This is a genomic window from Nocardioides sp. Bht2 (assembly GCF_047308515.1).
Classification (GTDB): Bacteria; Actinomycetota; Actinomycetes; order Propionibacteriales; family Nocardioidaceae; genus Nocardioides.
In genome coordinates this window covers 1-56,996 of the sequence record NZ_JBLBWI010000020.1, presented here as the reverse complement: position 1 = coordinate 56,996, position 56,996 = coordinate 1, and the positions used below count along the sequence as shown (strand labels likewise).

51 protein-coding genes (1 of these 51 running past the window's edge) are annotated in these 56,996 nt (G+C 67.0%); 11 read left to right on the top strand and 40 right to left on the bottom strand.

Features of this window, described 5'->3' with window-relative positions:
* Positions 1-1,097: the 3' portion of a cation:proton antiporter gene (locus tag ACLM5J_RS18785; RefSeq protein WP_413658173.1), read on the top strand. It extends 415 nt beyond the left edge of the window; only the last 1,097 of its 1,512 coding nucleotides appear in the window; its start codon lies beyond the left edge, outside the window; the stop codon is at positions 1,095-1,097.
* A 53-nt stretch (positions 1,098-1,150) separates the two neighbouring features.
* Positions 1,151-2,041 (top strand): alpha/beta fold hydrolase, encoded by an 891-nt coding sequence (locus ACLM5J_RS18780; RefSeq protein WP_413658171.1) that lies wholly within the window; start codon positions 1,151-1,153, stop codon positions 2,039-2,041.
* Here the strand turns inward: ACLM5J_RS18780 and ACLM5J_RS18775 are convergent.
* Complete coding sequence (locus tag ACLM5J_RS18775; RefSeq protein ID WP_413658169.1) at positions 2,031-3,425, bottom strand: WS/DGAT/MGAT family O-acyltransferase; 1,395 nt, start codon at positions 3,423-3,425, stop codon at positions 2,031-2,033. The genes ACLM5J_RS18780 and ACLM5J_RS18775 overlap by 11 nt on opposite strands.
* Before the next feature lie 73 nt (positions 3,426-3,498).
* Between ACLM5J_RS18775 and ACLM5J_RS18770 the strand changes: the two genes are divergently transcribed.
* Positions 3,499-4,722 carry an alpha/beta hydrolase fold domain-containing protein gene (locus ACLM5J_RS18770; RefSeq protein ID WP_413658167.1) on the top strand — a complete coding sequence of 408 codons (1,224 nt, stop codon included), beginning with the start codon at positions 3,499-3,501 and terminating at the stop codon, positions 4,720-4,722.
* Between the two features lie 6 nt (positions 4,723-4,728).
* Here the strand turns inward: ACLM5J_RS18770 and ACLM5J_RS18765 are convergent, their stop codons facing one another.
* Entirely contained in the window at positions 4,729-6,846 is a 2,118-nt protein-coding gene (locus tag ACLM5J_RS18765; protein ID WP_413658165.1) for an acyl-CoA dehydrogenase family protein, read from the bottom strand.
* 48 nt (positions 6,847-6,894) lie between these two features.
* Here ACLM5J_RS18765 and ACLM5J_RS18760 point away from each other — a divergent pair, with 48 nt between their 5' ends.
* Complete coding sequence (locus ACLM5J_RS18760) at positions 6,895-7,563, top strand: class I SAM-dependent methyltransferase (protein ID WP_413658162.1); 669 nt, start codon at positions 6,895-6,897, stop codon at positions 7,561-7,563.
* Here ACLM5J_RS18760 and ACLM5J_RS18755 read toward each other — a convergent pair.
* From ACLM5J_RS18755 to ACLM5J_RS18745, 3 genes are read right to left on the bottom strand one after another with little or no spacing between them, the layout of a single operon-like run.
* Positions 7,534-8,664, bottom strand: coding sequence for a prenyltransferase (locus ACLM5J_RS18755; protein WP_413658160.1), 1,131 nt, complete (start codon positions 8,662-8,664; stop codon positions 7,534-7,536). The two genes, ACLM5J_RS18760 and ACLM5J_RS18755, sit on opposite strands and share 30 nt — an antisense overlap.
* On the bottom strand, positions 8,654-9,403 hold the full coding sequence (locus ACLM5J_RS18750; protein WP_413658158.1) for a methyltransferase domain-containing protein: 750 nt from the start codon (positions 9,401-9,403) through the stop codon (positions 8,654-8,656). Before ACLM5J_RS18750 ends, ACLM5J_RS18755 begins: the two co-directional genes overlap by 11 nt.
* Complete coding sequence (locus ACLM5J_RS18745) at positions 9,403-10,653, bottom strand: glycosyltransferase family 4 protein (protein ID WP_413658156.1); 1,251 nt, start codon at positions 10,651-10,653, stop codon at positions 9,403-9,405. The genes ACLM5J_RS18750 and ACLM5J_RS18745 overlap by 1 nt, the downstream gene beginning before the upstream one ends.
* Before the next feature lie 214 nt (positions 10,654-10,867).
* Between ACLM5J_RS18745 and ACLM5J_RS18740 the strand changes: the two genes are divergently transcribed.
* On the top strand, positions 10,868-11,470 hold the full coding sequence (locus ACLM5J_RS18740) for a TetR family transcriptional regulator (RefSeq protein ID WP_413658154.1): 603 nt from the start codon (positions 10,868-10,870) through the stop codon (positions 11,468-11,470).
* A 250-nt stretch (positions 11,471-11,720) separates the two neighbouring features.
* Here the strand turns inward: ACLM5J_RS18740 and ACLM5J_RS18735 are convergent, their stop codons facing one another.
* The 15 genes from ACLM5J_RS18735 to uvrB form a co-directional block, all read right to left on the bottom strand.
* Positions 11,721-12,476, bottom strand: coding sequence for a glucose 1-dehydrogenase (locus ACLM5J_RS18735; RefSeq protein ID WP_413658152.1), 756 nt, complete (start codon positions 12,474-12,476; stop codon positions 11,721-11,723).
* Between the two features lie 18 nt (positions 12,477-12,494).
* Positions 12,495-13,409, bottom strand: coding sequence for a 3-oxoacyl-ACP reductase (locus ACLM5J_RS18730; protein WP_413658151.1), 915 nt, complete (start codon positions 13,407-13,409; stop codon positions 12,495-12,497).
* Positions 13,406-13,600 carry a ferredoxin gene (locus ACLM5J_RS18725; RefSeq protein ID WP_413658149.1) on the bottom strand — a complete coding sequence of 65 codons (195 nt, stop codon included), beginning with the start codon at positions 13,598-13,600 and terminating at the stop codon, positions 13,406-13,408. Before ACLM5J_RS18725 ends, ACLM5J_RS18730 begins: the two co-directional genes overlap by 4 nt.
* Before the next feature lie 40 nt (positions 13,601-13,640).
* Positions 13,641-14,609 carry an NAD(P)/FAD-dependent oxidoreductase gene (locus tag ACLM5J_RS18720; protein ID WP_413658147.1) on the bottom strand — a complete coding sequence of 323 codons (969 nt, stop codon included), beginning with the start codon at positions 14,607-14,609 and terminating at the stop codon, positions 13,641-13,643.
* A gap of 35 nt (positions 14,610-14,644) precedes the next feature.
* Positions 14,645-15,439: a hypothetical protein gene (locus tag ACLM5J_RS18715; protein ID WP_413658145.1), complete on the bottom strand. Its 795-nt coding sequence runs from the start codon at positions 15,437-15,439 to the stop codon at positions 14,645-14,647.
* Positions 15,439-16,011 carry a hypothetical protein gene (locus tag ACLM5J_RS18710; protein WP_413658143.1) on the bottom strand — a complete coding sequence of 191 codons (573 nt, stop codon included), beginning with the start codon at positions 16,009-16,011 and terminating at the stop codon, positions 15,439-15,441. Before ACLM5J_RS18710 ends, ACLM5J_RS18715 begins: the two co-directional genes overlap by 1 nt.
* Complete coding sequence (locus ACLM5J_RS18705; RefSeq protein WP_413658141.1) at positions 16,008-17,267, bottom strand: MlaD family protein; 1,260 nt, start codon at positions 17,265-17,267, stop codon at positions 16,008-16,010. Before ACLM5J_RS18705 ends, ACLM5J_RS18710 begins: the two co-directional genes overlap by 4 nt.
* Positions 17,264-18,616 carry an MCE family protein gene (locus tag ACLM5J_RS18700; RefSeq protein WP_413658139.1) on the bottom strand — a complete coding sequence of 451 codons (1,353 nt, stop codon included), beginning with the start codon at positions 18,614-18,616 and terminating at the stop codon, positions 17,264-17,266. Before ACLM5J_RS18700 ends, ACLM5J_RS18705 begins: the two co-directional genes overlap by 4 nt.
* A gap of 1 nt (position 18,617) precedes the next feature.
* Positions 18,618-19,826 carry an MCE family protein gene (locus ACLM5J_RS18695; RefSeq protein WP_413658137.1) on the bottom strand — a complete coding sequence of 403 codons (1,209 nt, stop codon included), beginning with the start codon at positions 19,824-19,826 and terminating at the stop codon, positions 18,618-18,620.
* Positions 19,827-19,828: 2 nt separating this feature from the next.
* Positions 19,829-20,812, bottom strand: coding sequence for an MCE family protein (locus ACLM5J_RS18690; protein WP_413658135.1), 984 nt, complete (start codon positions 20,810-20,812; stop codon positions 19,829-19,831).
* Positions 20,812-21,882: an MCE family protein gene (locus tag ACLM5J_RS18685; protein WP_413658134.1), complete on the bottom strand. Its 1,071-nt coding sequence runs from the start codon at positions 21,880-21,882 to the stop codon at positions 20,812-20,814. Before ACLM5J_RS18685 ends, ACLM5J_RS18690 begins: the two co-directional genes overlap by 1 nt.
* On the bottom strand, positions 21,879-23,186 hold the full coding sequence (locus ACLM5J_RS18680; protein ID WP_413658132.1) for an MCE family protein: 1,308 nt from the start codon (positions 23,184-23,186) through the stop codon (positions 21,879-21,881). The genes ACLM5J_RS18685 and ACLM5J_RS18680 overlap by 4 nt, the downstream gene beginning before the upstream one ends.
* 7 nt (positions 23,187-23,193) lie before the next feature.
* Positions 23,194-24,033 (bottom strand): MlaE family ABC transporter permease, encoded by an 840-nt coding sequence (locus ACLM5J_RS18675; RefSeq protein ID WP_413658131.1) that lies wholly within the window; start codon positions 24,031-24,033, stop codon positions 23,194-23,196.
* Positions 24,033-24,764 (bottom strand): MlaE family ABC transporter permease, encoded by a 732-nt coding sequence (locus ACLM5J_RS18670; protein ID WP_413658209.1) that lies wholly within the window; start codon positions 24,762-24,764, stop codon positions 24,033-24,035. Before ACLM5J_RS18670 ends, ACLM5J_RS18675 begins: the two co-directional genes overlap by 1 nt.
* 203 nt (positions 24,765-24,967) lie before the next feature.
* Positions 24,968-27,073, bottom strand: coding sequence for an excinuclease ABC subunit UvrB (uvrB, locus tag ACLM5J_RS18665; protein WP_413658130.1), 2,106 nt, complete (start codon positions 27,071-27,073; stop codon positions 24,968-24,970).
* Between the two features lie 50 nt (positions 27,074-27,123).
* Between uvrB and ACLM5J_RS18660 the strand changes: the two genes are divergently transcribed.
* The 3 genes from ACLM5J_RS18660 to ACLM5J_RS18650 are packed head-to-tail and all read left to right on the top strand — an operon-like array spanning position 27,124 to position 29,793.
* Positions 27,124-28,383, top strand: a complete 1,260-nt coding sequence (locus tag ACLM5J_RS18660) for a phospholipase D-like domain-containing protein (protein ID WP_413658129.1) — start codon at positions 27,124-27,126, stop codon at positions 28,381-28,383.
* 7 nt (positions 28,384-28,390) lie between these two features.
* The gene (locus ACLM5J_RS18655) at positions 28,391-29,257 is read left to right on the top strand and encodes an SDR family oxidoreductase (RefSeq protein WP_413658127.1); all 867 of its coding nucleotides are present in this window, start codon (positions 28,391-28,393) and stop codon (positions 29,255-29,257) included.
* Positions 29,254-29,793, top strand: coding sequence for a carboxymuconolactone decarboxylase family protein (locus ACLM5J_RS18650; protein WP_413658125.1), 540 nt, complete (start codon positions 29,254-29,256; stop codon positions 29,791-29,793). Before ACLM5J_RS18655 ends, ACLM5J_RS18650 begins: the two co-directional genes overlap by 4 nt.
* Before the next feature lie 49 nt (positions 29,794-29,842).
* On the opposite strand, the gene ACLM5J_RS18645 is transcribed toward ACLM5J_RS18650, so the two are convergent.
* The 10 genes from ACLM5J_RS18645 to ACLM5J_RS18600 all read right to left on the bottom strand — a co-directional run bounded on the left by ACLM5J_RS18645 (position 29,843) and on the right by ACLM5J_RS18600 (position 40,172).
* Positions 29,843-30,310 (bottom strand): DUF5956 family protein, encoded by a 468-nt coding sequence (locus ACLM5J_RS18645; RefSeq protein WP_413658123.1) that lies wholly within the window; start codon positions 30,308-30,310, stop codon positions 29,843-29,845.
* A gap of 951 nt (positions 30,311-31,261) precedes the next feature.
* On the bottom strand, positions 31,262-32,362 hold the full coding sequence (locus tag ACLM5J_RS18640; protein ID WP_413658122.1) for an MCE family protein: 1,101 nt from the start codon (positions 32,360-32,362) through the stop codon (positions 31,262-31,264).
* Positions 32,359-33,348: an MCE family protein gene (locus ACLM5J_RS18635; RefSeq protein ID WP_413658120.1), complete on the bottom strand. Its 990-nt coding sequence runs from the start codon at positions 33,346-33,348 to the stop codon at positions 32,359-32,361. Before ACLM5J_RS18635 ends, ACLM5J_RS18640 begins: the two co-directional genes overlap by 4 nt.
* Entirely contained in the window at positions 33,345-34,409 is a 1,065-nt protein-coding gene (locus ACLM5J_RS18630) for an MCE family protein (RefSeq protein ID WP_413658119.1), read from the bottom strand. Before ACLM5J_RS18630 ends, ACLM5J_RS18635 begins: the two co-directional genes overlap by 4 nt.
* On the bottom strand, positions 34,406-35,383 hold the full coding sequence (locus ACLM5J_RS18625) for an MCE family protein (RefSeq protein WP_413658118.1): 978 nt from the start codon (positions 35,381-35,383) through the stop codon (positions 34,406-34,408). Before ACLM5J_RS18625 ends, ACLM5J_RS18630 begins: the two co-directional genes overlap by 4 nt.
* Positions 35,380-36,399 carry an MlaD family protein gene (locus ACLM5J_RS18620; protein WP_413658117.1) on the bottom strand — a complete coding sequence of 340 codons (1,020 nt, stop codon included), beginning with the start codon at positions 36,397-36,399 and terminating at the stop codon, positions 35,380-35,382. The genes ACLM5J_RS18625 and ACLM5J_RS18620 overlap by 4 nt, the downstream gene beginning before the upstream one ends.
* Before the next feature lie 3 nt (positions 36,400-36,402).
* Positions 36,403-37,416: an MCE family protein gene (locus tag ACLM5J_RS18615; RefSeq protein ID WP_413658115.1), complete on the bottom strand. Its 1,014-nt coding sequence runs from the start codon at positions 37,414-37,416 to the stop codon at positions 36,403-36,405.
* Positions 37,417-37,427: 11 nt separating this feature from the next.
* Entirely contained in the window at positions 37,428-38,246 is an 819-nt protein-coding gene (locus tag ACLM5J_RS18610) for an MlaE family ABC transporter permease (protein ID WP_413658113.1), read from the bottom strand.
* A 5-nt stretch (positions 38,247-38,251) separates the two neighbouring features.
* Positions 38,252-39,094 (bottom strand): MlaE family ABC transporter permease, encoded by an 843-nt coding sequence (locus ACLM5J_RS18605; RefSeq protein ID WP_413658112.1) that lies wholly within the window; start codon positions 39,092-39,094, stop codon positions 38,252-38,254.
* 154 nt (positions 39,095-39,248) lie between these two features.
* Entirely contained in the window at positions 39,249-40,172 is a 924-nt protein-coding gene (locus tag ACLM5J_RS18600) for a DNA-3-methyladenine glycosylase family protein (RefSeq protein ID WP_413658110.1), read from the bottom strand.
* A 73-nt stretch (positions 40,173-40,245) separates the two neighbouring features.
* Here ACLM5J_RS18600 and ACLM5J_RS18595 point away from each other — a divergent pair, with 73 nt between their 5' ends.
* Entirely contained in the window at positions 40,246-40,926 is a 681-nt protein-coding gene (locus ACLM5J_RS18595; protein ID WP_413658109.1) for a TetR/AcrR family transcriptional regulator, read from the top strand.
* Between the two features lie 19 nt (positions 40,927-40,945).
* Here the strand turns inward: ACLM5J_RS18595 and ACLM5J_RS18590 are convergent, their stop codons facing one another.
* Positions 40,946-42,229 (bottom strand): acetyl-CoA C-acetyltransferase, encoded by a 1,284-nt coding sequence (locus ACLM5J_RS18590; protein WP_413658107.1) that lies wholly within the window; start codon positions 42,227-42,229, stop codon positions 40,946-40,948.
* A 207-nt stretch (positions 42,230-42,436) separates the two neighbouring features.
* On the opposite strand from ACLM5J_RS18590, the gene ACLM5J_RS18585 reads away from it, so the two are divergent.
* Complete coding sequence (locus ACLM5J_RS18585; RefSeq protein WP_413658106.1) at positions 42,437-43,768, top strand: 3-oxoacyl-ACP reductase; 1,332 nt, start codon at positions 42,437-42,439, stop codon at positions 43,766-43,768.
* A 1-nt stretch (position 43,769) separates the two neighbouring features.
* A complete protein-coding gene (locus ACLM5J_RS18580) occupies positions 43,770-44,648 on the top strand; it encodes a MaoC family dehydratase (protein ID WP_413658207.1) in 879 nt (292 codons plus the stop codon).
* Positions 44,649-44,692: 44 nt separating this feature from the next.
* Here the strand turns inward: ACLM5J_RS18580 and ACLM5J_RS18575 are convergent, their stop codons facing one another.
* From ACLM5J_RS18575 to ACLM5J_RS18535, 9 genes are all read right to left on the bottom strand, one after another.
* Positions 44,693-45,559, bottom strand: a complete 867-nt coding sequence (locus tag ACLM5J_RS18575; protein WP_413658104.1) for an acyl-CoA thioesterase — start codon at positions 45,557-45,559, stop codon at positions 44,693-44,695.
* A 12-nt stretch (positions 45,560-45,571) separates the two neighbouring features.
* A complete protein-coding gene (locus ACLM5J_RS18570; RefSeq protein WP_413658103.1) occupies positions 45,572-46,480 on the bottom strand; it encodes a proteasome assembly chaperone family protein in 909 nt (302 codons plus the stop codon).
* A 50-nt stretch (positions 46,481-46,530) separates the two neighbouring features.
* The gene (locus tag ACLM5J_RS18565) at positions 46,531-48,012 is read right to left on the bottom strand and encodes an amino acid permease (RefSeq protein ID WP_413658101.1); all 1,482 of its coding nucleotides are present in this window, start codon (positions 48,010-48,012) and stop codon (positions 46,531-46,533) included.
* A gap of 21 nt (positions 48,013-48,033) precedes the next feature.
* Positions 48,034-49,137 (bottom strand): hypothetical protein, encoded by a 1,104-nt coding sequence (locus ACLM5J_RS18560; RefSeq protein ID WP_413658100.1) that lies wholly within the window; start codon positions 49,135-49,137, stop codon positions 48,034-48,036.
* Between the two features lie 148 nt (positions 49,138-49,285).
* Entirely contained in the window at positions 49,286-51,190 is a 1,905-nt protein-coding gene (dxs, locus tag ACLM5J_RS18555) for a 1-deoxy-D-xylulose-5-phosphate synthase (RefSeq protein ID WP_413658099.1), read from the bottom strand.
* A gap of 98 nt (positions 51,191-51,288) precedes the next feature.
* Positions 51,289-52,212, bottom strand: a complete 924-nt coding sequence (locus ACLM5J_RS18550; RefSeq protein ID WP_413658098.1) for an SMP-30/gluconolactonase/LRE family protein — start codon at positions 52,210-52,212, stop codon at positions 51,289-51,291.
* The gene (locus ACLM5J_RS18545) at positions 52,209-52,634 is read right to left on the bottom strand and encodes an NUDIX domain-containing protein (protein ID WP_413658097.1); all 426 of its coding nucleotides are present in this window, start codon (positions 52,632-52,634) and stop codon (positions 52,209-52,211) included. Before ACLM5J_RS18545 ends, ACLM5J_RS18550 begins: the two co-directional genes overlap by 4 nt.
* Before the next feature lie 105 nt (positions 52,635-52,739).
* Positions 52,740-55,439: an aconitate hydratase AcnA gene (gene acnA / locus ACLM5J_RS18540; protein ID WP_413658096.1), complete on the bottom strand. Its 2,700-nt coding sequence runs from the start codon at positions 55,437-55,439 to the stop codon at positions 52,740-52,742.
* 250 nt (positions 55,440-55,689) lie between these two features.
* Positions 55,690-56,996 (bottom strand): fibronectin type III domain-containing protein (locus ACLM5J_RS18535; protein WP_413658095.1); only part of this gene is annotated, 1,307 nt, incomplete at its 5' end.

Below are 56,996 nucleotides of genomic sequence, written 5' to 3'. Positions count from 1 at the left end.
TGGAGAACCGTCGGCTCTCCAACCCGGAGACCAAGGTCATCTTGGGTATCGCTGTCCTCGAGGACATCTTCCTGGCCTTCTACCTGGCTCTGCTCCAGCCGGTCCTCGGCGGTGCCGGCAACGCCCAGGAGGCGCTGGTCGGGATCGCCGGGGCCTTCACCTTCCTGATCGCGCTCTTCGCCATCGCCCGCTACGGCACCCGGTTGGTCTCCCGACTGATCTCGGTGCCGGACGAGGAGATCGTGGTGGTGGTCTTCGTCGGGCTCGCCATCGCGATGGCCGGACTCGCGGAGCTGTTGGGCGTCTCCGATGCGATCGGCGCCTTCATGGTCGGTCTGATCCTCGGGGCTACGACGCGGGCCGGCCGGCTCCGGCAGTTGACCCATCCTCTGCGCGACGCCTTCGGCGCCGTCTTCTTCTTCCACTTCGGTCTGAGCATCCACCCCGACGACGTGGTCAGCGTCGCCCCGCAGGTGGCCAGCGCGGTGGTGATGACGGTGCTGCTGGCCACCATCGCCGGTGTGATCGCGGCACGGCTCCACGGTTTCGGTCGCGTCGAGGCGGCCGCGATCGGTTTCACCGTGCTGACCCGCGGCGAGTTCTCTCTGATCCTGGCGGCGTTGGCGACGGGCGCAGGGCTCGACCCTCGGATCGGTGCATTGGCCGCGGGCTACGTCCTGATCCTCGCGGTGATCGGGCCGCTGGCAGCCGGCCAGCTTCGCTTCAGCTCGCGCTTGATCCCGGCCCGTCTGGTCGGTCCCGCCGCGGAGCGTCCGCCGCCCCCATCGCTCGACCTCAAGGTCGGTACCTCGAGTCTCTACCAGCTGGGTGCGGAGCTGCTCCAGGTCCACGTCACCCCCGGTTCTCTCCTGCACGGGGTCCATATCGCCGAGCTGCGGCTCCCGCCCGGAACCACCCCAGCCCTCCTGGTTCGCGACGGTGAGACCAGCCCGCTCCAGGCGACCAGCCAGCTACGTACCGGTGACGTCTTCTTAATCTTCACCCGCCCGGAGCTCCAGGAGGAGGCGGAACGGCGACTCCGCGCCGTCCACCGGGCGGGCCGATTGGCTGCCTGGCAAGGCGAAACGGGCCGCTGACGCCAAGAAATCTGTAACCTGTTCTAGTAAGTTCAATAGCTGGAGGAGGACGCGTGGGAGCGCCGCTTGGATTCGCCCGTCGGTTGATGGAACTGCCGCCGGAACCGGTGCCGGACGGCACCATGCTGGAGCTCCCCGGCCGCGGCGGTGCCACCTTTGTCAGCGACAACCCGGGCCCCACCCCGGACGCGCCCGTCGTCGTCCTGCTGCACGCACTGGCCACCACCGGGCTGCTGACCTGGTACCCCACGATCAGCACCTTGACCAAGCGGTACCGGGTGATCACGCTCGACCAGCGATCGCACGGACGCGGCATCACCCAAGGCACCTTCAGCCTCTACGACTGTGCCGACGACGTCGCCGCACTTCTCGACGCCAAAGGCCTGGAGAAGGCCATCATCGGCGGCTACTCGATGGGCTCGATCGTCGCGCAGCGCGTCTGGCGCCAACACCGCGAGCGGGTCAGCGGCCTGGTCCTGGCGGCGAGCACGGACCGGTTCATGTCAACCACCACCGAGAAGCTCTTCCACCAGGCGACCGGTGCCGCGATGTTCGGCTTCCGCAAGCCGATCACGGCCCGGATCGCCGACTTCGGGGCCCGCCGAACCGCAGCCGGACTGGGCGGCGAGGCGGACCTCTACGAGTGGGCGCTCGAAGAGATGCGGCGCACCTCACCGCTTGCGGTGGGCCAGGCCGTGGCAGCCCTCGGTCGCCACCACTCCCGTCCGTGGGTGTCGCGGATCGACGTCCCGACCGCCGTCGTGGTGCCGACCAAGGATCGGGTGATCCCACCGGAGCGCCAGTTCGCACTCGCTGCCCGGATTCCTGGTGCCACCGTGCACGAGGTGCACGCCGGCCATGCTGCGGTCGTGCTCCAGGCCGAGGAGTTCGTCCCCGTCATGGCGCACGCCCTCAACACCGTGCAGGCGCGGATCAAGAGCTGAGCGCCAGCTCCTTCAGCTCGGCGAGTGCCGCGGGGAAGTGCTGGACGAACTCGTAGACGTCCGGCATCGACTCGCGGCACGCCATCACGCCGACGTTGATGTCACCGGCGTGCGACATCACGGTGACGTTGACGCCGGCGCCGTGGAAGACCGGGCCGAGCGGGTAGAGCGCGTCGATCCGGGCGCCGTTGAAGTAGAGCGGGACCGGCGGACCGGGCACGTTCGAGATCACCAGGTTGTGAACGACCGGGTGCCGCTCGGCCAGCCGCAGGCCGGCGTAGGCCCGGACCGCGAGCCCGAACGTCCGCGGTGCGGCGAACTCGGCCCAGTCCTGGAGCGCGTCCGCGCTGATCGCCTGGTGGTGCTCCTTGGCCTTCCGGTTGGCCTCCGACATCATCTGGAGCCGCTCGATCGGGTCCTCGATGTCGGTGCCCAGGCGGGCGAAGAGCGCGGAGACCTTGTTGGCGCCGCCGTCCCGGGCCGACTTCTCGCGCACGGAGACGGGAACGGTCGCCATCAGGCTGGTCTCGGGTAGTTCGCCACGCTCGGAGAGGTAGCGGCGCAGCGCTCCCCCGGCGACGGTCAGCACGACGTCGTTGACGGTGGTCCCGGTGGCGGTCTTGATCGCCTTGACGTCGATCAGCGACATGTCTGCGAAGGCGACGCTGCGGTGTCCGGTGATGGTGCCGTTGAACGAGGTCCGCGGAGCCGTGAACGGCGCGGCCATCGCTTCGCCACGCCGGGCCCGCTCCACCGTCCGGGTGACGAGCTGGCCGGTCGGGGCGAGCAGCTTGGCTGCCTGCCACGGCTTCGTCAGCGTGGAGACGACGGCGCGGCCGACCAGTTCGAGGTCGCGGGGGTGACGCGACGGCGTCCGCGGCTCGGCCACCACCAGCGGCGCGGCGTCCGCCTCGAGGCTGCACAGGTGCGAGATCAGGTTGGAGCCCGAGACGCCGTCGACGGTGGCGTGGTGCATCTTGGAGAAGACCACGATCTGGCCATCGAGGTAGCCCTCGATGACCACCATTTCCCACAGCGGACGGTTGCGGTCCATCGGAAGTCCGGCCAGGTGGCCGGCCAGTTCGACCAGCTCGTCGTAGCCACCCGGCGCCGGCAGTGCCATCCGGTGGACGTGACGGTCGATGTCGAAGTGGTCGTCGTCGACCCAGACCGGATGGTCGAGGCGGAGCGGCACCTTGCGCAGCTTCCGGGTGAAGTGGCCGACATTGCCGACCCGCTCATTGATCTGTGCCTTCATCGCCTCGAAGGAGTAGCCCCCGGGCATGGTCTCGGGATCGAGCACCAGAAGAGCGCAGACGTGCATCAACTGCTCGGGAGTCTCCAGGTAGAGGAAACTGGCGTCGAGACCACTTAGGCGTTCCATGGCCGGGAGCATAACGGACACCTAGAACATGTTCTACTTTTCTGGCTGAGGAAAAATGACTAGCATCCGACTCGTGGGTTACTTGCGACGTCAACTGATCACTGCCGCCCTGACCGCCAACGCTCTGCGACCGGCACGCGGCGTCCGATCCGGGATTCCCTCGTTCGCCGCGGGCTGGCTGACCACCGAGCTGGCTCCGCACCTGCTCAGCGTCACCGCAGCCGACACCGCGATCAACACGGCACGGGGGCGTGGCAGCCGCCTCGGCTACCTGCTCGCCGGCGCCAGCGCTCTCGGGCTCAGTGCACTGATCCGCGAGAGTGGCCGTTCCCGAGCCCTGGTCAGCTCGGCGCTGGACACGGATCTGGGCGCGGACTACGTGACCGCACTCGACGCTGCGCCCACCCCGGCGGAGCTGGCAACCCCGTGGCGGAGCCTGGTCAACCCCTTCCGGATGCGCCAGCCCGGCGTCCGGGTGATCCGCGGAATCAGTTACGGACCCGCGGGACGCCGCAACGAGCTCGACCTCTACCTACCGGCAGAGTCGAACCGCACCGACGCCCCGGTGCTGCTCCAGATCCACGGCGGCGCCTGGACGATCGGCAACAAGGAACAGCAGGGTGTCCCGCTGATGCAGCACCTGGCTGCCAAGGGTTGGGTCTGCGTCGCGATCAACTATCGATTGGCGCCACGCGATCGGTTCCCCGCCCAGATCATCGACGTCAAGCAGGCGATCGCCTGGATCCGGGAGAACATCAGTGAGTACGGCGGCGACCCGAACTACCTTGCGCTGACCGGCGGCTCGGCGGGTGGCCACCTGACCGCACTGGCCGCGCTGACGCCGAACGACCCCGCCTATCAACCCGGGTTCGAGGAGGCCGAGACCGGCGTCCAGGTCGCGGTCCCCCACTACGGCGTCTACGACATGGCCGGGGCCACGGGCCTGCGGTCGGCGATCGCGATGCGCGACGGCTTCCTCGGCAAGCGGGTCTTCGCCAAGAGCTGGGCGCAGGATCCGGAGGCGTACGAAGCCGCCTCCCCGATCCTGCGGATCACCCCGGACGCGCCGGACTTCTTCGTCATCCACGGGACCAACGACACGTTGGTCTCCGTCGAACAGGCCCGACTCTTCGTGGAACGGCTACGGGAGGTGTCGAAGCGCACGGTGGTCTTCGCCGAGCTCCCCGGCACCCAGCACGCCTTCGACATCTTCCCCTCGATCCGCAGCGCCCACGTGGTGCGCGCGATCGACCGCTACCTGCACTGGCACTGGAACACCTGGCGCAGGCAGCGGTAACCACCGCTAGCGGGGCAGACCGAGGATCCGTTCGCCCGCCACGTTGCGGAGCACCTGGGTGGTACCACCGGCGATCGAGAGGCACCGCGTCAGCAGCGCCTCGTGGAGTGCGGACTCCGTCTCCGGGCCGCCCACCAGGACCGAGCCACCGAGCAGCTGAACCACCAGGTCGGACGCCTCCTGCCGACTGCGCACACCGAGCAGCTTGGAGACGCTCGACTCCGACCCCGGGCCCTGACCTGCCAGCGAACGCAGCACGGTGCGGACGCCGAGCAGCGAGCAGACCGTGGCCAGCGCGACGGCGTGACCCACCTTGACCCGCTCGGTCAGCGACGCCGTGCTGAGCAGACCGACCGCCTGCTCGGTGCTGGCACCCAGACGGTGTCCGGCCATCGCCACCCGCTCGTTGGCCAACGTGGTGCGGGCCAGCTTCCAGCCGCCGTCGACCTCGCCGACGACCATCTCGTCCGGGACGAAGACCTTGTCCAGGAAGACCTCGTTGAAGAGCGCGTCGCCGGTCATCTCGCGGAGCGGCCGGATGTCGAGCCCGGCACTGGTCATGTCGACCAGGAAGTAGGTGATCCCCTTGTGCTGCGGGGCTTCCGGGTTGGTCCGGGCCAGGCAGATGCCCCAGTGGGCGTCCTGAGCCAGTGAGGTCCAGACCTTCTGGCCGGTCAGCTCCCAGCCGCCGTCGACATTCACCGCGCGGGTGCGCAGCGAGGCGAGGTCGGAGCCCGCCTCCGGCTCGGAGAAGAGCTGGCACCAGATCAGGTCGCCGAGCAGGCTCGGACGGACGAACTTCTCACGCTGCGCGTCGTTTCCGTGCGCGATGATGGTCGGCACCGCCCAACCCGCGATCTTCAGGTCGGGACGGGCAACACCGGCAGCCGAGAGCTCCTGGTCGATGACCAGCTGCTCGACCGCCGAGGCACCGCGACCCCAGGGCGCCGGCCAGTGCGGGGTGAGCAGACCGGAGCGGACCAACGCTTCACGCTGGGCAGCGCCATCGAGTGCGGCGACCTCGGCCACCTCGGCGGCGATGGCCGGGCGGACCGCGGTGTCGGCACCGTCGAAGTCGACGGCGACCTGGCGACGGACGCCGGCCTGGGCCTGTTCGGCAAGGGAGACGGCGGCAGCGTCGGCGTCACCGATCAGGGCGCGCAGCGCCATCGCCCGACGCAGCCGGAGGTGAGCCTCGTGCTCGAAGGTGAAGCCGATCCCGCCGAGGATCTGGATGCAGTCGTGGGCGACCGAGACGGCCGCGTCGAAGACGGTGGCCGCGACGGCGTCGGTGCTGAACGCCCACTGCTCCGCCTCTCCCCCTGCGACCGCGGCGGCGTCCCAGGCGAGTGCGGTGATCGTCTCGACCCGTTCCAGCATCTCGGCGCAGAGGTGCTTGATCGCCTGGAACGAGCCGATCTTGCGACCGAACTGCTCGCGGACGCCGGCGTAGTCGACCGCGGTCTCCAAGCACCAACGGGCGATCCCGCTGGCCTCAGCCGCGGCCATCGTGATCGTCATCCGGCGAACCGTGGCGCTCTCCAGGTCGGCGACCAACTCGACGTCACCCTCGGCGACGGCGTCGAGGCGTGCGGAGCCGAAGCGCCGGGTCAGATCCGGACCGGCGTGCGCCGTCGCCGCGACCTGGGCGGCGGGAACGAGGTACCACGCGTCGGCGGTGGTGCCGAGCAGGAAGTGGGTCGCGCCCGGCACGTCCGAGACCAGCGCGACGGCGCCGCTCAGCGTGCCAGCCGAGAGCTGCAGGGTGGGTTCGGCGCCGATCGCGACCCGGGCCTCGCCCTCGGCGAGCTGGTCCGCGATCGAGGTGGAGCCGAGCAGGTTCGCGGCCACCTGGGCACCCAGCAGACCGCCCGGGACCAGTGCGTGCGCAAGCGCCTCCAGGGCGACCGCACTGTCGAGCGCGGTGCCGTCGCCGCCACCGACCTTCTCCGGCAGCGCGATCCCGTGCAGGCCCATCTCGGCGGCGGCCGCGTAGGCCTCGTCGAATGCGGCATCCGCTGCACCCTCGACGCCACGGGCGTCCTCGGTGGGGTTCAGGCTGGCGCCCCATTTACGCAGGCTTGCAGCAAGTTCGACGTGCTCTTCAGAGATGCCGATCGACACCGTGGACTCCTCACCGGACAGGCAGATAGAACGTGTTCCAATAGTGTCATGAACGACGTCTCCGCGCAGATGCCCTCCGACCTACTGGAACACGCCTTGGCGGCCAAGGGGTTCATGCCCGCCGACGAGGGCGCGTTGCTGCACCGCTACGGCGTCGCGCAGCTCGGTCAGGGCCCGGCGCTTGAGGTCGGCACCTACTGCGGCAAGTCGGCAATCTACCTCGGTGCCGCCGCGCGCGAGGTCGGCGGCATGGTCTTCACCGTCGACCACCACCGCGGCTCGGAGGAGAACCAGGCCGGTTGGGAGCACCACGACACCACCCTGGTCGACCCCAACGACGGCCGGATGGACACCCTCGGCGTCTTCCGTCGCAACATCGCGGCCGCCGGACTCGAGGACCACGTGGTTGCCGTCGTCGGCAGCTCCCCCAGCGTCGGCGCGCACTGGCGGACGCCGCTGTCGTTGCTTTTCATCGACGGTGGCCACGGCGTCGAGCCCGCCCGAGCGGACTTCCAGACCTGGCCGCGTTGGGTCGCGTCGGGCGGCGTCCTGGTGATCCACGACGTCTTCCCCGACCCCGCCGACGGCGGCCGCCCGCCGTACGAGGAGATCTACCTTCCCGCGCTTGCCAGCGGTGCCTTCACCGAGATCGACGTCGTCGGCTCGATGCGGGTCCTGCGGCGCACCTCAGGAGAGGCTGGGGACCTCGTCGTCTGAACGGCAGTCGCAGCCGAGCCCGATCTCCGCGAACGGAGCGGGCAAGGTGGCGCCCTTCATGATGTCGCCGCCCGGAGTGAGCTCTGCCAGCTGGTCGTAGGCCAGGATCACCGCAGCCGCGGTGTAGCTGGAGTACTCCACCGGCCAGTTGACGTCGTCGGGCCAGACGTAGCCGGTCCAGTAGCTCCCCGCCTCGGCGCGCAGGTGCTGCATGTCGGCGAAGAGGGCGAGCGCCTTGTCGCGCTCCCCCGCCGCGTCGAGTGCCATCACCAATTCACACGTCTCCGCGCCGGTCACCCAGTCGTTCTTGCCGACGCAGCGGATGCCGAGGCCCTCGACAACGAACCGGTCCCACTCGGAGTTGCTGAGCAGTTCGCGGGCGGCGGCGTCCTGTACGGCTCCGCCGAGGACCGGGTAGTACCAGTCCATCGACCACTCGGACTTGTCGAGGAACTCCCCGGCATGTTCCCGGACGGCATGGCCCAGTCGGCCACCCGCGAGCTCCCACTCGGGCTGTGCGTCACCGATCAGCTCGGCGATCGCCACCCCTGCGCGCAGGCTCTGGTAGATGCTCGAGGAGCAGGCCAACAAGCCCTCCTCGTTGACCTTGCCGGGTCGGCCGTCGCGCCACTCCTGGGACCAGGCGATCGCACCCCAGTCCATCTGCAGCGAGACTACGAAGTCCAGACCGCGCCGGACCGTCGGCCAGAACCGACGGACGAAGTCGAGGTCGCGCCGGATCAACCAGTGGTGCCAGACACCGACCGCGATGTAGGCGGACATGTTCGTCTCGGCCGACTCGTCCTCGACCTTGCCGCCGACGATCTTCATCGGCCACGAACCGTCGGCCCGCTGGTTGGCGCGCACCCACTCGTAGGCGCGCTCCGCGGCGGCGACCTGGCCGCCGACCAGCATCGCCATCGCACCCTCGACGTGGTTCCACACGTCGGTGTGCTCGCCGGCGACCCAGGGAATGGCGCCGTCCGGCTCCTGCATCGCCGCGATCGCCGCGGCAGACGCCTCGATCTGCGCCGGCGTCAGGACATCCCGGACGTCGGCGACAGCGAGTTCGGGCCGTGAGCGCGGGGAGTCAGGCCGCATCAGGCTTGGTGAAGTACAGGACCATGCTCTTGCCGATCACCGGGTCGAGCACCTTGTCGGCCACTCGGAGCGAGAGCGGGTTCTTCATGATCTGCCACTCAAGCAGCTTCTGGTAGCCACGGGCCAACGGGTGCTCGTTGTTCTCCACGCCGACCGCGCACTTGATCCACCAGTACGGGGCGTGCAGACCGTGCGCGTAGGACTTGCCGGTGAAGATCATCGCGTCACCGTCGGTGCCGTCATTGGGGCGACCGGCCTTGGTGACCTTGTCGATCAGCTCATGGTCGGTGTAGATCCGGATGTGGCCGCCCGGCGCGTTGTGGTAGTCGGCCGAGAGCTTCCAGTTGATCACCTCGGGCAGCCAGCGCGGCACCGAGACGGCGAGCGTGCCGCCGGGACGCAGGACCCGGACCATCTCCTTGATCGCGTCGACGTCGGCCCAGATGTGCTCCAGGACCTCGGCGCAGACGATCCGGTCGAACTCGCCGTCAGCGAACGGCAGGGAGAGAGCGTCACCCTCCTTGACGTCGGCCTCGGCACCGACCGGGACCTCGCCGGCCTCCTTCATCGCCACGAAGAGGTCACGCACGCCGGAGAGTTCGTCGGCGTCCTGGTCGAAGGCGATGACGTCGGCGCCACGGCGGTACATCTCGAAGGCATGGCGCCCAGCGCCACAACCCATGTCGAGGACGCGCTCGCCCGGTCGCAGGCCCAAGCGGTCAAAATCGACGGTCAGCATCAACGCTCCTGGTTGGTGGTGGACGCCGCGGCGTCGATGGTCTCTTCGTAGGCCTGGGCGACAGCGATGGCGACGGCGCGCCAGCTGAACCGTTCCAGAACCCGTTCCCGGCCCGCCCGGCCCATCCGGGCCCGGCGCTCGGGGTCGTCGAGCAGGTCGGCGATGGCGGAGCGGAGCTCCTCCACGTTGCCGGGCTCGACCAGGTCGGCGCAGAGGCCGTCCGGGCCGACGACCTCGGGGATCGCTCCGGCACGGCTGACGACCAGCGGCGTCTCGCAGGCCATCAGCTCGGCGGTCGGCAGTGAGAAGCCCTCGTAGAGCGACGGCACGCAGGCCAGTTCGGCCGAGCCCATGATCTCGACCAGTTCGGCGTCGCTGATCCCGTGCACGAAGCGGACGGAGTCCTTGATCGCGAGCTTCTCGATCAGCTGCTCGGTCCGGCCGCCGGCCTGCGGCTTGCTGACCAGCACCAGCTCCAGGTCGCGCTCGGTGCGAAGCTTCGCGAACGCCTCCAGCAGGGTGTGCACGCCCTTGATCGCGGCGTCGGCGCTGGCCATCGCCACGATCCGGCCCGGGACGCGCGGCTTGGTCGGCGGCACGAACGCGTCGTCGGCACCGAGCGGGATCACCTGGATCACGCCGGGCGATACGTTGAAGTCCGCGACGATGTCGCGCGCCGAGGACTCCGACGGGGTCAGGATGCGGGTGGCGCGGCGGGCGACCTTGCCCTGCATCCGCAGGAAGCCGTACCAGCGACGCAGGGTGAGCCGCTTGCGCCAGTTGGGGGCGGCGGCGAGGTCGACGCGACGGTCGAAGGTGATCGGGTGGTGCAGGGTGGTGACGACCGGGAACCCGGCCTCCTGCAGGTCGACCAGGCCGTAGCCCAGGACCTGGTTGTCATGGATTACGTCGAAGTCGTCGCGGCGCTCCATCAGCAGCTTGGCGACGCGCTTGCTGAACGTCTTCGGCTCGGGGAAACCGGCCACGCACATGGTGGCGAACTCCTCGACGTCGATCAGATCGCGGAACTCACGCGGGTGCGGGACCCGGAACGGGTCGGGCTCGCGGTACAGGTCCAGGCTGGGCACCTTGGTCAGGCCCACGCCAGGGTCGAGCTCGGGGTACGGCTGGCCGGAGAAGACCTCGACCTCGTGGCCCAAGGCCACCAACTCACGACTGAGGTGCCGAATGTAGACACCCTGGCCACCACAGTGGGGCTTACTTCGATAGGACACCAGTGCAACCCGCATGTCTGCGACCTTTCCCTTCTTCTCTCGGATCGGTGACCCGAGACACTGACGCGTGACACGCCGACCGGCTACCCACCAAAATGGAACGTGTTCCTATTATGGACCATCAGCGGCTAGCCTAAGCAACAGCTGCAACGTGCGTCACCAGTTAACGATTGCACCAGCACATGTGACCTATGCCACGTGGCATGAACCAGAAGGGAGGAGACCGACGATGAACGCGATCAACTCCCTACCCGCCGCACAGGTCGGTTCCACTGCACAGCGCGAACGGCGTCGCCGGATCCTGGCCGCCACCATCGAGCTGGCCAGCCAGGGTGGCTTCGACGCCGTCCAGATGCGCGCCGTCTCCGAGCGCGCCGACGTCGCTTTGGGCACGCTCTACCGCTACTTCCCCTCCAAGATCCACCTGCTGGTCTCGGCGCTGGGTACGGAGTTCTCCAAGACGGCCTCCTCCCTCGAGGGCAAGACGATCACCGGGGACACCCCGGCCGACCGCGTCCTCTTCGTGCTGGGCCGCAACACCAAAGCGATGCAGCGCGACCCGCAGCTCACCGAGGCTCTCACCCGCGCGTTCATGTTCGCGGACGCCTCGGTTTCCAGCGAGATCCACAGCGTCGGCATGATGCTGACCGGCGTCCTGGTCCAGGCGATGAACGGCGACGACTCGGTCGAGCCCTCCGAGGAGCAGATCGCGATCGCCAAAGTGATCGGCGACGTCTGGCTGTCGGCCCTGGTCGGCTGGGTCACCGGCCGTCACTCGGCCGACGAGGTCAGCAGCTCGATGAGCGTCGCCATCCACCTCCTCCTCCGCTAACCCGAACCGTCAGGCACACGCGCCGAACCGTCAGGCACGGGCGCCGAACCGTCAGGCACACGGCCCGAACCGTCACGCTCGGGGCCCAGACGTCAGGATCTTGTGGCGAACTGTCTGGTCTTCGCCAAACACTTGAGCCCGTAGCCATTCTGGCTACGGGCTCAAGTTCGTACTACCGACGGTTCAGTTCGTACTACCGACGGTTCAGTTCGTACTACTGACGGTTCGGCGCGTGTGCCTGACGGTTCGGCTAGCCGCCGAAGGCGTGGGTGGCGGTGGCGCCGCCGTCGACGGCGATCTCCGCGCCCGTGACGAAGCTGGACTCGTCGCTGGCCAGGTAGACGTAGAGCGGGGCGATGTCGCCCGGGTTGCCCACGCGCTTGAGGGCCACCTTGCTGGCGCCGTACTCCATCGCTGCGTCGCCGCCGTGGATGCGGGTCATCCCGGTGTCGATCATGCCGGGGTGCACCGAGTTGACCCGAATGCCCTTGGGCCCGAGCTCGAGGGCCGCGGCCTTGGTCATACCGCGGATCGCGAACTTGGTCGCCGTGTAGCCGGCGCAGCTGGCCATACCGGCCAGGCCCTCGATGGACGAGGCGTTGATGATCGAACCACCACCGTTCTCGCGCATCACCTTGGCCACCGCCTTCATGCCCAGGAAGACACCCAACTGGTTGACCCGGAAGAGCAGTTCGTACTCCTCCACCGGCTGCGTCTCGATCTCGCCGAAGCGCAGGATGCCCGCGTTGTTGGCGAGCACGCTGACCGGACCGAAAGCCTCGACGGTGGTGGCGACGGTCGCCTCCCACGAAGCGAGGTCGCTGACGTCGTGGCGCACGAAGAGGGCGTTCTCGCCCAACTCGTCGGCGAGGGTCTTGCCCTCGGCCTCGGCGACGTCAGCGATGACGACCTTGGCGCCCTCGGTCACGAACGCACGGACGATCGCCGCGCCCTGTCCCTGCGCGCCACCGGTAACGATGGCGACCTTGCCGGCCAAACGGCCCATGAGTGAACTCCCTTTTCGTCAGATGGTGAGCTGCATGATCGAGTCAGCAGCGAAGCACTTGCTCGGGTCGCGGTCGGTGAAGTAGCCACCGAGCTGCTGGTCCAGGTCGCCCAACGACCAGGTGTCGGCGGTGGCGTCGAAACGCTGCTCGACGACCGGCGCCGCGATCAGCGAGACCATGCCGCCGTAGACGACGAAGAGTTGGCCGTTGATCCGCTCGGCAGCCGGCGACGCCAGGTAGGCGACCAGCGGTGCCACGTGGTCGGCGGAGAACGGGTCGACCGTCTTGCCCGACTCGTCGGGGGCGAAGACCTGCTCGGTCATCGCGGTCCGCGCCCGGGGGCAGATCGCGTTGGCGGTGACGCCGATCTTCGACAGGCCACGCGCAGCCGACAGGGTGAGGGCGGTGATGCCGGCCTTGGCCGCGGCGTAGTTGGCCTGGCCGGGGGAACCGGAGAGGAACGCCTCGGAGGAGGTGTTCACGATCCGGCCGTAGACCGGGGCACCCTCAGCCTTGGACTTCGAACGCCAGTAGGAGGCGGCGTTGCGGGTCAGCAGGAAGTGGCCACGCAGGTGCACCTTGATGACCAGGTCCCACTCGTCGTCGGCGAGGTTGAAGATCATCCGGTCACGGGTGATGCCGGCGTTGTTGACCACGATGTCGACGCCACCGAGCTTCTCGGCCTCCGCGATCATCAGGTCCGCGGTCGCCCGCTCCCCCACGTCGCCCGGAGCGATCCGCACCTCAACCCCGAGGCCGCGCAGCTCTTCGGCGGCTTCGTCTGCGGCGCTAGGCAGGTCGTTGAGCACGATGTTGGCGCCCGCGCTGGCGAGCGCGCGTGCCTCGGCCCGACCGAGACCGGCACCTGCGCCGGTGACGATGGCGACCTTGCCGCTGAGGTCCAGATTTTCCTGGGTCATCTTGTCCTTCATCCCTCCACGATGGAGATCGCGGATTTCGGGCACGCCGCTACGGCGCGCTGTACGCGATCACGGTTCTCGTCGGTGATCTCCTCGACCTTCACGACCAGGTAGTCATCGTCGTCAAGCTCGAAGGCGTCCGGGGCCATCGCCTCGCACAACCCGTTGGACTCACACAGGTCGAAGTCAACCTTCACCTTCATCTCTTCGTGCCTCTCTGCCCACTCACCGGGCTTTTCGTGGTCATTCAGCTTCGCTGGAGTGACCGGGGAAGACGTGTGCTGTCGGGTCGATCACCACGGCAGCGTTGTTGATGGCAGTGGCTGCTTCGCCGAAACCGACGGCGATCAGCCGGACCTTGCCGGGGTACTCGGTGATGTCTCCGGCTGCGAAGACACGGTCGAGGTTGGTCCGCATCGCGGTGTCCACCAGGATGTGCCGCTTGTCGAGCGCCAGGCCCCACTCCTTCATCGGACCGAGGTCGGCGATGAATCCGAGCGCCGCGATCACGGCTTGGGCGGGCAGCGTGCGGGTCTCGCCGCCGTCGAGAGCGAGCTCGACCTCGCTCACCCACTCCTCGCCGCGCACCGCGCTGAGCTGGGCCTTGGTGATGATCTCGACGCTGGACTCCCGTACCTCGGCCACGGTCCGGGCGTGGGCCCGGAACGCGTCGCGCCGGTGGACGAGCGTCACGGTGCGGGCGATCGGCTCCAGGTTCTGGGCCCAGTCGAACGCCGAGTCGCCGCCACCGATCACGACGACGTCCTTGTCGCGGTAGGGCTCGAAGTCAGGGACGAAGTACTCGATGCCGCGGCCGATCCAGTCCGCGCCGACCGGAAGTGGCCGCGGAGCGAACTTGCCGATCCCCGCGGTGATCAGGACCGCCTTGGCGCGGACCTCCGTGCCGTCGTCACAGCTCACCGTGACGCCGTCAGCGTCGGTGACCAGCCCGGAGGCGGTACGCCCCAGGAGGTACTCCGGCTTCGCGGTGTCGGTCTGGGCCACCAGGCCGGCCACCAGTTCGCGTCCCTTGACCGTGGGGAACCCGGCGACGTCGAGAATCGCCTTCTCCGGATACATCGCGGTGACCTGACCACCGAGCTCCGGGAGCGAGTCGATGATCGCCACCGACAAGCCACGGAATCCCGCGTAGTAGCCGGCGTAGAGACCCGCCGGTCCGGCACCAATGATGAGGAGATCAGTTTCGATCATGAGACCCGCTCCTGGGGTAGGCGACCTGGGAGCACTCATCCTGCCTTGATGTCGTCGATTTTCCAGGCGTTCTTCTCACGAATTGCGGTGACGAAGAGGCGCAGCGGGTTCAGGTCGGTGACCGCCTGCTTGCCGGTGCCCTTGGTGACGTACTGGTTGACGAAGATCAACGCGGTGACCTTGGAGCTGGTCGCGCTGAGCACGGACTGCGCCTGGGTCTGCATCTGGTAGTCGGCGTTGTTCGCCTTGACCTTGTCCGCGGTCTCGTTGAACGTCGCGGTGTACTCCTCGTCGATGAACCGCTGGGTCATCAACGGCTGGACCGCCTCGAGGTGTCCATCGATGGACTTGGCGGAGAAGGTGAAGATCTTCGAGATCGCGTTGGCCACCTCATCGACCGAGCCGGCCCACTCCACGGAACTCACCGTCACCGGGTGCACGCCTGCACCGGGAGGCGTGAACTTGCCGGCCTGGATCGTCGGCTCCCAGCGCTTGACGTCGCCCTCGTCCGGCTCGCCTGCGAGCCCGGTGATCGCCAACCCGATCAGCAGCACCGCGAGGACGGCAAGCACCGAGCTGAGCACCACGGTGGTGCGGCGCCGCTCGAGGATCGAGGGCTGTGCCGTCCCCTCAGCAATGGTCCCAGCAGCCTTGACCGCCTTGGCGGACTTGGGTTCAGCCGACTTATCGGTCAGGGTCCCGGCCGACTGCTCGGCTGCGGGCTCGGAGCCAGGCTCCGTGGGCCGCGGGCTCTGTCCGGCGACGCGGCGGATGGGACGCGGGCCCTGGGCCTGTCCGCCCAGCCGGCGGGGCTTCTTGTTCTCGGCCATCACGGCACGAACTTCAGGTCGTTGGTGCGCCAGTGACCGTCGGTCCAGACGAGATCCATCTGCAACCGCTGCGCGTTCGCCTGCGGGGACTTGGTCTCCTTGTTCTGCACGCTGCCCTCCATCGCCACCAGCACGGTGGCGTTCTCCTTGTCAGCAGCGACCACACCGGCACCGACGATGCGGCCGGTCTGGATCACCTGGTTCTCGGTGGTGACCTTGACCAACGATTCGATGGTCGCCTGGTACTGCTCCGCGAAGTCACCGGTCGAGTTGGCGAGGACCCGCTCGTTGTGTTCGTCGATCTCGCGGTAGTCGACGTTGAGGAAGTCCAACGCCTGTTGGGTTGCGGCCATCAGCACGCTGGCGTGCAGGTCCTCGCCCTTGGCGTCGAGCGCCACACCCGCCGGGACGGCGTCCGAGCTACTGAAGGCGTTCCGGGTCCGATCCGCGATCGAGGTGGTCGACTGCTGCTGGAGCAGCACCAACAGGACCACGCCACAGGCGACCAGGACGACCGCCAGATAGAGGATCACGTTGAGTCGGCTCCGCGAGAGCCCTTTGAGTGCGTTCACTGGTTCACCGGTCCCACAAGCATCCACTTCCACGAATCGTCGCCGAGCACCGAGAGGCTGCGCGGCTGGTTGACGCGTACAGGATTGCCGAACTGGTCGACGAGCGAGTCGCTGATCCCGGTCTGGGGGTCGTAGGTGCTCCGGTAGGCGCCGTTCTTCCAGTTGTAGCGCGTCGGCGAGCGATCAGAGCCGCGCTGCAACGCGTCCGGACGCTGGCAGCCTGCCTCGAACGTCGGAGCGTCGGTGAGGTCATGCGGCGAGCGCCATTCGCTGGCCGGGATGTAGCCCGGCCCGGTGCACGGCGTCGGCGTCTGCGCCAACTGGATGTTGGTGTGGCCCCAACCGTCGCCCGGAGTACCGGTGAAGCCCGCCGCGACGGCGCGCGGGAACTCGACCAGGATCTGCTCGACGCCGGTGATGTTGGCCATGATCACGCCGTTCATGTCGATCATGTTGGCGAGCATCACCGGAATGGTGGGTTCGAGGTCCTTGAGCAACCCCTGGACCTCCTGCAAGGCAGGGGGCGCGTCGCGCATCGTGCGGCGCAGGTTCTTGTCGCTCTTCTTCAACGTGTCGGTCAGCAGCGAGAGGTCACGGGCGAACGAGGTGATGTTCTCGCCCTGCTCCTTCTGCGTCTGGAGCACCTTCTGGCCGGCCCGCAGCAGGCGGATGGTCTCGGCGGTGTGGGCCGTCGCCTCGTCGACGAACTGGACGCCGCCTTCGATCAGTTGGTTGAGCGGCGCATCGGTGTCCGCGAACATCGCGCCCACCTCGTCGAGGACGATGGAGGTGCTCTTCTTGTCCACCGAGCTGACGAACTCGTCGAGCTGAATCAGCAGGTCGTCCTCGCCCACCGGGAGCGATGCCGCGTTGGCGGTGAACTTGGTGCCCTCGGTGGCGTACGGGCCTGACGAACTGGCCGGCTCGAAGTCCAGGTACTGCTCACCGACGGCGCTCAGGTTGTGCACGTAGATCGAGGAGTCCTTGGGCAGCTTGGTGCCCTCGTCCAACGCGAGCTTGGCGACCAGGCCGTCCGAGGTCGGCGTCATCTTGGCGACCTTGCCGATCTTGACGCCTCGGTAGGTCACCGAGGCGCCTTCGTAGAGGCCACCCGAGTCAGGCAGCGACGCCTCCACGGTGAACCCGCGGCCGAGAACCTTGTCGACGACGCCCAGGTAGCTCGCCGTCACGTAGACGATGCCGACGGCGCTCAGGATGACGAAGAGCATCAGCCGGACCTTTACTCCGCGGGTCATCGCGTCAACGTCCTTCCGTAGAGGTCCGCCTGCTTCGGTGCGTTGACCGAGGGAGCGACCATGCCGAGCTTGAGCGCGCCCATGCTGAGCAGGTCGCCCTCCTTCTCCGAGACACTCGGCGTCTTCTGCTCACTCCGGGAGAGGCCGAGCAGCGAGGTGAGGTCCGGCAGGGTACGGACGATCTGGCAGACCGGGTTGTTCTTCAACGCCGGCCCGGAGCAGAGCGCCTTGAGGTTCTTGACCAGGTCGATGTCGGCGAGCACTGCCTGGCAGGACTTGCTCAGCAGGTTGCCCGAGGCGAGGCACTTCTGGACCTTGGTCAGCACCTGACCCGGGTTCAGCAGCGGCGCCTCGCCGATGAAGTTCTCCAGGTTCACGTCGAGCTTGATCTCGGCGTTGGCGTAGTCGCCCTTGACGATCTCGCGGGCCTCGGACGGGAACGGGAAGCTCAGCATCAGCGAAAGGCCACCGGGCAGCGCCTGTCCGGCCTCGTTGAGCTTGGTCAGGATCGGCCGGAGGTCACCGAGGATGGCGAGCAGGTCGGCCTTGGTCGCGCCGATCACCCGGGTACCGACCACGCCGAGCTTGTCGAGCTCGGTCAGCATCGCGACCAGGTTCTCCTGCTGGGACCGGAGCACCTTGACCGCCGGCGCCATCGCGTCGATGGCGTTGCCGATCGTCTTGCGCTCGGCGTTCAGCGTGGTGCTGAGCCGGTTCATCGACTCCAGCGCGTTGATGATGTCGACCTTCTGGTCGTCGATCGTGCCGACCACCTCGTCGAGGGTGCCGAAGAGCTTCTTGAGGTCGTCCTGGCGGCCGTCCATCACCGCGTTCATCTCGTGGGTGATGGTGCCGAGCTGTGCGACACCACCGCCGCTGAGGAGGAAGGAGAGCGCACCGAGGACCTCTTCGACCTCAGGGTTGCGTCCCGTGTCGGCGAGCGCGATGTGCGCCCCGTCGGCCAACCGACCCACGGGTTCTTCGGCCCGCGGCGACTCCAGCGAGACGTACTTCTCGCCGAGGAGGCTGGTCTGGCGGATCTCGGCGACGGCGTTGGCCGGGAGGTCGACGTCGTCGCGGACCCGCATCACGATCGCTGCGTGCCAGCCCTTCCGCTCGACCTCGAGGACCTCACCCACGGTGACGTCGTCGACCATCACCGGCGACTTAGGGACGACGTTCATGACGTCCTCGAATTCCGCGGTGATCTCGTAGGCGGAGTCGGCATTGACCGGCGAACCGGGCAGCGGCAGGTCGTAGGCGCCGTCGAAGTCACAGGCGCTGGCCAGCGTGAGCGCCAGCAACAGACCGGTGCCGGCAGCGAGCCGTTGGCGAAGCGTGCGCTTCATCTCAGCTCCCTCCCATCAGGTCGGCCAAGGTGGCGTTGGTGTTCGAGTCGTAGTCGGTGACGTCGGGGCGGACCTCAGCTTCGGGCTTCGCCTTCGGGTTGGTCTTGCCCTTCTCGCCGGGGGCAGTACGGCCCAGCACCTGCGAAGTGACCGGCGTGAGCAGGCTCTGGAAGAGGCTGCAGGCGGTCTTGGTCAGGGCGTTGCTGATCTTGTCGCTCTGGGTGATCAGCGCGCAGAGGAACTGGTCGAACCGCGCGATGTTGCCTGCGAAGCTGAACCGGGAGTTCTGGCTACCGGTGCGGACGTCGTAGCTGGCGTTCAGGTTGCCGATGGCCACCGGACCGGCGAAGAGGGCCCGGTTGAGCTCCTCCTTCTGCGAGGCGACCGCCTTGACGGCCTTGGTCAGCCGCTTGATGTTGGTGCTGACGCCCTTGCGGTTGTCGGCTACGAAGGTCTTCACCGTGCCGACGGCGTTGGCCACCGCGGCGAGTGCCGCCTCCAGTTCCTGACGCTCGTCGGCCAGGTCTGCGGAGACCCCAGCCAGGTCCTTGACGAACGCGTTGACCAGCTCGTCGTTGGCGGCGAGCGTCTCGGTGAACGCGGCGAGGTTCTCGACGGTCTCGAAGAGGTCCCCGCTGCTGGAGCCGAAAGTCTCGGCGGCCTGCGCCAGGCTGCGGATCATCTTGTTGCCCTTGGCGCCCTTGCCCTCGAGCTGCTTGGCAGCCACCGAGAGCAGGCGGTTCAGCGAGCCGTCCTTGTTGACGCCGTTGGGGCCGAGCGCCACCGAGAGGTCACGGAGGCTGGAGTAGATCCGGTCGAGTTCGACCGGGACGCCGGTGTTGGGCAGCGCGATCTTGGCGCCGTCCGCCAGCGTCGGCCCGGACTCATAGACCGGGGTGAGCTGGATGAAGCGGTCGGCGACCAGGGTCGGCGTGACGATCACGGCCTTGGCGTCGGCAGGGATCTTGTAGTCGGCGTCGTACTCCATCGCGACGCGGACCGACTCGCCGTCGGGCGTCACCGAGGTGACCCGGCCGATCTTGACGCCGAGGATCCGGACCTCGGTGTCGGGGTAGATGCTGACGGCGCGCGGGAAGAAGGCGGTCGCGGTCTTGGTCGGCTTGTCGTCGTCGAGGGCGACGAAGACGACCGCGATCAGGGCCAGCACGGCCACCACAGCCAGGATCTTGGCGTTGATCTTCTGCAGCATGCTCAGCCTCCCATCGAGACGTCGGAGAACTCGCCGTTGGCAAGGTTCAGCAGGTTGACCACGTAGGCGTCGAACCACGGACCGGTACCGATCACGTCACCGAGGATGTCGGCGTACGGACCGTAGGCGGCGATGGTGCGGCGCAGCTCCTTGTCCTTACGGTTCAGGAGACCCAACACCTGGTCGAGCTCCTTCATCGCGGGCTGCATCTGCTCCTGGTTGTCGGTGGCGACACCCCGCAGTTCGCGAGCCATCACCCGAGCACTGACCAGGAGCCGGTGGACGGCCTCCTTGCGGTTGCGCAGTTCGGCGAAGACCAGTTCGCCGCTGTGCATGATGTCGACGAGGTCGTCCTTGCGGTCGTTGAGCAGACCGGTCAGGTCACCCGAGCTGGCGAGCAACCGCTTGAGCTCCTCGTCGCGGCTGGCCAACGTGGTCGAGAGCCGGGTGATCCCGTCCATCGCCCCTTCGAGCTCGGGGCCGGAGACGTCGATGATCTCCGAGAGCGAGTCGAGGGCGCTGGTCAGGTCGTCGGTGTTGATCCGCTCGGTGGTCCCGGTGAGATCGCCGAGCACACCGACGATGTCGTAGGCGGCCTCGGTCCGTTCCAAGGGGATCGTGCCCTTGGCGCTGATCTGACCGCCGCCGGCAGGGATCAGCTCCAGGTACTTCTCGCCCAGCAGGTTAAGCACCTTGACCGCTGCGCGCGACTCCTTGCCGAACTCGACGCCGCTGTCGACCTCGAACTCGACGACGACGATGCCGTCCTCGACGCGCAGCTTCTTGACGCTGCCGACCCGCATCCCGGCGACCTGGACCATGTTGCCGGTCCGCAGGCCGGAGGCGTCGCTGAACTCCGCCTGGTAGCGGGTGCCCTTGAGCCCCGGCAGCTTGCCGATGTTGAAGGCGGCGGCGAAGGTCAGCATGACCACCACGATGGTGATCGCGCCGAGCCGCATGATCTGACGATCCGAGTAACCGCGCATCACTTGCACCTCTTCGCGGTCGACTTCAGGGAGACCTTGCTCAGCGCCTTCTGCAACTCGTTGAGCACCGGGATGTCGGAGAGCACCGGCAGCTTGATCGAGAGTCCCACCGAGCAGAGGTAGTAGGCGTACCAGGAGCCCATGGTTCCAGTGCGGGCCTGGTCCTCCATCGACTCCGGGAGGGTGTCGAGCAGGTCGACCAGGATCGCCTCGTTCTCGGGCCGGCTGAGCAGGGTGGCCACCTTGCGGAGTTCGCGGATGTCGTCCTTGAGCAGCGGGCGGCCCTTCTTCAGCAGATCGGCGATGACGTCGGTCAGGTCCGAGATGTTGTCGAGCGAGTTGCCGATCACCTTCCGGTCCCGTGCCAGGTCCTTCATCCAACCCTTGAGGTCGATGACCAGAGCGGTGAGCTCGGTGGAGCGATCGTTGACCGTGTCGAGGGTCTGGCTGAGGTTGGTGATCACGTCACCGATCAGCTCGTCGCGGTCGGCCAGGGTGTTGGTCAGTGAGGAGGTGTTCTCCAACAGGCTGCGAATGGTGCCGCCCTCGCCCTGCATCACCCGGACGATGTTCATCGACAGATCGTTGACCTCGTCCGGCTGGAGGGCGCTGAAGAGAGGCTTGAAACCGTTGAACAGGACGTTGAGGTCCAACGACGGCTCGGTCCGGTCGACCGGGATGGTCGCGTTCTCCTTGAGTTTCTTGGCCTCCCCGGCGCTTTCGCCGGCCTCGAGGGCGAGGTAGCGCTCACCGACGATGTTCTTGAACCTGATCTCGGCGCGGGTCGCGGTCGTCATCGGCACGTCGGCCTTGACCCGGAAGGTCACCTTCGCCTGACTGCGCTGGTAGCTCTCGACCTTCTTGACCTCACCCACGGAGACGCCGGCGACCCGGACGTCGTCCCCCTTCTCCAGCGACGTCGCACTGGTGAAGATGGCCTGGTACATCCGGCCCTCGCCGAATCCGACGTTGCCCATGATCGCAGCGAGAAATCCGGTCACGATCAGGCTCGCCGCGGTGAAGATCGCCATCTTGATGGCGGCGGAACGGGTCACGCTCGCCCGACTCATGGTGCAACCTCCGCGCCCTTGACCAGCGGGCCGTAGACCAGGGACGGCAGCGCACCGTACTCATCGACCGCTCGCCCGCTCTGGGCGGCGAGCAGTGAGTTCACGGCGTACTGGTCGGCCCGCGTCCCCGCCATGTCGGTGGTCGAGCGCATGAACGATTCACCCCCGAGAATGCTGAACACACTGGTCTTGTCGACGCTGCTGTTGTTGCCGTTGCGGATCTTGAACGGGCCGATCGGGAACTGCGGGTTGGGCAGACCGTGGCACATCGGGCCGCGGCCGATCTCGCCGTAGACCGGGCGGTCCTCCGGCTTGTAGCCCTCCATCTGCAGGGAGCCGAGCTCGGTGTACTGCTTCACGCGTTGCCCGGAGAACATGTCGGCCAGCCGGGCGTCGTACTTGTCCAAGCCCTGGAAGAGGCAGGGGAACTCGGGCGAGTAGACGGCGAGCAGGTCGAGGATCGGCGCGGTCAGCTCGGTGGCCCGGATCAGGTTGGCCTCGTTGTCGACCAGGATCTTGCGGCCGGTCTTGGAGACGCCGGTGAGGCTGACCAGGAACGCTTCCAGGTTCTCCTTCTGGTCGGTCAGTGTGTTCGCGGTGACCGTGAGGTTGCCCAGGGTGTCGAGCAGGTCCGGTGCGGCGTCGGCATAGGTGCCGGCGACGTCGGCGAGCAGCGAGAGGTCCTTGCGCAGCGTCGGGAGTTCACCCTTGATCGCGTCCAGGTAGGTCCCGACCTTGTCCAAGGTGATGCCGAGGACCTCGCCCTTGCCGTCCAACGCACCGGCCAGCGCGCTGAGCGCCGCGTTGAGGTTGGCCGGGTCGATCGAGCGGAGCAGCGGGAAGAGGTCGGCGAGGATCTTGTTCAGCTCGACGTTCGTCTCGACGCGGTCGGAGGAGATCACCTGGCCGTCGGTCAGCCGACCCTGCGGGGTGTCAGGCCGAACCAGCGCGACGAACTTCTGGCCGAAGAGCGTCGTCGGCAGGATCTGGACGCTGATGTTCTCCGGGATCGACTTGGCGGCCTCGGGCTTGATGCCGAGTTTGATCTCGGCTTCCTTGCCGTCCTGGGAGATCGAGCGGACCTGCCCGACGAGGACGCCGTTGATCCGGACGTCGCCGAACTTGGCGAGCTGGAGGCCTGCCCGGTCGGCCTTGACGGTGACCATGGTGACCGGCTCGAACGCCTTCTGGTAGACGGCGATCGAGAAAGCCAGCAGTCCGGTGATCATCGCGATGAAGAGGATGCCGCAGATCTGCAGACGACGGTGTTCGGCGGGGGTGCCGTGGTGCATGTTGATCAGCATCGGCAGATCACCCCGTGATCCGGACGGTCGTGGTGGAGCCCCAGATCGCGAAGCTCAGGAAGAAGTCCGCGACGACGACCCAGACGATCGAGGTCCGGATCGCCCGGCCCACTGCCATCCCGACACCAGCCGGACCGCCGGAGGCGGCGTAGCCGTAGTAGCAGTGGATCAGGATGATCGAGACCGCCAGGAAGATCAGCTTGAAGAACGACCACAGGATGTCGATCGGCGGCAGGAACTGCAGGAAGTAGTGGTCGTAGGTACCAGCGGACTGGCCGTACATCATCGTGGTGATCAGGCGCGGCGACAGGTATGACGCGGAGAGCGCGACGATGTAGAGCGGGATGACCGCGATGAACGCGGCGATCATCCGGGTGGTGATCAGGAACGGGATCGACGGGATGCCCATCACCTCGAGGGCGTCGATCTCCTCCGAGATCCGCATCGCACCGAGCCGTGCGGTGTAACCACAACCGACGGTCGCGGCGAGCGCGATCGAGGAGATCAGCGGCGCGACCTCACGGGTGTTGAAGTAGGCCGAGATGAAGGCGCTGAACTTGGCGACGCCGATCTGGTTGAGCGAGGCGTACCCCTGGATACCGACCTCGGTACCGGCGAAGAAGGCGAGGAAGGCGATCACACCGACGGTGCCGGCGATCACGCTGAGGCCTCCCGCTCCCCAGGTGATCTCGGCCAGGGTGTTCCAGATCTCGCGGCGGTAGCGCTTGAGCGCCCGCGGCGTCCAGGCCAGAGCCTTGGCGTAGAAGAGGAACTGATCGCCGTACTGTTCCAGGCTGTCGCGCCTGGCCCTGACGAACGAAGAGCCCACTGCAGTGAAGGTTGCCATCACATCCCCGGGGGTGGCACGACTTGGAAGTAGATGAGTGTGATCACGGCGTTGATCAGGAAGAGCAGCATGAACGCGACGATCACCGACTCGTTCACGGCTCGGCCGACGCCGAGTGGCCCGCCACCGGCGTTGAGGCCCTTGTAGGCCCCCACGATGGCGGCCAGAGCACCGAAGACCGCGGACTTGATCATCGCGATCCAGAGGTCGGAGATCGAAGCGAGCGCGGTGAAGCTGGAGAGGAAGGCACCTGCGGAGCCACCCTGGATGATCACGGTGAAGAAGTAGGCGCCGCCGATGCCGGCCGCGATCACCAGGCCGTTGATCAGCACCGCGACCACGACACAGGCGACGACACGGGGCGCGACCAGGCGTTCCAGCGGATCGATGCCGAGGACTTCCATGGCGTCGATCTCTTCGCGGATCTTCCGGGCTCCGAGGTCGGAGCAGATCGCCGAGCCTGCGGCACCGGCGATGATCAGCGCGGCCGCGATCGGCGCCGCTTCACGGACCACCGCGAGCACCGCGGTGGCACCGGCGAACGACTGAGCGCCGAGTTGTCCGGTCAGGTTGCCGACCTGGAGCGAGATCACCGCGCCGAACGGGATCGAGACCAACATGGCGGGGAGCAGGGTGACGCTGGTGATGAACCAGGCCTGCTCGATGAACTCCCGCATCTGGAACGGACGGGTGAAGATTCGCTTCACCACGCCGATGACCATGGCGGTCATCTCCCCCGGCCCGCGCACCACGGAGGCGGCCGAAAACCCCATACCCCTGCCTCCCTCACCCGTTGAACCACATACCGACAGTCATGTGACTAGTGCCACGCAGATGTTAGAACGTGTTCTCGTTTTGCACAACGCAAACGCTCCCTCTGTCTCAGAAAACGACAGAGGGAGCGTGGAGTGACGCGTGGGTAACGTAGGTGCGGCTAGCGGGTGGCCTCGATCATCTGCCGCAGTTCCTTCTTCAGTTCCGAGATCTCGTCACGCAGCCGAGCGGCCACCTCGAACTGAAGTTCGGCAGCCGCGTGGTGCATCTGAGCAGTTAGCTCCTGGACCAACTCGGCGAGATCCGTCGACGGCATCCCCGCGACGTCCGGGCCGGCGTTCTCCTTGAGCTTGCTGAGCCCCGGCACCGGGGCGACCTTCTTGCCGCCCTTGCCCTGCCCCCAGGTGGCGAGCAGCTCCTCGGTGTTCTCATCCTCACGGGCGAGCATGTCGGTGATGTCGGCGATCTTCTTCCGCAGCGGCTGCGGGTCGATGCCGTGCTCGGTGTTGTAGGCGATCTGCTTGGCCCGACGGCGATCGGTCTCGTCGAGGGCGGAGATCATCGACGGGGTCATCCGGTCGGCGTACATGATCACCTGGCCCGAGACGTTACGGGCGGCACGACCGATGGTCTGGATCAGGGACTTGTCGGAGCGGAGGAAGCCCTCCTTATCGGCGTCCAGGATCGCGACCAGGGAGACCTCCGGGAGGTCCAGACCCTCTCGGAGCAGGTTGATGCCGACCAGGACGTCGTACTCCCCCAGCCGCAGCTCGCGAAGCAGTTCGATTCGGCGGAGCGTGTCGACCTCGGAGTGCAGGTAGCGGGTTCGGATCCCGGCTTCGAGCAGGTAGTCGGTGAGGTCCTCGGACATCTTCTTGGTCAGCGTGGTGACCAGGACGCGTTCGTTGCGATCCACGCGGTCGCGGATCTCGCCGATCAGGTCGTCGATCTGCCCCTTGGTGGGGCGCACCACCACTTGCGGGTCGACCAGGCCGGTCGGGCGGATGATCTGCTCCACCACGTCGCCCTGGACCTTGTCGAGCTCGTAGTTGCCCGGCGTCGCGGAGAGGTAGACCGTCTGGTCGATCCGCTCCAGGAACTCCTCCCAGCGCAGGGGACGGTTGTCCATCGCGCTCGGCAGCCGGAAACCGTGGTCGACGAGGTTCCGTTTGCGCGACATGTCGCCTTCGTACATGCCGCCGATCTGCGGGACGGCGACGTGCGACTCATCGACAACGAGGAGGAAGTCCTCGGGGAAGTAGTCGAGCAGGGTGTTCGGAGCGCTGCCGCGTTCGCGGCCGTCCATGTGCATCGAGTAGTTCTCGATGCCGGAGCAGCTACCGACCTGCCGCATCATCTCGAGGTCGTAGGTCGTCCGCATCCGCAGCCGCTGTGCCTCCAGCAGCTTGCCCTGGCGCTCGAACTCCTCCAGCCGGTCGGCGAGCTCGGCCTCGATGCCGGCGATCGCCCGTTCCATCCGTTCCGGGCCCGCGACATAGTGCGTCGCCGGGAAGACGTGGAGTTCGGCGTCCTCGGTGATCACCTCGCCGGTGATCGGGTGCAGCGTCATCAGCCGCTCGATCTCGTCACCGAAGAACTCGACGCGAACCGCCAGCTCCTCGTAGACGGGGAAGATCTCCAAGGTGTCGCCACGGACCCGGAAGGTGCCCCGGGTGAACGAGAGATCGTTGCGGGTGTACTGGATGTCGACCAACCGCCGGAGTACCTGATCGCGGTCGATCTCGTCGCCGACCCGGAGTCGCAGCATCCGGTCGACGTACTCCTGGGGCGTACCGAGACCGTAGATGCAGGAGACGGTCGAGACCACGATCACGTCACGCCGGGTCAGCAGCGAGTTGGTCGCCGAGTGCCGCAGCCGCTCGACCTCCTCGTTGATCGAGGAGTCCTTCTCGATGTAGGTGTCGGTCTGCGGCACATAGGCCTCAGGCTGGTAGTAGTCGTAGTAGCTGACGAAGTACTCGATCGCGTTGTTCGGGAAGAGCCCGCGCAACTCGTTGGCGAACTGCGCCGCGAGCGTCTTGTTCGGTTGCAGGACGAGCATCGGTCGCTGCAACTGCTCGGCCACCCAGGCAACCGTCGCCGTCTTACCGGTACCGGTGGCGCCGAGCAGGACGACATCCTTCTCGCCCGCGTTGAGCCGCTTACTGATCTCGGCGATCGCCGCCGGCTGGTCGCCGGAGGGCTGATAGTCCGAGACGACGTCCAAGGGGGCTACGCGGCGCTCAAGATCGGTCACTGGTCGCATGTTGGCCAGCCTACGACCAGCGTCCGACAGTGCATGCTTGGATGGGCCCTGTGAGTAGCACCCTGAAGACAAGCGCCGCGGTGCTCCGGTTCCTGCGCCGCGCAATCGTGGCGTTCTTCGCGGTGCCGTTGGCTCTGGCGACCGGGTTGACGTTGGTCGACAGCTACCGCCGCCGCAACCGGAAGCCGAAGCCGTTCCCGGTGGCTGCTCCCGAGACCGCGCACATCGGCGCCAGCGCGATCACCACCTACACCTACGGCCAGAACCTCTACGACGACATGCTCGCCGCGATCGCGGGTGCCCGGCGTCAGATCCTCTTCGAGACCTACATCTGGAAGGGCGATGAGGTCGGTGAGAAGTTCAAGCAGGCACTGACCGAGGCCGCAGAGCGTGGCGTCGACGTCCACGTCATCTATGACTCGTTCGCCAATCTGGTCGTCAGCCCCCGATTCAAGCGCTTCTCCCCCGCGATCAAGGTGCTCCGGTACCCCGTCTACGCCGCGGGTCTGCGCTTCTTCGATCTACGCCGCTACGGCCGCGATCACCGCAAGATCCTGGTCGTCGACGGCGAGATGGGTTTCGTGGGCGGTTACAACATCGGGACGCCGTACGCGACCGAGTGGCGTGACACCCATATCCGGATCACCGGCCCCGGAGTCTGGGACCTCAAGCGGGCCTTCGCCGACTTCTGGAACCTGAACCGCCGCAAACGGCTGCGACGCAGTGAGCGCCCGTTGCTGCTCGACACCGCCTCGGACTGGGAGTCGCGGATCCGGCTGCATCGCAACCTGCCGCGCCTGTGGATGTTCCCGATCCGCGGGATGTACCTGGAGGCGATCAACCGAGCCACCCGCAACATCTGGCTCACCCACGCCTACTTCATCCCGGACCAGGACTTCGTGGACGCCGTCACCAGCGCTGCCCGTCGTGGCGTCGACGTTCGGCTCCTGCTTCCCCGCAAGTCCAACCACATCGTGGCCGACTGGATCTCGCGCGGGTACTTCGGCCAACTGCTGGAGGCCGGTGTGCGGATCTTCCGGTTCCGTGACGCCATGGTGCACGCCAAGACCGCCACCATCGACGGCAACTGGAGCACCATCGGGACCGCCAACGTCGACCGACTGAGCATGACCGGCAATTACGAGATCAACGTGGAGGTCATCGCGCCGCAGCTCGCCGAGGTGATGGAGCGGATCTTCGAACTGGACCTCACCAACTGTGTTGAACTGACCAGCGGTGAGTGGGAATCGCGTGACATCTATCGCCGCTTCACCGAAGCTGTTCTTTCACCGTTACGTCCACTTCTCTAGGGGTCCGATGTTCCGCAGGTTGCGCTCGTTGCAGGGAAAGCACGTCTTCATCACCGGCGCTGCTAGCGGAATCGGTAGGGCCACCGCCCGTCAGGCGGCAGTTGAAGGGGCGATCGTCCACCTGACCGACCTGCACGAGACTCCGGTGCAGCAGGTCGCCGAGGACATTCGAGCGATGGGCGGCAAGGTCGGTCTCGTCGCCGCCGCCGACGTCAGTGACCTGGCCGCGGTCCAGGCGCTCGGCAAATCATTGGCCGCTGAGTACGGCTCGATGGACGTTGTCGCCAACATCGCGGGCATCTCCACCTGGGGCACTGTCTCCTCGCTGACGCCGGACCACTGGCGTCAATTGGTCGAGGTCAACCTGATGGGACCGATCCACGTCATCGAGACGCTGGTCCCGCCGATGATCGAGGCCGGTCGCGGCGGCCACCTGGTCAACGTCTCCTCGGCCGCCGGGATCATCGGTATGCCCTGGCATGCCGCCTACTCGGCGAGCAAGTTCGGGTTGCGCGGGGTCTCTGAGGTGCTCCGCTTCGACCTGCGCAAGCACGGCATCGGCGTCAGCCTGGTCTGCCCCGGCGGCGTCGACACCGGTCTCACCGACACCATCCAGATCGCTGGCGTCGACAAGGAGACGCCGTCGTTCGTCCGTGCCCACGCGCACTTCAAGAAGCGTGCGGTAAGCCCCGAGACGGCGGCCGCTGCGTTGCTCGCAGGCGTCAAGCGGAACCGTTACTGGGTCTACACCTCCAGCGACATCCGGCTGATCCACTTCGTCCAGCGCCACTTCCACCCCGGTTACGTGTTGGCGATGCGGGTGATGAACTTCGGCGCCAACCGCGCTCTGCCGGCCGTGGAGCGGGCCCGGTGACGGCAGCGCGGGTCACCCCCGGCGCCCGCCGCGACACCGGTGTCGCGGTCTCGCTCTTCGCGCGCGCCGCGGGCCGGGTGGCGCGGACCGAGCCGCCCGCGGTCTTCCTCACCCTGGGACGCAGCAAGCGGATGTTCTGGGGCTGGCTGCACTTCGCCGGCACCCTGATGCCCGGAGGCAGGCTGGGCCGCCGTCGTACCGAGCTGGTGATCCTCCGGGTGGCCCACCGTCGTGACAACGCCTACGAGTGGACCCAGCACGCCGGTCTCGCCCGCCGCGCCGGGCTGAGCGCCGCCGAGGTCGAGCAGGTACGCGACGACGCCGCCACCTGGCCGGCGCCCGAGGCGCTGCTGCTCGAGGTCACCGACGAGCTGCTCGCCCACGACGACCTCAGCGACGCCACCTGGACCCGGCTCCGGGCGACCTTCGATGAGCCGACCAGCATCGAGTTGCTGATGCTGATCGGCCACTATCGAATGCTGGCCACCACGCTCACCACGCTCCGGGTCCAACCGGACAAGCCCCGCTCAATGTGACCTCAGCGCTCCAATTGGGGGCAATTCCGCGCGCTGAGGTCACATTGAGCTACTGGCGCGTCGGCCACGGACCGGCAGGGCTTCGGAACAGCGCGTCGAGGGCTACGAGCTCGCCCCACGGTCCATCCTCGGGTGACGCCGTCGCATAGACCTGCGACCACCAATAGCGCCGCACCTGGTCCAGATCGAGCCCGGCCGGAACCCGGAGCCACCACATCCGGTTGCCTGGTCGCGGCGGAAGTCCGAGCTCAGCCATGAACTCGTTGACGTCGTCGTCGAGCTCCGTCTGCTCCTCGGGCGTGCGCGCACGCTGACTACGGCGCTCGGTCCCGCCCGCATCCGTGACGACCAGCCTGGTCATCGGCACGGGATCGATCGGCGTACTGGCGACAGCGGTCGTACGCAGCAACCAAAGCGCACTGAGGTCGATCCCGGCGTCCGCGGCAAGTTGCCACGATGCGTCGTTTTCATGAATTGCCGGCACCTCGTTGCCATAGGGGACTTCATCCCAGTTCACAGCTTCACCCTACGTCGGGAAATAGCAGGGGTCATCGCTAAAACAACGATACTTGGGCGTTTTGAGTACACCAATCACAAAATCCACATAGTAGGCTTCAAATTTCCCCTTGACCTGATTCCAATAGGGATTCGAATCCCTGAGAGGCTTGAAATTGATCCACGGCCCGCGGTCGACCCCGTCGTTGGGGCCGATCGCGAACGAACCGTTGCCGTCAGGGCCGTCGACATAAGATGCCCTGGAGGACATCCACGGCCTGGTCCTCTATCACTTGAATCTGCGTATTGTGGAAAACGATTCGCGGACCGGAATCCCAATAAAAGACCCCTTTGACGCGTGGAGACCGACCATTCAGGCTTGTATGAATGTTGATGTCGAACGTACCGAGGACGCCCGATTGGTCGCCATATGCAGCATTGCCTTTGGCGACCGAATTGAACCGGTCCTTATAGGCAGTGCGTTTCGATCCGTTTCGCACCACCCGTCATCACCTGGTTCGCTGGCGGCTGCGCGATAACCGTGTCGCGAGCTTAGCCGCCGTTGTGACGATCCGGGTGCGCGTGATCGTTCGAGTTCGACCAGCAACGAACTCCCGCTCAACAGTGGTCAACTTCGGACCAACGCAAGTCCAACTGACAACGGGACGCTCAAGTGCGGCGACCGAACAGGCGTTAGTAATGGGATCGAGATCCGCCGTGGGTGCATGATGGCGAGGCACCGCAGACCTCTCACTCGCCAACGGGCGGTCGACAGCGTGGGCGGGTGGCGAGATCCCCCCAAGAGTCATGACCAGGGTCAGCCCGGCAAGAATGATCCTTCGCAGGTGCCGCGCTCCTTAATAGCAGCTGATCCGAGGTTCTGAGCCTATGTCTACCACGTTTGCCTCGCAACGGATTGGCAGATAACGGGACTCCGGGGTATCCCGCGGATCTTTCGTGACCCCCAATTGCTTCAGCGGGTCAGCGGACCAGGGGCGTGCTCGGCGCTGCGCCACGGTGCCCCCGAGCCACAGCGACCCTCGGTCCCGGGCGCCTGGCGTGCGGTGTGCGTCGGGTTGCGCCGGCTCACGCCGTAGTCACAGGTGCGCTGGCCGTTGAGGTTGGCGACCACGTTCATGTATCCGTTGCGCATCACACTCGCGAAGCGACCGAGTCCGTACGGAGTCATCGCCAACGTCGCCTCAAGGTGCGGGCCGTGCAGCGCCAGGATCTTGGTGAGCTGATTGACCTCGGCCAGGAAGTCCGGCATGTTCTTATCGACCTTGGTCAACAGGGTGGTGACCGTCTTGAGGTCGGCCGGCAGCTTGGTCAGGATCTTCTGAACCGTCGGATCCCAGGTGAGGTACCAGGTCCCGACGCTCGCGGCGGCGACGGCGAAACTGCGGAGCACCTCACGGTTGTCGGCGAAGATCTGCAACGTGGTCCTGCCGTTGAGCAGCACCCGCTCGATCTGCGGCAACGTGGTGTCGATGGTCTGCAGCAGGACCTCGGTGTTCTCCACCAGTGCGCTGAGGTCCTCACCACTCCCCTCGAAGGCAGCGTTCACCTCGCGCAGCACGATCCGCACCTTGTCCGGATCGACCTGCCGGAGCGCACCCTGCAACCCACTGACCATCTTCGCGATGGAGACCGGAAGATCACTCGCCTGCGCGGTCAACCGATCACCGTCGACGAGGTAAGGGCCGCCCCGGGCTTCGGGACGGAAGTCCAGGTACTGCTCGCCCACCGGCGACAGGCTGCGTACCTTCGCAGCCGACTTGCGGGGCACCTTGCGCCCCGGATCGAGGCGGACCGTCACCTCGACGCCGTCGGCGCCCAGATCGATCTTCGTCACGCGACCTACCTCGACACCGCGGTAGGTCGCCGCCGAACCTTCGAAGAGCCCCCCGGTGCGTGGCATGGTGACGGTGACCTCAGGACGTTCGCGGCCGACCGGGGCCTTCAAGACCCAGCTCATCAACAGCGCGATGCTGAGCGCGAAGACTGCCGCCAACGCGACGGCGCCGACGATCAGGGAGCGCAGGGACGCGCGGGCTGCTGCCTTGTTCTTCATCGCGCGCCCTCCGCTTCGCTACGGCCGAAGAGAGTGTTGGCATTGAACCGGAGGATCAGCAACAGGTTGAGGTAGTCGGTCGGCACACCGCGGTCGAGCAACGGCGCCAACTGGCTGACCTTCTGGAGCATCTGCTTGGCCTGGGCCTTGTTCGCGGTAAGGGTGCTCACCACCGGGCCGAGTTGGGCGAGGGTGGTGACCAGGTCGCCCCGGAGCGCCTTGACCAACTTGTCGACGTTGCCGCTCATCCCGGCCACCTCGGTCAACAGGTCGGTCACCTTGCCGCTGTTGCGGCGTAACACCTGGGCGGCCGGACCGGCCAGGTCGATCGCCGCGTTGATCTCCTTCTCCCGCTTGTTCAGCAGGGTCGAGGTCTCCGCGAGAGCGGTGAGCAACCCGTCCAGGTCGGTGCGACCGTCGTTGAGCGAGCCGACCAGCTTGTCCGCCCCACGGATGAACTCCTTGACCGTTCCGGTCCGGCCTTCGAGGGCGGTGTTGATCTCGCTGACGATGGTCTTGATCTGGCTCAATGAACCACCGTTGATCAGCAGGGACGCTGCAGCCAACCCGTCCTCGACCGTGGGTGCCGCCCGCGTGCTGGCGGCGTCGATCACCACGCCTGACTTCAGCGGCTTCTTCGCCTCACCGCGGATCACCTCGACGAAGAGCTCACCGAGTGCCGTGGTCGGTCGGAGTCGGAAGGTGCTGTCCTGCGGCAAGGGCGTGTCACCGTTGACCGCGAGTCGCACCTTCGCCTGGAACTTCTCGGTGGTGACCTCTTCGACGCGCCCGATCCGGGCACCGTCGATCTTGACCGCCGCGCCGACGGCGAGGTTGAGCGCATCCGGGAAGAAGATGGTGACCTCGTAACCATCCTTGACGCCCGACGAGACCGGAATGTTCTCGGCGTTCAGCATCGAGCATCCGGTCAGCGTCACCAGCAGAACGGTGAGGCCGGCCAGTAGACGGGTGATCCGTGCGGTCATCGTCGACCACCGCCCAAGAGAGCCTCCAGCAACGCTTGTAGGTCGATATCGGGCCCGATCTCGTCGCAGACGCCGGCCGGGAGCAGGTCACAGAGCGGATTGATCAACGCACCGCCCGGGAGCGCCGAGAGCGCCGGCAGCTTGACGTCGATCCGGCCCTTGTTGTTGACCGCAAGACCGAGATTCTCCATCGCCACCGGAAGCACCCGCAGCGCTTCGGTGAACGACGCTTGGTGGCGGCGGATCCGACGGGAGATATCGGTGATCCGGTCCGCGGTGTCACCGAGTTCACTCTGGTTCCGCTTGGCGAAGACACCCAGCAACCGGACGGTCTCGGCGATGTTCTCGGTCGCCGCCTCCAGGTTCTCCTTCTCCGCGTCCACCAGCGATGTCGCCTTGTTGACGTTACCGATGAAGGTGCGCGCCACCTGTTGGTTGGCAGCGATCTCCCGGGTGAGTACGTCCAGGCTCGCGATCGCCTGGGTGAACTCGTCGCTGTGCTCCGCGAACGCGCCGGTTCCCGAGACCAGGTTGGCGATCGTGTCGCGCACGGTCTTGCCGTTGCCGTCGAAAAGCTCGGCGCTGCGGTCAAGCAGCTTCTTGATCGGCTGGCCCTTGCCGCCCTTGCCATTGAGGCCTTCGGCGATCACGTCCAGCGCACCCAACACCTCGTCCCATTCGACCGGGGTCCGGGTGCGCGCCGCGGGGATCACCGCGCCGGCTTCGAGGGTGGGGCCCTTTGCGTAGACCGGGGTCAGCTCGACATAGCGATCGGTGGCCAACGACCGGGAGACGACGACAGCGCCCGCCTCTGCGGGAACCTCGACGTCCTCGTCGATTCTCAACGTGACCTCGACATGGTCGCCGACCGGTGTGATCGCGGTGACCTCACCGACCTTGACCCCTAGGATGCCCACGTCGTTGCCGACGAAGAGTCCCGACGAGTCGTCGAGCTGGACGGTGACCGTGAACGGATCGTCGCCGAACAACGAACAGCCGCCCAAAGCGAGCAGTGCCGCCACCAGCGGGGCGACCAGGAGGCGCAGACGTCGGGTGATCACGCGCAGTTTCCTTCCTGCAAGCAGCGCAGGCCGTCCGGCGTCGCCTCGGGCATGTACTGGTCCAGCCAGGACCCGTTGCCGGTGGAGTTCGCGAGATAGCGAGCCATCGGGCCGAGCAGGTCGGCAACGTCGCCCAGTGTCTTGTGGTTGGTGGTCAGCACCTTGATGGTGCCGTTGATGCTGTCCAGCATCGGACCGACCTTGCCGCGGTTCTCGGCCATCAGCGAGGAGAGCTCGGCGCCGACTGATCGGAGGTCGACCAGCAAGGCGTGGATGTCGTCGCGGCGTTGCAACAGGTTGGCCAACAAGACGTTGGACTGCTTCATCAGCACCGTGATGTCGCCCGTGCTCTCGGCGAGCTGTCCACTGAACGTACTGGTCGACTCCAGCAGCTCGCCGATCTCGGTAGAACGAGAGGCGAGCACCTTTGACAGGTCCGAGACCCCTTGCAGCGCTGGGAGGAACTCCTCGCTGGTGACATCCATCGTGTTCGCCACCTCGCTGAGTGCCTGCGAGATCAGGTCAACGTCGAGATCGTCGGCGAGTGAGCCGGTCTCGTTGATCACGTCCTGCAGGTTGTAGGGCACCCGGGTCTGGGCCAGCGGCACGGTGTCGTCAGCCAGGTCGCCCCCACCGAGCGGGCTGACCAAGAGGAAGTGGGTGCCGAGCAACGTGGCCACCTTCACCTCCGCGGTCGTCTCGCGGCCGAGGTCGATGTCGCTGTCCACGGTGAACTCGACGCGGACCTTGCGGTCCTTGAGCTCGATCTTGCGGACCTCACCCACACCGACGCCGGCGACCTGGACCTCTTCGCCGACCCGGAGGCCGGCACTGTGCTCAAGCTCGGCGAAGTAGGTGTCCTGGCCGAAGGGGAACGTCGAGGTGGCGGCGATCAGCCCTGCCAGCAACGCCACGACCGCGGCCCCGATGATGCCGACCCGGCGATAGTTCTGAGGTGTCTTCTTCAGCTTCATTTGCACGCCTTGGAGTGCTGGCCGTCCGCTGCACCGAGCCACAGTGGACTGTCGCCGATGACTTGGAGGCCGAGTGCACAGTTGTAGACCTGGAGATGGCCGCCATAGCTCTGCGACCGGACGAAAGCGCCGACCAACTGAGGCAACACGTCGATCGCCTTGGTGATCACCGGCTTACCCCGTTGGAAGACCGCCCCGAAGTCGCTGATCGCGGCGATGTCGCGGGAGACCAACGGGCGCAGCTGATCGATCAAGCGGGTGGTCGACGTCAGGTTGCCCTGGATGTCGGAGAGTGATCCGAAGAACTCGTCGCTCCCGGTGTTGAGCGACCGCATCAGTTGCTTGAGTTCGGTGACCGCGGTGTCGAAGTCACCGGAGTTCGCGGCGAGGTTCTTGACCACGGGCGTCAGGTTGGTCACCACCTGGTGGAAGACCTCGTCACGGTCCGCGAGGAATCGAGTGAGCCCGGCTGTCTCGGCGAGCAGCGACTCCACCGTGCCGGACTCGCCTTGCAGCACGCCCACGATGTTCTCTGCCAGCGTGTTCATGTCCTCGGGCTTGAGCACGTTGAAGAGGGGCTCGAAGCCGTTGAGCAGGGCCGTCAGGTCGAAGCCGGGACTGGTCCGGTCGAGGCCGATGGTGCTGTCCTTCTTCAGCGGCGAACCGCCGCCGTCGCCGGGAGTGAGGGCAAGGTACTTCTGGCCCAGCAGGTTCTGGTACCGCATCGTCACCTCGGTGGTGGAGGTGATCGGCTGCTTCGACTGGACCAGGAAGCGCACCCGCGCGATCCGGTTGTCCTTGACCTCGATGCCCTGCACCCGGCCGACCTTCACCCCGGAGATCCGGACGTCGTCGCCGGCCCGCAGCCCGGAGACGTTGGTGAACTCCGCGTACAGGGTGTGGGTGTTGCCCGGCACCCGGTTCGTCATCGTGTTGAAGAGCGCGACGAAGAGCAGCATCGCCACTACCGCGAAGAGGGTGAACTTGACGAGGATCGCCTTGAGTCCTGCTTCCACCGATCAGCACCCCTTCCCGCGTAGGCCGCCGTAGGACGGGCAGTCGGCTCTGGTGTATTCCTTCTCGTCCGGGATCCTGACCTCGGCATCGACCCGGATGTACGGGCCATGGCTGAGCGCCGGGATACCACCGTTGGACAGGGCGATCACGGAGGCGAAGGTCCGCGGAATGTCACCGCGTGCCAGGTAGAGCGCTGTCACCGACCGGCGCAGGTAGGGGATTCCCAGCGCCATCGCCGCGTAGTTGGCGGTCGACAGCGAGTCGACCTCGGCGCTCGCCCCGACCAGGCCGGTGAGCACGTTGCGGAACTCGTCCTCGCGCTCGATCAGCATGTTCCCCAACGCCATCGCTCCGTCCAGTGCGGTGAAGAGGTTCGGCGTGATCCGGCTGATGGTGGTCGCCACCACGGTGGCGAGGCGAAGATCCTGGCGGACCAGAGGCATCAACGGCTCGATCCGGGCGACCGCCGAGTTCGCGGTGTCGATCATCGACCCGAGCTGCTTGCCCTTACCGTCCAAGGTCGCTGCGAACGTCTCCAACGCCGTCGCGAGCTCGGCCGGGCCGAGGGCGTCGACGAGGTCCTGGGTGTCTTCCAGCAGATCGCCGAGCTCGATCGTGGTCGACGATGCGTCCTGAGGCAGTACCGCAGCCGCCTTCACGCTTCCCTTGGCCTTCTTCGGGCGAACCAGCTCCACGTAGGCCGCACCGAAGATGCTGATCGGCAACACGCGGACCGTGACGTTGCTCGGTACCCGATCGGCACGCTCGGGGTCGAGGGCCAGGTCGACGTCGACGCCCGTGGCGGTGCCATCGATGCTGGTCACCTTCCCGACGACGACGCCGTCGAGCTTGACCTCGGCACCGACCTCGAGCGCTCCGCCTGCCGAGTCCAGCTCAGCGACGACGGGCACGACGGTGTCGAAGCGTCCGAAGGACTTGGCGAGCAGCAGTCCGATCACGGCCAAGCAGAGTGCCGCGATCACCGAACCGCGGATCGTCTGGCTCCGCTTGCTCATCTCCCCGCGCATCAGCCGGCCACCCGGAACCCTGGATCGGATCCCCAGAAGACGAGGGTCATGATCATGTCGAGGATGACGACGCTGACGATGCTGGCCCGGATCGCCCGACCGGTCGCCTCGCCGACCCCCTGGGGCCCGCTGCCCGCGCGGTAGCCGAACCAGCAGTGGATCAGTGAGACCGCCAGCGCGAAGACGAAGATCTTCACCAGGGAGTAGAAGACGTCACGCGCATCGATGAATGAGTAGAAGTAATGCTGGTAGGTGCCGCGGGACTGGTCGAAGAGGACCACCACCGCGAACTCGGAGGCGGCGTAGGCGCCCAAGAGGCCGATCAGATAGAGCGGCAGGATCGCGAACATGGCGGCCAGGACCCTGGTGGTGACCAGGTAGCGCATCGGCTGGACCGCCATCACCTCGAGCGCGTCGATCTCCTCGGAGATCCGCATCGAGCCGATCTGTGCGGTGAACCGACAGCCGACCTGGCCGCCGAGTGCGAGGGCCGCGACCAGCGGCGCCAGCTCGCGGGTGTTGACGCCGGCGGAGACGAAGCCGGTCAACGGCGCCAGTCCCAGCAGTTCCAGGCCGTTGAAGCCTTCGATGCCCAACGAGGTTCCCGCGGAGAGCGACAGCAGGATCATCACGCCGACGGTGCCACCGCCGACGAGGAGGGCACCTGTCCCCCAGGTGATGTCGGCGAGTTGCCGCAACACCTCCTTGTAGTAGCGCTGCAGGGTGAACCGGATGCCGACGAAGGCGGTCCACGAGAACGAAGCGAAGTCGCCGAATCGGCCGAGGTTGGTGGTGAGTCCCGCAGTCATCTTGGCCATCGGCGTCACGCGATCCTGCTCGGTGCCAGCATCACGTAAGCCTGGGTCAGCGCCACGTTCACCATCGCCAGTGCGATCACGCTGATCACCACTGCCTCGTTGACAGCATCGGCGACACCCTTCGGACCGCCGCTGGCGTTCAGTCCCTTGTGGCAGGCAACGATGGTCGCGATGAAGCCGAAGATGATCGCCTTAAAGCTGGCCAGGAAGAGGTCGGTGGGTTGGGCGAACGAGACGAACGCGGCGATGTAGGTACCCGAGCTCACCGCGCCACCGCCCACGTTGAGCGTGTATCCGGTGATGATCGAGGTGGCGGCGACCACGATGTTGAGGAAGAAGGCGACCACGAGGGCCGCGACCACACGGGGCGCGACCAGCCGCTGGACCGGGTTGATGCCCATCACCTGAAGGGCATCGACCTCCTCGCGGATGGTGCGGGCGCCGAGGTCGGAGGTGATCGCGGCACCGACGGCGCCGGCGATCATGATCGAGGTGACCAACGGCGCACCCTGACGGAGGACGCCGATCCCGTTGACGGCACCGGAGAACGACTCCGCGCCGATCTGACCGGCGACTCCGCCGATCTGGATCGAGACGATGATGCCGAACGGGATGGCGACCAGGATCGTCGGAAGCACCGAGACCCGGCTCATGAACCAGGCCTGGAGCAGGAACTCACTCCACGAGAACTTCCGGGACACGATGTCTCTCGCGGCGGTGGTGATCGCTTCGAGACCGAGGACGATCATCGCCCCCAGGGTCTCCAAGCCGGTTCGACCACGGCCTACGAGGTCGCTGGCGATCCGGGCCGGCATCGACGTGCCGAGGCCAGGGGTCTGCGACGTCATGAACTCTCGCTTCCTGTCTGGGGCTGACTGGAATGTGACACGCACTGTAAACGAAAGTTACGTGAGCGCGCTCACATTCGCCATCCCCCGAGACGACCGCGTGTCGCCTTCGGTGCCTCAACGACCAGAAGGCGCTGAGGTGACGTCTCTCACATCAGGAGCCTGGTAGGTGGCTACGCGGAGCCATCCGTGGACCGCGTCGCGGTCGGCGCAGTCCCGCAAGCGCCAACAGGCCGACGACACGTGCCCGCTGTCCGGCCCATGGCGCCAGGAGTTCCGCGAGGCCGGCGTCGTCGACCGGCGTCCCGGTCAGCGCCCAGCCCACGTCCTTCGCCACGTGATAGTCACCGAAGCTCACGGCATCCGGATCGCCGAGTGCACGGGTGCGGACCTCGGCGCTGGTCCAGACGCCGATACCGGGGAGGCTCTGCAGAGCCCGGTCCAGGTCTGCCGCACCACGCACGCCAGCGCGCTCCAACGCACCTGCCACCTTCGCGGCACGGACCGCCGGCGTGGATCGACCACCGTCGACGGGTAGCCGGAGCCACTCCCAGGACGGGATCTGCGCCACCTCGGCAGCGGACGGCGGCACCCGGAGTCCGGCGTCCGCGGCGGGCCCGGGGGCTGCGTCGCCGAACCGGGTGACCAGGCGCCGATAGGCGCCGAACGCTTCTTGACCGGTCACCTTCTGCTCCAGGATCGCCGGCAGGAGCGCATCGAAGACGAGCCCGGTGGCGCCGATCCGCCAATGAGGATGGGCCCGCCAGGACCGCTCCACGACCGGATGCAAGGGGATGAATCCCGCCCAGTCGTCGTCGGCTCCAAGAAGCCGGGGCACGCTGTCGAGGATCCACTCCGCGCCCGGTCCCCAAGCGGAGGCGTGGATGACGCCGAGGCCCGGATCCGAGCGGACCCGGAGGGTTGCAGCGCCCTGGGGAGTCAACGACGCGCGCCACAGGCTGCCGTCGCCACCCCTGGCGAAGGTCGGATCGCCTGCGCCGCGGCGCAGTGGCGCGAGGATCGAGCCGACGGGGCACGGCCACGCAGGACGCCACTCGCGCTGGAACGGTGAACTCACCTGCTGAGTGTCCCAGCCGAACGCGCGTCAACACCATGTGCAACACCGAGTTGCAACTCGGTAACATGGAGGTATGAGCGAATCCGACTCACCACGGCTCGATGGACGACGATCGGCCGCGGCAACCCGCCGGCGGAAGCGCGAGCGGGAGATCCTGGACGCCACTCGGAGCCTCTTCGACACCCGTAGCGTCCGCGACGTCCACATCGACGACATCGCCAAAGCGGTCGGCACCAACCGCGCGATCATCTACCGGCACTTCTCCGGCAAGGAGGAGCTCTTCGCACTCACCCTGGTCGGCTACCTGGACGAGTTGCACGCCCTGATGGAAGCTCACACCGACCCGGACCCCGAGGTCCGGCTGGCCAGGGTGGTCGAGACCTTCGTCGACTTCGGCGTCCGCTTCCCGGCCTTCGTCGAATGCGCGCAGGCGTTGATGCGTCAGCCCGGACCGCAGCTCTTCGACGAGATCAGTGAGTCCGCGCTCTTCCGCCTCGGTCGGGCGATCGCCTCGTGCCTCTCTCTGCTCAGCGCGATCCTCGACGAGGGCGTCGCCAAGGGCATCTTCAAGATCGGCGACACCGCGATGCTCGCCAACCACATGTACGCGACCGGGCTCGGCGCACTGCAGCTGGCCCGGGTCGGGCTCTTCATCAAGGAGCTGGCCCCGGGCATCCCGACCACCGAGAAGGTGTCGGTCGCCCAGGTCCGCAGCTACCTGGTCGATACCAGCCTGGCTCTGGCTCGCGGCTGAGCCAGACTGGGATCGTCGATCAGGGGCGCTCGAGGATCGCCACGACGCCCTGACCGCCGGCCGCGCAGATCGAGATCAGGCCACGCCCCGAACCCTTCTCGGCGAGCAGCTTGGCGAGTACCGGCACGATCCGGCCTCCGGTCGCGGCGAAGGGGTGCGCGGCCGCGAGCGACGAGCCGTTGACGTTGAGCTTGGTCCGGTCGATCTCTCCAAGCGGAGCGTCAAGTCCCAGACGCTCCTTGCAGAAGACCGGGGACTCCCAGGCCTTGAGCGTCGAGAGCACCTGCGAGGCGAACGCCTCGTGGATCTCGTAGAAGTCGAAGTCCTGCAGGGTGAGGCCCTCGCGAGTGAGCATCTGCGCGACGGCGTAGGCCGGGGCCATCAGCAGACCCTCGTCACCACCCACGTAGTCGACGGCAGCGGTCTCGTACGCGGTCAGGTAGGCGAGCACCGGAAGACCCCGCTCAGCAGCCCACTCTTCAGAGGCGAGCAGGACGACGCTGGCGCCATCGCTGAGCGGCGTCGAGTTGCCGGCCGTCATCGTGGCCGCCTCGCCCTTCCCGAAGACCGGCTTCAGCTTGGCCAGCTTCTCGACCGTGGAGTCGGGGCGCAGGTTGTTGTCGCGCTCGACACCGCGGAACGGAGTGATCAGGTCGTCCTGGAACCCGGCCTCATAGGAGGCGGCGAGCTTCTGGTGCGAGGCCGCGGCCAGCTCGTCCTGGGCCTCACGGCTGATCCCCCACTCCAGAGCGGTGAGCGCCTGGTGGTCACCCATCGAGAGACCGGTGCGGGGCTCGGAGTTCTGCGGGATGGCCAGCGAGATGTCGCCGGGGCGGATCTTGGCGAGTGCGGCGAGACGGGCCTTGGTGTCGCGCGCCTGGTTGACCTTGATCAGCTTCTTGCGGAGCTTCTCCCCCACAGCGAGCGGCGCGTCCGAGGTGGTGTCGGAGCCACCGGCGACGGCTACGTCGATCTGTCCCAGGGCGATCTTGTTGGCCACCTGGATGACGGCCTGGAGGCCGGTTCCGCAGGCCTGCTGGATGTCGTAGGCGGGGGTGCGCGGCGAGAGCTTGCTGCCCAGCACGACCTCGCGCGCGAGGTTGAAGTCGCGACTGTGCTTGAGCACTGCGCCGGCGGCGAACTCGCCGAGCTGCTCGCCCTCCAGACCGAAGCGCGTCACCAGGCCGTCGAGCGCGGCGGTCAGCATCTCCTGGTTGGAGGCGTCCGCGTAGACGCTGTTGGAGCGCGCGAACGGGATCCGGTTGCCGCCGATGATGGCGACGCGACGGGTGGTGGTCTGCATGGTGGGCTCCTGGATCAGGTTGAAGCGGATGCTGACGCCTATCCTTGCGGCGTTGTTACCCGTTGGTAAAGATATGAGGCGGAGATCACGATAAGTGGACTCCGAGTTACAACACTAGTTGCATACGGTTGGCGCTAGTCCGCCTACCGTATGAGCACGGCTTCGCGGCCACATCCGTTCTACACCCGGCACAGCAGAGGACAACCGATGACCGACCGTTACCAGGCCTTCACCAAGAACCCGATCGGCAAGTTGCTGGTCAAGAACCTCGGCCTGCCCGACCCGACCGCGCTGGAGCGCTGGAGCGAGGGCTCGGCGCTGGTCAAGGGCACCGTGGCGCTGGGCGGCAAGGGCCGGGTCAGCGACGCCGTCGCCGCCACCCTGGCCGGTTTGGAGATCGCCGTCGACACCGCGCCCACCGCCGAGGGCCGCTACAAGGGCCTGGTCTTCGACGCCACCGGCCTCAACGCGAGCACCGACCTCGTCGCACTCCAGCAGTTCTTCACCCCGCTGCTGCGCAGCCTCGACAGCTGCGCCCGGGTCGTCGTCATCGGCACCCCGCCGGAACAGGTCACCGGCGGCGAGCGCGTCGCGCAACGTGCCCTCGAAGGCTTCACCCGCTCGCTCGGCAAGGAGATCGGCCGCGGCTCGACCGTCCAGCTGGTCTACGTCGCCGAAGGTGCCGAGAACGCCCTCGCCTCCACCCTCGCCTTCCTGCTCTCGCCGAAGTCGGCCTACGTCTCGGGCCAGGTCGTCCGCGTCGGCGCCACCGGAACCCTGGAGGCCCCGAGCGTCGCGTGGCAGCGTCCACTGGCCGGCAAGATCGCCATCGTGACCGGTGCCAGTCGCGGCATCGGCGAGCAGATCGCCCGCGTCCTGCACCGTGACGGCGCCACCATCCTGGGCATCGACGTCCCGCAGGCGGCCAGCGAACTCCAGTCGGTGATGAAGGAGCTCGGCGGCGACTCGCTCACCCTCGACATCACCCACGCCGACGCACCGGCGCGGATCGCGCACCACGTCAAGGAGACGGTCGGTGCCGTCGACGTCGTGGTCCACAATGCCGGCATCACCCGCGACAAGAAGCTTGCCAACATGGCCCAGGACCGTTGGGAGTCGGTGATCTCGGTCAACCTCACCGCCCCGGAGCGGATCACTCGCGCGCTGTTGGACGCCGAGGCGATCAACGCCAACGGTCGGATCATCGGCGTCGCCTCGATCGCCGGTATCGCCGGCAACGTCGGCCAGACCAACTACGCCGCCTCCAAGGCAGGCGTGATCGGGTTCGTCGACTCGCTCGCAGAAGAGCTCACCGACGGGATCACCATCAACGCCGTGGCTCCAGGCTTCATCATCACCCAGATGACCGCGGCCGTCCCGTTCGCCACCCGCGAGGTCGGCCAGCGCCTGAACGCGATGAGCCAGGGCGGTCTGCCGGTCGACGTCGCCGAGACGATCGCCTGGTACGCCAGCCCCGGTTCGACCGCCGTCAACGGCAACGTGGTCCGGGTCTGCGGCCAGATGATGCTGGGTGCCTGAGATGGCGGAGACCCGGGTTCTCCAGGGCGCCGGCGGCGGCCTGGGCACGATGCTGAAGGCCGCGCTCCCGGCGGTTCCTGGCGTCAACCAGTTGCCGGGGGTCCGCAAGCAGGGCGGTCCGCTGCCCGAGCTGACCCTCCGCCGCGAGGGCGTTCGGCTCGACGCCGATCACGTCCGCGCGTACGCCGACGTCTGCGGGTTCGAGCACCGCGACGTCCTTCCGCTCACCTACCTACACATGGTGGCGTTCCCGCTACACATGGCTTTGATGACGGATCAGGCGTTCCCCTTCCCCGCGATCGGCACCGTCCACCTGGAGAACCGGATCGATCGGCTCGCGCAGGTCGGTCCGGACGCCGTAGTCGACGCCGAGGTGCGGGCCACCAACCTGCGGCCGCACGCGAAGGGCCAGGTCTTCGACCTCGAATCCCGGATCACCCAGGACGGCGCGACCGTCTGGTCGTCGGTCTCCAGCTACCTGCGGATCGGCCGCGGCGACGCCGAGAACGGCGAGCGCGGTACCGAGTTCGCGGCGGCCACTCCTGGGGCTGCCAACTGGCGCCTCGGCGCGGACCTGGGTCGGCGCTACGCCGCGGTCTCCGGTGACAGCAACCCGATCCACCTCTACCCGCTGACCGCCAAGGCTTTCGGTTTCCCGCGCCAGATCGCCCACGGGATGTGGACCAAGGCCCGCGCCGTAGCCGCGATCGAGAACCGGCTGCCGGACGCCGTCCGGGTCGCGGTCGGCTTCAAGAAGCCGATCCTCCTCCCCGCCACGGTCCGCTTCGGTTTCCGCGGTGAGGCTCAGGGCATCGACTTCGCGGTCACCTCACCGAGGAACGGCGCTCCGCACGTACTGGGGCACACCCGAGCCCTCTAGCTCCGGGCTCAGGCGTCTCACCCCACCGAGCACCCCACGTCCGCTCAGGACGTGGGGTGTTTGCGGATCAGTCCCTCCTGCGCCACAGTGGCGACAAGCTCGCCTTCCTGGCTGAAGACGCGGGCCAGCACCAGCCCGCGGCCGCCCACGGCCGCCGGCGAGTGCTGGTCGTAGAGCCACCACTCATCGGCGCGGAACGGGCGGTGGAACCAGATCGTGTGGTCCAGCGAGGCGACCTGCATCCCGGGGCTGGCCGTGGTCAGGCCGTAGGGCACCAGAGCCGCGCTGATCAGGGTCATGTCGCTGGCGTAGGTGAACGCCGCCACGTGCTCCAGCGGGTCGTCACCGAGTTCACCCTCGGTCTTGACCCAGACCTGCGCCCGTGAGGGACGCTCACCGTCCTCGGAGACACCGCCGACGGCGGTGTTGCCCAGATACCGCACGTCGAGTGCGGCCCACTCCTCCTCCCAGTCACGCATCGCGTCGGAGACGCCACGGGCGCGGAGGATGTCGGGCAGGCTGAACCCCGCCTCGGGTGCCCCCACCTCCGGCATCGCATCCTGGTGCTCCAGGCCTTCCTCCTCGACCTGGAAGTTGGCCGTCAGCGTGTAGATCGGGCGCCCGTGCTGGCGTCCGGTCACCCGGCGGGTGGCGAACGATCGCCCGTCGCGGAGGTTCTCCACGTCGTAGATGATCGGGACCGCGGTGTCTCCCGGGCGCAGGAAGTACGAGTGCAACGAGTGCACGGTCTTATCCGGAGCGGTGCGGGAGGCCGCGATCAACGCTTGTGCGGCGACCTGTCCCCCGAAGACCCGCTGCAGGGAGGTGGAGGGCTGGCGCCCTCGGAAGAGGTTGACGTCGAGATCCTCGATGTCGAGGAGTTCCTGCAGTTCACGCGTAGACCTGGGCAACCGTGCGCCTCTCTAGTTGTCCGGGCCGCGCTCGTCGAGGCCCGCGAGGAAACGTTGGAACTCGGCACCGAGCTGCTCACCGTCCGGCAGCTCTTCGCCGGGAAGAAGGTTGAGCCCCGAGGCCTCAGCGAACTGGAACCGGTCGTACTGCTCCTCGAGCCCGGTGACCAGGCTCGCGAGCTCCGGGTGGCCGGCGACGTACTCGCGGTAGCGCTCGTCGTCAGCCTCGGCCTCCAACCGGATCGCGTTGGTGTTGAAGACCAGGCCCAACTCGGTGGTGACCTCCCGGGCCAGTGCCAGTGCCCCGTCGTTGAAGTCGAACTGTGCCCGGTAGTGCGGAACGTGCAGCACAAAACCCTGGAGCGGGAGGTCCCGCTCCCCCAGCCGGATCGCCAACAGTGCCTGGACCGAGGCAGGAACGCGCAGGCTCCCCGACCAGTGCGAGACGTCGGAACGCCGGTCCGGCATGTTGGCGTGACGGGTGACCATCAGCGGACGGGTGTGCGGCGCTGCCATCGGCACCGAATCCAGGGTGAGGACGAGCCGAACGCCCAAGCGGGTGACGACTTCCGCGACACCCTCGGCGAACGCCTCCCAACGCATGTCCGGCTCGGGACCGGTCATCATCAGGTACGGCACGTCGTTGGCGTCAAGCATCTGTCGCACGACGATTCGAGGGGCGTCGTAGTCGTGGTAGTGGTTCTCGGTGAAGGTGACCCCAGGACGCCGTGCCCGGTAGTCGTGGAACGCGTCGATGTCGAACGAAGCGACGATCGGACGTGGCGCCTCGTCGGCCAGGTGCGTGGTCAGCAGCGAGGCCGAACGGCCCGCGTCGAGGAAGCCGTCCAGACAGACGATGAGCACCTGGCCCTCCCCGTCCTCGGACGCCGGGAAGTCGTCAACGATGTGTACGTACTTCAACTCGAATCACCCTCCTCGTCACGCGGTCCTGCCCTGCGCCGCGATAACCCTCAACGCGTGGCGTTTGTTCCCGCCAAGCGACTGTGACGAAGGCTATAGGCAAAGTAGACGACGATCCCGAGCGCCATCCAGATCAGGAACCTCAGCCAGGTTCCCGCGGTGAGGTTCAGCATCAGATAGAAGCAGAGGAGGACCGATGCTGTTGCCACGAGACCGACTGCCGGCGTACGGAAGACACGCGGTAGGTCCGGGCGGGTGCGGCGCAGTACGACGACGCCGATACTGACCAGCACGAAGGCGAAGAGAGTACCGATCGAGACCAGGTGGCCCAGGGTCTCGAAGCCGACGAAGCCAGACATGGCGGCGACCAGGATGCCGGCACCGATGGTCGCCACGTGCGGCGTCCGGTAGGTCGGGTGGACCTTCGCCAACGGCGCCGGGAGGAGGCCGTCACGTGCCATCGCGAACGCGACCCGGGTCTGGCCCATCAGCAGGATCAGGACCACGACAGTCAGGCCGATACAGGCGCCGAGGGAGATCAGGTCGCCCATCCAGGGCAGCCCGACGGACTCGAAGGCCGTCGCCAACGGTGCCGGGTCCGCCGGATCGATGTCGCGGTAGTTCTGCATGCCGGTGACCACCAGGCTGACCGCGATGTAGAGGCCGGTGACGATGGCCAGTGAACCGAGGATGCCGATCGGCACGTTGCGTTGCGGGTTGTAGGTCTCCTCCGCGGTGGTGGCGACGATGTCGAAGCCGAGGAAGGCGAAGAAGACGACGGCGGCGCCCGCAACGATTCCGCCGAGACCGAAGACGGCGGGCTCCATCCCGAAGAGCGAGGTGATCAGCGGTTGGTCCCAGAAGCCCGCATCGTTTCCGGTCGCCGGTTCGGCGTCAGGGATGAAGGGCGAGTAGTTGCCGAAGTCGATGTACTTGATGCCGGCGATGATCACCAATGCGACGACCAGCAGCTTGATCGCCACGACGATCTGGTTGATCCGGCTGGACAGCTTGATGCCCAGGACCAACACCCAGGTGACCAGGAGCGCGATCAGGACAGCCGGGAGATTCACCCACCCCTGCTCGGCGGAGCCGAGTTGCGCGGGGATCTCCAGGGCGGTGCCTTCGAGCAGGTTCTGCAGATAGCCGGAGAAGCCGACGCTGAGCGCCGAGGCACCCACCGTGAACTCCAGGACCAGGTCCCAGCCGATGATCCAGGCGATCAGCTCGCCCAGCGTCGCGTAGCTGAAGGTATAGGCGCTACCGGCGACGGGGACGGTCGAGGCGAACTCGGCGTAGCAGAGCGCGGCCAAGGCGCAGGCCGCTCCGGCGACCAGGAACGAGAGCGCGATCGCCGGCCCGGCGTTCTTCGCCGCGACCTGGCCGGTGTAGACGAAGATTCCGGCGCCGATGATCACACCGACACCGAAGATGATCAGGTCCCACGGACCGAGGTTGCGTCGTAGCTGGTGCTCCGGGTCCTCGGTGTCGGCCAACGACTGTTCGACCGACTTGGTGCGTAGGAAATCCATAGCACCCGAATATAGCGGAAGCTACCCGAAGACCGAGGTAATCCTGTCCCCCGTGGCGCGCGCAAGATCCGCCTCACCGACGCCGAGCACGTCGCGCAGTACCTCGTCCTGGTCGGCGCTGGCGGTGCCGTTGCCGGCCCGCATCACGTTGAAGAGCTTCCACAGGGTCGACTCCCCGTAGGTGTCGGCAATGTAGTCACAGGCGAACCAGGCGATCCCGTAGTTGGCCGACGAGTCGTCACCGTTGAACTCCTGGTCCGACGGCAACTCGGTGATCCCCCGCTGCGCCGCGTTGACGGCGTCGCGCGAGATCAACCTGTCCTGCGGGGCGATCGGCCGCGCGGCCAGGTACTCGGCGATCCCTTCGGACAGCCAGGTCGGGATCCGGTCGTCGAGGCGGCCGAGGCCGACATGGACCAGCTCGTGGCGGATCAACCGCCGCCGGGCGTCGTCGCGGCGTCCGACCATTCGGGGATGGAGCAGGAACCTGGTACTGGCATAGGTCTGTGACCCGGGACTGATCGGCACCGGGAAGGCGACGCCGTCAAGACGATCCGGGACCCCGCCGGGCAGGTCGGCCAGGCTGGAGAGGAACTCGGTGGTGGAGAGTCCGTAGACGACGACGCCGGAGTCCCACTCGACCGGCAGCTCGGGCCGGATCGCAGCGAGCGCGTCGGCGACGTCGTCGACGATCTGCCAGCCGTGGGCAGCGCTCGGCTTGTCGAAGATGCCGAGTACCTGGTCCGAGTTGATGACCTCGACCCGTTCAGTCTCCCACGGCTGCCTGGTCACGCCGTGGTCTGCCTCCCAAGCCGCATCGTGGGTGCTGGTCAGTAGCAGCGTGCCGTCGTCGGCACGTTCGAAGACGAAACGCGCCGGAGCGCGGACCGGGCGGTCGTCGAATCCGTCGAGCTGGGTCACCACCGTGAGCTCGGCCTGGACCCGGTAGCTGCCGTCGTCGGCCTGCTGTTCCTGAACGCTGGCGGTGTCGAGCCGATAGCCGAACCTGGCGAGCGGCAGGTCCTGCAGGTTGTCGAAATAGTCACGCTCCGAGCCGCGCAACGCTGGGTCGGCTGCGAGCCCGGCCAGGAACGTGGACTCGTTACCGGTCTTGATCGCGCGCACGCGCGCATGCAGTGCCTTGCTGACCTCGGTCGTCAAGGCGGTCGATTGACTACTGGTCTCTCCCGGGACCGGTTCGTCTCCCAGACCACAACCTGCTCCGACCGTAAGGATCAGAACCAGACTGGCGGCTGCTCCCTCCCAGCGCCGCCTAACGCCCTCGTTCCGCATCGACCAACGCCTGAGGTTCGGTGGTCGCCCGGAGGTCGGCCAGGATCTCCTCGGTGAGGTGGCCGGCGCCCAACCCGATCCGCTCCAGGATCACGCCACGCTTGGCGTGGTCGAGGAACTCCTGCGGGATACCCCGCAGGTGAAGAGGGGTATGGACTCCGGCGCTGTTCATAGTCTGCAGCAGGACCGCTCCACAGCCACCGACGACTCCGTTGTCCTCGATACTCCAGACCCGCTTGTGACGACGGGCGAGCTCGATCACCGCCGGGTTGACCGGCTTGACCCAGCGAGGGTCGACGACGGTCACGCCGACTCCCTGCTCGCGCAGTGCGGCAGCGACCTCGACGGCGGTGCTCGCCATCGCGCCGACGGCGACGATCAGTACGTCCTCGGCACCCTCACGGACCAGGATGTCCACGCCGTTGACGGCGTCGACCGCGACGATCTCTTCGGGCGGCGGCCCCTTCGGGAACCGGACCACCGTCGCTGCGTCGTCGACCTGGACGGCCTCGTCCAACAGCTCCTTGAGCCGGGGCACATCGCGGGGCGCGGCGAGCCGCAGACCGGGGACCACCTGCAGCAGGGACATGTCCCACATGCCGTTGTGGGAGGCGCCGTCGTCGCCGGTGATGCCCGAGCGGTCGAGCACGAAGGTGACGCCACACTTGTGCAGTGCCACGTCCATCAACACCTGGTCGAAGGCACGGTTCAGGAACGTCGCGTAGACGGCGAAGACCGGGTGCATGCCACCCATCGCCAGGCCGGCGGCCGACGTCACCGCATGCTGCTCGGCGATACCGACGTCGAAGGTGCGATCGGGGAACTCCGCGGCGAACGCGTCGAGGCCCACCGGGTGCATCATCGCGGCGGTGATCGCCACGACATCGGTACGGCGGGAGCCTAGCTCCACCATCGTCTCCGAGAAGTGGTCGGTCCAGATCTTGCCCTTCGGCTTCTCGGCGCCGGTCTGGACGTCGAACGGGCCGGGTGCGTGGAACTGGTCGGCCTCGTGGCGCAGCGCGGGGTCATAGCCCTGGCCCTTGCGCGTGATCGCGTGCACGATCACCGGACCACCGAACCGCTTGGCCTGGGTGAGTGCCTGCTCCATCGCGGCGCGGTCGTGGCCGTCGACCGGGCCGACGTACTTGAGCCCGAGATCCTCGAAGAGGCCCTGCGGGGCAAGCGCGTCCTTCATCCCCTTCTTGACCGCGTGGAGGGCTTCGTAGGCAGCGGGGCCGACACCGGGGACCGCGTTGAGGCGGCGCTTGACCTGTTCCAGCATCACCTCGTAGCGGGGGTTGGTGCGCAGGGAGGTCAGCGCGGTGGCCAGACCACCGATGGTCGGCGTGTAGGAACGCTCGTTGTCGTTGACGACGATCACCAGGCGGCTGGACTTGGCGATGGCGATGTTGTTCAACGCCTCCCAGGCCATGCCACCGGTCAACGCGCCGTCACCGATCACCGCGACGACGTGGCGGTCCTGCTCCTGGATCGCGTAGGCCTTGGCCAGACCGTCCGCGTAGGAGAGGGCTGTGGAGGCGTGCGAGTTCTCCACGATGTCGTGCTCCGACTCCTGCTGGCTCGGGTAGCCGGAGAGGCCGCCCTCGCGCCGCAAGGTTCCGAACTGATCGGCGCGGCCGGTCAGCAGCTTGTGCACGTAGGTCTGGTGGCCGGTGTCGAAGACGACCCGATCGTTCGGCGATTCGAAGACCCGATGGATCGCCATGGTCAGCTCGACGACTCCGAGGTTGGGGCCCAGATGTCCGGAGTTGGTCGCCACCGTTCGGATCATCACGTCGCGGATCTCGGCCGCCAGCTCGTCGAGCTGCTCCGAGCTGAGATCACGCAGGTCACGCGGGGCCGTGATCGACTGCAGGTAGCCCATGCAGCGAGTCCTCCAGGTCTGGTTCACGACCGCTCTTGCGGCCACCTGTCGAGTCTAGATGATCAGCAACAGCTGTGGGTCATAGGCAACAGCAGGGCTCAGAGGTCATGCACGGCGATGGCGGGTTCGTGGAGGCTGCCGAGCCAGACCCGGCCCTGGTGTTCACGTACCCCGGTCACCATGTGGAAGTCAGGGCTGGCCAGGTCGAGGTCGTGGACCAACACGCCAGCGTCGTCGAACGCCTGGACCCGGATGGTGCGCTTGGGAGCGGGCTGCACGGCATCCGGCAGCTTGGTGACCGCACGCCGCAGCGGCAGCGGTGCGCGTTGCAGGCGTTCGACCAACGGGTCCCGCGGCGAGGCCAGACTCACCCAGACCAGTCCGTCGCTGCCGGTGGAGATGTTGTCCGGGTATCCCGGCAGGTCGGTCGCCAGCAGATAGCGACTGCCGGCGTCAGGGCCGGACAACCAGTACCGAACCACCGTGCGGGCGCCGGTCTCCGCGACAGCGACGTAGCTCTCGTCGGCCGCCAGGGCGACGCCGTTGGCGAACGCCAGACCGTCGAGGACCACGGTCACCGATCCGTCCGGGTCGCGCCGCAGCAAGCGCCCGGTCCGGGTGTTCTGGACGAAGTCGTCCTTCCACCGGTCGATCGGGTACTTGGTCGAGGAGTCGCTGAACCAGATCGTGCCGTCGGCCGCGATCGCGGCGTTGTTGCAGAAGACCATCCGCTGACCGTCGACGGCGTCGAGCAGCGGCTCGATCGCACCGTCTTCAGGGTTGACCCGGAGCAGGCCGCGCCGCGCGTCGCAGACCAGCAGGGCTCCGTCGGCGAAGAGCTCCAATCCGAGCGGACGCCCGCCGGTCTCCGCGATCCGGTCGATCCGGGTGCCATCCGCGCTCAGCCGGAAGATGGCACCGTCCTCGGTCCCCGTGTAGACGGCGCCGGCGGCGGGGCCATCCGGCACGACGACGACATCCTCGGCCCCGAAGCCGGGAACGGGGTGAACGGTGAGACTCATCGATCCTCCAGGAAGGTCCAGAAGCGGCTCAGGAAGTAGCGCGACGATGGCGTCAGCGCGAGGTCGGGGATCAGGGCGGGGTCGCAGAAGACCAGTTGGCGCCCTTCGGTACAACGGATGTCGGCATCGACCAGGTCGACGTCGGCGAAGTAGAACGCGTGGTCGATGGGGCCGCAGTAAGGACAGTCGTGGAGCTCGGTGAGCCATGGTTCCAGGTCGCCGTCGCGGAAGACGACGCCGGTCTCCTCCCAGGCTTCGCGGTAGACGGCGTCCTCGAAGGTCTCCCCCGCTTCGACCTGGCCGCCCGGTGTGCACCACTGGTTGGCATGGGTCGGCGCATCGTCGTCACGTTCCTGCAACAGCACCCAGCCGCGCTCGTCGACGAGCAAGAAGCAGGAGACGCGTGGCACCGACCCAGTCACGTGGCGAGCGTAGCGATCAGACGCCGCTCTGTCGCGGCCCACGCTGAAATGCCGAACGGCCCGCCACCATCGGTGACGGGCCGCTCAGATCGAGCGGTGCGGCAATCAGCCCTTGAGCAGGTTGCGGAGCACGTACTGCATGATGCCGCCGTTGCGGTAGTAGTTCGCCTCACCGGGGGTGTCGATGCGAACCACAGCGTCGAAGGCGACGACGGAGCCGTCGGCCTTGGTCGCGGTGACCTTGACGGTCTTCGGGGTGCGGCCCTCGTTCAGCTCGGTGATCCCGGCGAACGAGAACACCTCCTCGCCGGTCAGGCCCAGGCTGTCGGCGTTCTCGCCGGCCGGGAACTGGAGCGGGATGACACCCATACCGATCAGGTTCGAACGGTGGATGCGCTCGTAGGACTCAGCGATCGCGGCCTTCACGCCGAGCAGCGAGGTGCCCTTGGCGGCCCAGTCGCGCGACGAGCCGGAGCCATACTCCTTGCCGGCCAGGACGACCAGCGGGATGCCGGCGGCCTGGTAGTTGACCGAGGCGTCGTAGACGGTCGAGACCGGGGCTTCCGCAGCGTTCTCGGTCAGCGTGAAGTCACGGGTGAAGCCACCCTCTGTGCCGGGAGCGATCTGGTTGCGCAGGCGGATGTTCGCGAACGTGCCGCGGATCATGACTTCGTGGTTGCCACGGCGCGAACCGTAGGAGTTGAAGTCGCGCTGCTCGACACCGTTCTCGGCGAGGTACTTGCCAGCCGGCGAGTCCTTCTTGATCGCACCAGCCGGGCTGATGTGGTCGGTGGTGACCGAGTCGCCGAGCTTCAGCAGGACCCGAGCGCCCTCGATGTCGGTGACCGGGTTGGGAACGTCGGGCATGCCCTCGAAGTAGGGAGCCTTGCGGACGTAGGTCGAGTTCTCGTCCCACGCGAAGGTGTTGCCCTCCGGGGTGGGCAGCGAACGCCAACGGTCGTCACCGGCGAAGACGTCGGCGTAGGACTCGTCGAACATCTTGGTGTCGATCGCACCGCGGATGGTCTCCTCGACCTCGGCCGGCGACGGCCAGATGTCCTTGAGGAAGACGTCGTTGCCGTCGGCGTCGGTGCCCAGTGCGTCGTTGAACAGGTCGACGTTCATGTTGCCGGCGATCGCGTAGGCGACCACGAGCGGCGGGGACGCCAGGTAGTTCATCTTGATGTCGGGGTTGATCCGACCCTCGAAGTTGCGGTTACCCGACAGCACCGAGACGACAGCCATGTCGTGCTCGTTCACCGCGGCGGAGACCTCGGGGATGATCGGGCCCGAGTTACCGATGCAGGTGACGCAGCCGTAGCCGACCAGGTTGAAGCCCAGGTCGTTCAGGAAGGGGGTCAGGCCGGCCTTGTCGTAGTAGTCAGAGACGACCTTGGAGCCGGGCGCCAGCGTGGTCTTGACCCACGGCTTGGCCTTGAGGCCCTTCTCGACGGCCTTCTTCGCCAGCAGCGCCGCGCCGATCATCACGCTCGGGTTGGAGGTGTTGGTGCAGGAGGTGATCGACGCGATGGTGACAGCGCCGTTCTCCAGCTGGAAGGTCTCGCCATCGACGGTGACCTCGGCCTTGAGGTCGGGGGTCGAGGTGTAGGTCTTCACGTCCTCGGCGAAGTTGCCGGCGGCCGACGACAGCTCGATGCGGTCCTGCGGACGCTTCGGGCCGGCGATGGAGGGAACCACGGTGGCGAGGTCGAGCTCGAGCTTCTCGCTGTAGCGGGGCTCAGCCGACGGGTCGTGCCACAGGCCCTGCTCCTTGGCGTAGCTCTCGACCAGCGCGAGCTGCTCTTCGCTACGGCCGGTGAGGCGCAGGTAGTTGACGGTCTCCTCGTCGATCGGGAAGACCGCGATGGTCGAACCGAACTCGGGGCTCATGTTGCCGATGGTGGCGCGGTTGGCGAGCGGCAGAGCCGAGACGCCGGGGCCGTAGAACTCGACGAACTTGCCGACCACACCGTGCTTGCGAAGCATCTCGGTGATGGTGAGCACCAGGTCGGTGGCGGTGGAGCCCTCGGGCAGGTCGCCGTTGAGCTTGAAGCCCACAACCCGCGGGATCAGCATGGAGACCGGCTGGCCGAGCATGGCCGCCTCGGCCTCGATGCCGCCGACGCCCCAGCCGACGACGCCGATGCCGTTGACCATGGTGGTGTGCGAGTCGGTACCGACGCAGGTGTCGGGGTACGCCTGCAGGACGCCGTCGACCTCACGGGTGAAGATGGTGCGAGCCAGGTGCTCGATGTTCACCTGGTGCACGATGCCGGTGCCGGGCGGGACGACCTTGAAGTCGTCGAAGGCGCCCTGGCCCCAGCGCAGGAACTGGTAGCGCTCGCGGTTGCGCTCGTACTCGATCTCCACGTTGCGCTCGAAAGCGTCCGGGGTACCGAAGACGTCGGCGATCACGGAGTGGTCGATGACCATCTCGGCGGGCGCGAGCGGGTTGATCTTGGACGGGTCGCCGCCGAGGTCGGCCATCGCTTCACGCATCGTGGCGAGGTCGACGACACAGGGGACGCCGGTGAAGTCCTGCATGATCACGCGCGCCGGCGTGAACTGGATCTCCTTGTTGGGCTCTGCGTCGGCCTCCCAGGCGCCCAACGCGCGGATGTCGTCCGCGGTGATGTTGGCGCCGTCCTCGGTACGCAGGAGGTTCTCGAGCAGAACCTTCAGCGAGAACGGGAGCGACTCGACGTCCACGCCCTCACCGGTGACCTGGTTGAGCCGGAAGATCTCGTACGACTTGCCGTTGACCTCCAGCGCCCCCTTGGCGCCGAAGCTGTCCTGACTGGCCATCAGCCATCTCCTTGTGAAAGTTCGTGGTTTCGCTCGGACCCAGTCTGCCGCTGCCACCAGCGGCTCGTGAAGCAAGGTTTGCCTAACTTCAGCCTGGATTGTCCGTTCGATATCTCTCGACATCAAGATACATGAGATCGAGTGACAACCGGTAACAGCGGGGCCGAGATCGGACACCGCTGTCCCGGTCGTCGGAGCCTCGTGTCCGACCGCCCCTGAGCGTGGGCCGGACACGAGGTGATCGAGACGCTCAGCGCCGGATCAGCAGCGCGATCCGTCGGTTGTCGACACGCTGATGCGGGGTGCCGCCGATCTGCACCGGCCGCAGGGGCCCGTAGCCGACCGCACGGACCTTCACCTTCTCCTGCTTCTTCTTCAGCACCGCGCAGGCGGCGCGGGCACGTTGCGCAGAGAGCACCCGCTCGCGCCGAAGGCTCCCGGCGTAGTCGGCGTAACCCTCGCAGGTCAGCGCCCGGACGTTCTTCAGGCTGCGCGCGACGACCAGCAACTGGCGTCGCCCCGACGGGGTCAGCTTCGCCGAGTCGAACCGGAAGAGTCCCGTCAACTGGACGCCCTGGCCTGCTCCCAACTGGTTCCCACGCACTGAACTCACAGGCACAGCCAAGGTTCCGTTGAAGGTGCGATACGTCGCCCTGGTCGAGCGCATCCGGCCGGTGGCACGCTTGGGGTCGCCCGGCACCGGCGCCAACTTCTGGCGCTGCTTGCTGGAGAGCGGGTCGCGGAACCAATGGACGACCGGAGCAGCAGGACGCACTGCGGCCGAAGGCGCCGATTCGAAGGAGTCGCCGTGGACATTGGTTGCGCGGACGACGAACCGGTAGGCGGTGCCGTTGCTCAGCCCGGTGATGGCACACGGACTGGCAGCGCAGACCGTCGAGATGCCTCCGGGACGAGTGGTGACCGTGAAGGAGGTGATCGGTGCCCCACCGTTGTCGAGCGGGGGCACGAACGAGACCGTCGCCCGACGGTCACCCGCCACGGCGACCACAGCAGACGGTGCGTCAGGTACCCGAGCCGGCGTGACGGACGCCGAGCGCGCCGATGGGTCCGAGTCCCCCTCCGCGTTGGTGGCGACCACGGTGAACGTGTACGCGGTGCCGTTGCTCAGGCCGGTGACGGTGCAGGGGCTTGCGTCACAGGTCTTGGTGGCCGTACCAGGGTCAGCCGCCACCGTGTACGAGGTGATCGCCGAGCCGCCATCGCTGACCGGTGCGGTGAACGACACCGTCGCTTGACCGTTCCCGGCTGTCGCGGTGACACCGGTCGGTGCACCCGGCTTCGTGATCGGGGTGACCGCTGCCGACGGGTCGGAGACGACCGAGTCGCCGGCTTCGTTGGTGGCGACCACGGTGAACGTATAGGCGGTGCCGTTGCTCAGGCCGGTGACGGTGCAGGGGCTTGCGTCACAGGTCCTGGTTGCCGTACCAGGGTCAGCCGCCACCGTGTACGAGGTGATCGCCGAACCGCCATCGCTGACCGGCGCGGTGAACGACACCGTCGCTTGACCGTTCCCGGCTGTCGCGGTGACACCGGTCG

Bases quoted from the DNA above. Each gene is read 5' to 3' on its own strand.
- ACLM5J_RS18775 (WP_413658169.1), bottom strand. From the start codon at position 3,425: ATGGAACGCCTAAGTGGTCTCGACGCCAGTTTCCTCTACCTGGAGACT.
- ACLM5J_RS18760 (WP_413658162.1), top strand. From the start codon at position 6,895: ATGAACGACGTCTCCGCGCAGATGCCCTCCGACCTACTGGAACACGCC.
- ACLM5J_RS18755 (WP_413658160.1), bottom strand. From the start codon at position 8,664: ATGCGGCCTGACTCCCCGCGCTCACGGCCCGAACTCGCTGTCGCCGAC.
- ACLM5J_RS18750 (WP_413658158.1), bottom strand. From the start codon at position 9,403: ATGCTGACCGTCGATTTTGACCGCTTGGGCCTGCGACCGGGCGAGCGC.
- ACLM5J_RS18745 (WP_413658156.1), bottom strand. From the start codon at position 10,653: ATGCGGGTTGCACTGGTGTCCTATCGAAGTAAGCCCCACTGTGGTGGC.
- ACLM5J_RS18740 (WP_413658154.1), top strand. From the start codon at position 10,868: ATGAACGCGATCAACTCCCTACCCGCCGCACAGGTCGGTTCCACTGCA.
- ACLM5J_RS18735 (WP_413658152.1), bottom strand. From the start codon at position 12,476: ATGGGCCGTTTGGCCGGCAAGGTCGCCATCGTTACCGGTGGCGCGCAG.
- ACLM5J_RS18730 (WP_413658151.1), bottom strand. From the start codon at position 13,409: ATGAAGGACAAGATGACCCAGGAAAATCTGGACCTCAGCGGCAAGGTC.
- ACLM5J_RS18725 (WP_413658149.1), bottom strand. From the start codon at position 13,600: ATGAAGGTGAAGGTTGACTTCGACCTGTGTGAGTCCAACGGGTTGTGC.
- ACLM5J_RS18720 (WP_413658147.1), bottom strand. From the start codon at position 14,609: ATGATCGAAACTGATCTCCTCATCATTGGTGCCGGACCGGCGGGTCTC.
- ACLM5J_RS18715 (WP_413658145.1), bottom strand. From the start codon at position 15,439: ATGGCCGAGAACAAGAAGCCCCGCCGGCTGGGCGGACAGGCCCAGGGC.
- ACLM5J_RS18705 (WP_413658141.1), bottom strand. From the start codon at position 17,267: ATGACCCGCGGAGTAAAGGTCCGGCTGATGCTCTTCGTCATCCTGAGC.
- ACLM5J_RS18700 (WP_413658139.1), bottom strand. From the start codon at position 18,616: ATGAAGCGCACGCTTCGCCAACGGCTCGCTGCCGGCACCGGTCTGTTG.
- ACLM5J_RS18695 (WP_413658137.1), bottom strand. From the start codon at position 19,826: ATGCTGCAGAAGATCAACGCCAAGATCCTGGCTGTGGTGGCCGTGCTG.
- ACLM5J_RS18690 (WP_413658135.1), bottom strand. From the start codon at position 20,812: ATGCGCGGTTACTCGGATCGTCAGATCATGCGGCTCGGCGCGATCACC.
- ACLM5J_RS18685 (WP_413658134.1), bottom strand. From the start codon at position 21,882: ATGAGTCGGGCGAGCGTGACCCGTTCCGCCGCCATCAAGATGGCGATC.
- ACLM5J_RS18680 (WP_413658132.1), bottom strand. From the start codon at position 23,186: ATGCTGATCAACATGCACCACGGCACCCCCGCCGAACACCGTCGTCTG.
- ACLM5J_RS18675 (WP_413658131.1), bottom strand. From the start codon at position 24,033: ATGGCAACCTTCACTGCAGTGGGCTCTTCGTTCGTCAGGGCCAGGCGC.
- ACLM5J_RS18670 (WP_413658209.1), bottom strand. From the start codon at position 24,764: ATGACCGCCATGGTCATCGGCGTGGTGAAGCGAATCTTCACCCGTCCG.
- uvrB (WP_413658130.1), bottom strand. From the start codon at position 27,073: ATGCGACCAGTGACCGATCTTGAGCGCCGCGTAGCCCCCTTGGACGTC.
- ACLM5J_RS18655 (WP_413658127.1), top strand. From the start codon at position 28,391: ATGTTCCGCAGGTTGCGCTCGTTGCAGGGAAAGCACGTCTTCATCACC.
- ACLM5J_RS18640 (WP_413658122.1), bottom strand. From the start codon at position 32,362: ATGAAGAACAAGGCAGCAGCCCGCGCGTCCCTGCGCTCCCTGATCGTC.
- ACLM5J_RS18635 (WP_413658120.1), bottom strand. From the start codon at position 33,348: ATGACCGCACGGATCACCCGTCTACTGGCCGGCCTCACCGTTCTGCTG.
- ACLM5J_RS18625 (WP_413658118.1), bottom strand. From the start codon at position 35,383: ATGAAGCTGAAGAAGACACCTCAGAACTATCGCCGGGTCGGCATCATC.
- ACLM5J_RS18615 (WP_413658115.1), bottom strand. From the start codon at position 37,416: ATGAGCAAGCGGAGCCAGACGATCCGCGGTTCGGTGATCGCGGCACTC.
- ACLM5J_RS18610 (WP_413658113.1), bottom strand. From the start codon at position 38,246: ATGGCCAAGATGACTGCGGGACTCACCACCAACCTCGGCCGATTCGGC.
- ACLM5J_RS18605 (WP_413658112.1), bottom strand. From the start codon at position 39,094: ATGACGTCGCAGACCCCTGGCCTCGGCACGTCGATGCCGGCCCGGATC.
- ACLM5J_RS18595 (WP_413658109.1), top strand. From the start codon at position 40,246: ATGAGCGAATCCGACTCACCACGGCTCGATGGACGACGATCGGCCGCG.
- ACLM5J_RS18590 (WP_413658107.1), bottom strand. From the start codon at position 42,229: ATGCAGACCACCACCCGTCGCGTCGCCATCATCGGCGGCAACCGGATC.
- ACLM5J_RS18585 (WP_413658106.1), top strand. From the start codon at position 42,437: ATGACCGACCGTTACCAGGCCTTCACCAAGAACCCGATCGGCAAGTTG.
- ACLM5J_RS18580 (WP_413658207.1), top strand. From the start codon at position 43,770: ATGGCGGAGACCCGGGTTCTCCAGGGCGCCGGCGGCGGCCTGGGCACG.
- ACLM5J_RS18565 (WP_413658101.1), bottom strand. From the start codon at position 48,012: ATGGATTTCCTACGCACCAAGTCGGTCGAACAGTCGTTGGCCGACACC.
- dxs (WP_413658099.1), bottom strand. From the start codon at position 51,190: ATGGGCTACCTGCAGTCGATCACGGCCCCGCGTGACCTGCGTGATCTC.
- ACLM5J_RS18550 (WP_413658098.1), bottom strand. From the start codon at position 52,212: ATGAGTCTCACCGTTCACCCCGTTCCCGGCTTCGGGGCCGAGGATGTC.
- acnA (WP_413658096.1), bottom strand. From the start codon at position 55,439: ATGGCCAGTCAGGACAGCTTCGGCGCCAAGGGGGCGCTGGAGGTCAAC.